General features: G+C 68.0%; 59 protein-coding genes, 2 tRNA genes and 1 pseudogene (2 of these 62 running past the window's edge). 24 read left to right on the forward strand and 38 right to left on the reverse strand.

All coding sequences use genetic code 11. From position 1 onward, the window contains the following. Positions 1-277, forward strand: the final stretch of a protein-coding gene (locus SK854_RS14780) for a UTP--glucose-1-phosphate uridylyltransferase (RefSeq protein ID WP_319975659.1). The gene continues 1,049 nt to the left of window position 1, outside the view; the window shows 277 of its 1,326 coding nt (coding positions 1,050-1,326); its start codon lies off the left edge, out of view; the stop codon is at positions 275-277. A 1-nt stretch (position 278) separates the two neighbouring features. Here the strand turns inward: SK854_RS14780 and SK854_RS14785 are convergent, their stop codons facing one another. The 8 genes and pseudogenes from SK854_RS14785 to SK854_RS14820 form a co-directional block, all read right to left on the reverse strand. Beyond that, entirely contained in the window at positions 279-1,736 is a 1,458-nt protein-coding gene (locus SK854_RS14785; protein WP_319975660.1) for an alpha/beta fold hydrolase, read from the reverse strand. A 52-nt stretch (positions 1,737-1,788) separates the two neighbouring features. Continuing rightward, positions 1,789-1,992, reverse strand: a complete 204-nt coding sequence (locus SK854_RS14790; RefSeq protein WP_319975661.1) for a hypothetical protein — start codon at positions 1,990-1,992, stop codon at positions 1,789-1,791. Further along, a complete protein-coding gene (locus SK854_RS14795; protein WP_319975662.1) occupies positions 1,989-2,369 on the reverse strand; it encodes a class I SAM-dependent methyltransferase in 381 nt (126 codons plus the stop codon). Before SK854_RS14795 ends, SK854_RS14790 begins: the two co-directional genes overlap by 4 nt. Positions 2,370-2,684: 315 nt before the next feature. Continuing rightward, positions 2,685-2,757 (reverse strand) — tRNA-Ala (locus SK854_RS14800). Between the two features lie 57 nt (positions 2,758-2,814). Beyond that, complete coding sequence (gene sepX / locus SK854_RS14805; protein WP_319975663.1) at positions 2,815-3,525, reverse strand: divisome protein SepX/GlpR; 711 nt, start codon at positions 3,523-3,525, stop codon at positions 2,815-2,817. Positions 3,526-3,681: 156 nt separating this feature from the next. Then, positions 3,682-4,335, reverse strand: coding sequence for a GNAT family N-acetyltransferase (locus tag SK854_RS14810; RefSeq protein ID WP_319975664.1), 654 nt, complete (start codon positions 4,333-4,335; stop codon positions 3,682-3,684). Beyond that, on the reverse strand, positions 4,332-5,555 hold the full coding sequence (gene glp, locus SK854_RS14815) for a molybdotransferase-like divisome protein Glp (protein WP_319975665.1): 1,224 nt from the start codon (positions 5,553-5,555) through the stop codon (positions 4,332-4,334). The genes SK854_RS14810 and glp overlap by 4 nt, the downstream gene beginning before the upstream one ends. Positions 5,556-5,572: 17 nt before the next feature. Then, positions 5,573-5,743: pseudogene (locus SK854_RS14820) on the reverse strand (UTP--glucose-1-phosphate uridylyltransferase); the annotation flags it as partial. Positions 5,744-5,868: 125 nt separating this feature from the next. On the opposite strand from SK854_RS14820, the gene SK854_RS14825 reads away from it, so the two are divergent. The 4 genes from SK854_RS14825 to mscL all read left to right on the forward strand — a co-directional run bounded on the left by SK854_RS14825 (position 5,869) and on the right by mscL (position 7,901). Then, on the forward strand, positions 5,869-6,435 hold the full coding sequence (locus SK854_RS14825; protein WP_319975666.1) for a 5-formyltetrahydrofolate cyclo-ligase: 567 nt from the start codon (positions 5,869-5,871) through the stop codon (positions 6,433-6,435). 94 nt (positions 6,436-6,529) lie between these two features. Beyond that, positions 6,530-6,838, forward strand: a complete 309-nt coding sequence (locus tag SK854_RS14830; protein WP_319975667.1) for an FmdB family zinc ribbon protein — start codon at positions 6,530-6,532, stop codon at positions 6,836-6,838. Positions 6,839-6,909: 71 nt separating this feature from the next. Continuing rightward, complete coding sequence (locus SK854_RS14835) at positions 6,910-7,464, forward strand: SAF domain-containing protein (RefSeq protein WP_319975668.1); 555 nt, start codon at positions 6,910-6,912, stop codon at positions 7,462-7,464. Beyond that, positions 7,464-7,901 (forward strand): large-conductance mechanosensitive channel protein MscL, encoded by a 438-nt coding sequence (gene mscL, locus SK854_RS14840; RefSeq protein WP_319975669.1) that lies wholly within the window; start codon positions 7,464-7,466, stop codon positions 7,899-7,901. The genes SK854_RS14835 and mscL overlap by 1 nt, the downstream gene beginning before the upstream one ends. 130 nt (positions 7,902-8,031) lie before the next feature. On the opposite strand, the gene SK854_RS14845 is transcribed toward mscL, so the two are convergent. The 8 genes from SK854_RS14845 to SK854_RS14880 form a co-directional block, all read right to left on the reverse strand. Further along, the gene (locus SK854_RS14845; protein ID WP_319975670.1) at positions 8,032-8,214 is read right to left on the reverse strand and encodes a hypothetical protein; all 183 of its coding nucleotides are present in this window, start codon (positions 8,212-8,214) and stop codon (positions 8,032-8,034) included. Then, positions 8,201-8,701, reverse strand: a complete 501-nt coding sequence (locus SK854_RS14850; RefSeq protein WP_045311897.1) for a MogA/MoaB family molybdenum cofactor biosynthesis protein — start codon at positions 8,699-8,701, stop codon at positions 8,201-8,203. Before SK854_RS14850 ends, SK854_RS14845 begins: the two co-directional genes overlap by 14 nt. A 5-nt stretch (positions 8,702-8,706) precedes the next feature. Then, positions 8,707-9,567, reverse strand: a complete 861-nt coding sequence (locus SK854_RS14855; protein WP_319976108.1) for a sensor histidine kinase — start codon at positions 9,565-9,567, stop codon at positions 8,707-8,709. Between the two features lie 23 nt (positions 9,568-9,590). Beyond that, positions 9,591-10,277: a response regulator transcription factor gene (locus tag SK854_RS14860; protein WP_319975671.1), complete on the reverse strand. Its 687-nt coding sequence runs from the start codon at positions 10,275-10,277 to the stop codon at positions 9,591-9,593. A gap of 178 nt (positions 10,278-10,455) precedes the next feature. After that, on the reverse strand, positions 10,456-11,988 hold the full coding sequence (locus SK854_RS14865; RefSeq protein ID WP_319975672.1) for a S1C family serine protease: 1,533 nt from the start codon (positions 11,986-11,988) through the stop codon (positions 10,456-10,458). 51 nt (positions 11,989-12,039) lie between these two features. Beyond that, positions 12,040-13,128, reverse strand: coding sequence for a galactose-1-phosphate uridylyltransferase (gene galT / locus SK854_RS14870; protein WP_319975673.1), 1,089 nt, complete (start codon positions 13,126-13,128; stop codon positions 12,040-12,042). Beyond that, the gene (locus SK854_RS14875) at positions 13,125-13,922 is read right to left on the reverse strand and encodes a DeoR/GlpR family DNA-binding transcription regulator (RefSeq protein WP_093605353.1); all 798 of its coding nucleotides are present in this window, start codon (positions 13,920-13,922) and stop codon (positions 13,125-13,127) included. The genes galT and SK854_RS14875 overlap by 4 nt, the downstream gene beginning before the upstream one ends. 1 nt (position 13,923) lies before the next feature. Beyond that, complete coding sequence (locus SK854_RS14880; RefSeq protein WP_319975674.1) at positions 13,924-15,906, reverse strand: beta-galactosidase; 1,983 nt, start codon at positions 15,904-15,906, stop codon at positions 13,924-13,926. A 316-nt stretch (positions 15,907-16,222) separates the two neighbouring features. On the opposite strand from SK854_RS14880, the gene SK854_RS14885 reads away from it, so the two are divergent. Genes SK854_RS14885 through SK854_RS14895 form a run of 3 tightly spaced genes read left to right on the forward strand, consistent with a single transcriptional unit; the run spans position 16,223 to position 19,316 of the window. Further along, positions 16,223-17,467: an ABC transporter substrate-binding protein gene (locus SK854_RS14885; RefSeq protein ID WP_319975675.1), complete on the forward strand. Its 1,245-nt coding sequence runs from the start codon at positions 16,223-16,225 to the stop codon at positions 17,465-17,467. After that, positions 17,464-18,420: a carbohydrate ABC transporter permease gene (locus SK854_RS14890; protein ID WP_319975676.1), complete on the forward strand. Its 957-nt coding sequence runs from the start codon at positions 17,464-17,466 to the stop codon at positions 18,418-18,420. Before SK854_RS14885 ends, SK854_RS14890 begins: the two co-directional genes overlap by 4 nt. Continuing rightward, positions 18,417-19,316, forward strand: a complete 900-nt coding sequence (locus tag SK854_RS14895; RefSeq protein ID WP_319975677.1) for a carbohydrate ABC transporter permease — start codon at positions 18,417-18,419, stop codon at positions 19,314-19,316. Before SK854_RS14890 ends, SK854_RS14895 begins: the two co-directional genes overlap by 4 nt. A 62-nt stretch (positions 19,317-19,378) precedes the next feature. Here SK854_RS14895 and lepB read toward each other — a convergent pair whose 3' ends face one another. From lepB to SK854_RS14940, 9 genes are all read right to left on the reverse strand, one after another. Further along, positions 19,379-20,242 carry a signal peptidase I gene (gene lepB / locus SK854_RS14900; protein WP_319975678.1) on the reverse strand — a complete coding sequence of 288 codons (864 nt, stop codon included), beginning with the start codon at positions 20,240-20,242 and terminating at the stop codon, positions 19,379-19,381. Positions 20,243-20,251: 9 nt separating this feature from the next. Beyond that, the gene (locus SK854_RS14905; RefSeq protein ID WP_406601778.1) at positions 20,252-21,637 is read right to left on the reverse strand and encodes a sensor histidine kinase; all 1,386 of its coding nucleotides are present in this window, start codon (positions 21,635-21,637) and stop codon (positions 20,252-20,254) included. Continuing rightward, on the reverse strand, positions 21,634-22,329 hold the full coding sequence (locus tag SK854_RS14910; protein ID WP_090007381.1) for a response regulator transcription factor: 696 nt from the start codon (positions 22,327-22,329) through the stop codon (positions 21,634-21,636). Before SK854_RS14910 ends, SK854_RS14905 begins: the two co-directional genes overlap by 4 nt. 69 nt (positions 22,330-22,398) lie before the next feature. Next, a complete protein-coding gene (locus SK854_RS14915; protein ID WP_319975679.1) occupies positions 22,399-23,010 on the reverse strand; it encodes a trimeric intracellular cation channel family protein in 612 nt (203 codons plus the stop codon). Positions 23,011-23,031: 21 nt separating this feature from the next. Next, positions 23,032-24,015 (reverse strand): nucleotidyltransferase domain-containing protein, encoded by a 984-nt coding sequence (locus tag SK854_RS14920; RefSeq protein ID WP_319975680.1) that lies wholly within the window; start codon positions 24,013-24,015, stop codon positions 23,032-23,034. A gap of 37 nt (positions 24,016-24,052) precedes the next feature. Continuing rightward, positions 24,053-24,838, reverse strand: a complete 786-nt coding sequence (locus tag SK854_RS14925) for a class I SAM-dependent methyltransferase (protein WP_319975681.1) — start codon at positions 24,836-24,838, stop codon at positions 24,053-24,055. Continuing rightward, the gene (locus SK854_RS14930) at positions 24,838-25,995 is read right to left on the reverse strand and encodes a GNAT family N-acetyltransferase (protein ID WP_319975682.1); all 1,158 of its coding nucleotides are present in this window, start codon (positions 25,993-25,995) and stop codon (positions 24,838-24,840) included. The genes SK854_RS14925 and SK854_RS14930 overlap by 1 nt, the downstream gene beginning before the upstream one ends. 10 nt (positions 25,996-26,005) lie before the next feature. Further along, the gene (locus SK854_RS14935) at positions 26,006-26,821 is read right to left on the reverse strand and encodes a 3-hydroxyacyl-CoA dehydrogenase family protein (protein ID WP_319975683.1); all 816 of its coding nucleotides are present in this window, start codon (positions 26,819-26,821) and stop codon (positions 26,006-26,008) included. Continuing rightward, a complete protein-coding gene (locus SK854_RS14940) occupies positions 26,818-27,138 on the reverse strand; it encodes an EthD family reductase (protein ID WP_319975684.1) in 321 nt (106 codons plus the stop codon). The genes SK854_RS14935 and SK854_RS14940 overlap by 4 nt, the downstream gene beginning before the upstream one ends. Positions 27,139-27,212: 74 nt before the next feature. Here SK854_RS14940 and SK854_RS14945 point away from each other — a divergent pair, with 74 nt between their 5' ends. Then, positions 27,213-27,860: a histidine phosphatase family protein gene (locus tag SK854_RS14945; protein WP_319975685.1), complete on the forward strand. Its 648-nt coding sequence runs from the start codon at positions 27,213-27,215 to the stop codon at positions 27,858-27,860. Here the strand turns inward: SK854_RS14945 and rpmF are convergent. From rpmF to SK854_RS14960, 3 genes are read right to left on the reverse strand one after another with little or no spacing between them, the layout of a single operon-like run. Continuing rightward, positions 27,857-28,018, reverse strand: a complete 162-nt coding sequence (gene rpmF / locus SK854_RS14950) for a 50S ribosomal protein L32 (RefSeq protein WP_071812574.1) — start codon at positions 28,016-28,018, stop codon at positions 27,857-27,859. The genes SK854_RS14945 and rpmF overlap by 4 nt on opposite strands. Then, positions 28,018-28,269: a type B 50S ribosomal protein L31 gene (locus tag SK854_RS14955; RefSeq protein WP_319975686.1), complete on the reverse strand. Its 252-nt coding sequence runs from the start codon at positions 28,267-28,269 to the stop codon at positions 28,018-28,020. The genes rpmF and SK854_RS14955 overlap by 1 nt, the downstream gene beginning before the upstream one ends. After that, positions 28,266-29,150, reverse strand: coding sequence for a GTP-binding protein (locus SK854_RS14960; RefSeq protein WP_319975687.1), 885 nt, complete (start codon positions 29,148-29,150; stop codon positions 28,266-28,268). Before SK854_RS14960 ends, SK854_RS14955 begins: the two co-directional genes overlap by 4 nt. A 51-nt stretch (positions 29,151-29,201) precedes the next feature. On the opposite strand from SK854_RS14960, the gene rpmB reads away from it, so the two are divergent. From rpmB to rpsR, 4 genes are read left to right on the forward strand one after another with little or no spacing between them, the layout of a single operon-like run. Continuing rightward, on the forward strand, positions 29,202-29,432 hold the full coding sequence (gene rpmB / locus SK854_RS14965) for a 50S ribosomal protein L28 (protein ID WP_455032262.1): 231 nt from the start codon (positions 29,202-29,204) through the stop codon (positions 29,430-29,432). After that, on the forward strand, positions 29,432-29,599 hold the full coding sequence (gene rpmG, locus SK854_RS14970; RefSeq protein ID WP_319975688.1) for a 50S ribosomal protein L33: 168 nt from the start codon (positions 29,432-29,434) through the stop codon (positions 29,597-29,599). The genes rpmB and rpmG overlap by 1 nt, the downstream gene beginning before the upstream one ends. A 1-nt stretch (position 29,600) precedes the next feature. After that, complete coding sequence (gene rpsN / locus SK854_RS14975) at positions 29,601-29,894, forward strand: 30S ribosomal protein S14 (protein ID WP_319975689.1); 294 nt, start codon at positions 29,601-29,603, stop codon at positions 29,892-29,894. Then, entirely contained in the window at positions 29,894-30,124 is a 231-nt protein-coding gene (gene rpsR, locus SK854_RS14980; protein WP_319975690.1) for a 30S ribosomal protein S18, read from the forward strand. The genes rpsN and rpsR overlap by 1 nt, the downstream gene beginning before the upstream one ends. Here rpsR and SK854_RS14985 read toward each other — a convergent pair. Beyond that, positions 30,072-30,428, reverse strand: a complete 357-nt coding sequence (locus SK854_RS14985) for a hypothetical protein (protein ID WP_319975691.1) — start codon at positions 30,426-30,428, stop codon at positions 30,072-30,074. The genes rpsR and SK854_RS14985 overlap by 53 nt on opposite strands. Positions 30,429-30,512: 84 nt before the next feature. On the opposite strand from SK854_RS14985, the gene bluB reads away from it, so the two are divergent. Both bluB and SK854_RS14995 read left to right on the forward strand, forming a co-directional pair. After that, complete coding sequence (gene bluB / locus SK854_RS14990; RefSeq protein ID WP_093605367.1) at positions 30,513-31,145, forward strand: 5,6-dimethylbenzimidazole synthase; 633 nt, start codon at positions 30,513-30,515, stop codon at positions 31,143-31,145. An 86-nt stretch (positions 31,146-31,231) separates the two neighbouring features. Beyond that, the gene (locus SK854_RS14995) at positions 31,232-32,689 is read left to right on the forward strand and encodes a GGDEF domain-containing protein (protein WP_319975692.1); all 1,458 of its coding nucleotides are present in this window, start codon (positions 31,232-31,234) and stop codon (positions 32,687-32,689) included. 18 nt (positions 32,690-32,707) lie between these two features. On the opposite strand, the gene SK854_RS15000 is transcribed toward SK854_RS14995, so the two are convergent. Beyond that, positions 32,708-33,355, reverse strand: coding sequence for a response regulator (locus SK854_RS15000; RefSeq protein WP_030481367.1), 648 nt, complete (start codon positions 33,353-33,355; stop codon positions 32,708-32,710). Between the two features lie 451 nt (positions 33,356-33,806). Here SK854_RS15000 and SK854_RS15005 point away from each other — a divergent pair, with 451 nt between their 5' ends. After that, a complete protein-coding gene (locus SK854_RS15005; protein WP_319975693.1) occupies positions 33,807-37,007 on the forward strand; it encodes a penicillin acylase family protein in 3,201 nt (1,066 codons plus the stop codon). Between the two features lie 55 nt (positions 37,008-37,062). Here the strand turns inward: SK854_RS15005 and SK854_RS15010 are convergent, their stop codons facing one another. Beyond that, complete coding sequence (locus tag SK854_RS15010; RefSeq protein WP_319975694.1) at positions 37,063-37,800, reverse strand: FkbM family methyltransferase; 738 nt, start codon at positions 37,798-37,800, stop codon at positions 37,063-37,065. A 10-nt stretch (positions 37,801-37,810) separates the two neighbouring features. Next, positions 37,811-38,578, reverse strand: coding sequence for a hypothetical protein (locus SK854_RS15015; protein WP_319975695.1), 768 nt, complete (start codon positions 38,576-38,578; stop codon positions 37,811-37,813). 242 nt (positions 38,579-38,820) lie between these two features. Between SK854_RS15015 and SK854_RS15020 the strand changes: the two genes are divergently transcribed. Next, positions 38,821-38,896: transfer RNA gene (locus tag SK854_RS15020), tRNA-Arg, on the forward strand. A gap of 131 nt (positions 38,897-39,027) precedes the next feature. On the opposite strand, the gene SK854_RS15025 is transcribed toward SK854_RS15020, so the two are convergent. Next, positions 39,028-39,519: an SRPBCC family protein gene (locus SK854_RS15025; protein ID WP_319975696.1), complete on the reverse strand. Its 492-nt coding sequence runs from the start codon at positions 39,517-39,519 to the stop codon at positions 39,028-39,030. A gap of 70 nt (positions 39,520-39,589) precedes the next feature. Further along, a complete protein-coding gene (locus tag SK854_RS15030; protein WP_319975697.1) occupies positions 39,590-40,060 on the reverse strand; it encodes a hypothetical protein in 471 nt (156 codons plus the stop codon). Between the two features lie 262 nt (positions 40,061-40,322). Between SK854_RS15030 and SK854_RS15035 the strand changes: the two genes are divergently transcribed. Then, the gene (locus SK854_RS15035) at positions 40,323-41,903 is read left to right on the forward strand and encodes a purple acid phosphatase family protein (RefSeq protein ID WP_319975698.1); all 1,581 of its coding nucleotides are present in this window, start codon (positions 40,323-40,325) and stop codon (positions 41,901-41,903) included. 11 nt (positions 41,904-41,914) lie between these two features. Continuing rightward, complete coding sequence (locus SK854_RS15040; RefSeq protein WP_319975699.1) at positions 41,915-43,372, forward strand: purple acid phosphatase family protein; 1,458 nt, start codon at positions 41,915-41,917, stop codon at positions 43,370-43,372. Here the strand turns inward: SK854_RS15040 and SK854_RS15045 are convergent. Next, entirely contained in the window at positions 43,353-43,865 is a 513-nt protein-coding gene (locus tag SK854_RS15045) for a GNAT family N-acetyltransferase (protein ID WP_319975700.1), read from the reverse strand. The two genes, SK854_RS15040 and SK854_RS15045, sit on opposite strands and share 20 nt — an antisense overlap. Between SK854_RS15045 and SK854_RS15050 the strand changes: the two genes are divergently transcribed. From SK854_RS15050 to SK854_RS15070, 5 genes are all read left to right on the forward strand, one after another. Continuing rightward, on the forward strand, positions 43,864-44,805 hold the full coding sequence (locus tag SK854_RS15050; protein WP_319975701.1) for a nucleoside hydrolase: 942 nt from the start codon (positions 43,864-43,866) through the stop codon (positions 44,803-44,805). The two genes, SK854_RS15045 and SK854_RS15050, sit on opposite strands and share 2 nt — an antisense overlap. 45 nt (positions 44,806-44,850) lie before the next feature. Then, the gene (locus tag SK854_RS15055; RefSeq protein ID WP_319975702.1) at positions 44,851-45,750 is read left to right on the forward strand and encodes an LCP family protein; all 900 of its coding nucleotides are present in this window, start codon (positions 44,851-44,853) and stop codon (positions 45,748-45,750) included. Between the two features lie 261 nt (positions 45,751-46,011). Further along, positions 46,012-49,452, forward strand: a complete 3,441-nt coding sequence (locus tag SK854_RS15060) for an nSTAND1 domain-containing NTPase (protein ID WP_319975703.1) — start codon at positions 46,012-46,014, stop codon at positions 49,450-49,452. A 3-nt stretch (positions 49,453-49,455) separates the two neighbouring features. Next, positions 49,456-49,842 carry a WD40 repeat domain-containing protein gene (locus SK854_RS15065; RefSeq protein ID WP_319975704.1) on the forward strand — a complete coding sequence of 129 codons (387 nt, stop codon included), beginning with the start codon at positions 49,456-49,458 and terminating at the stop codon, positions 49,840-49,842. Between the two features lie 61 nt (positions 49,843-49,903). Next, complete coding sequence (locus SK854_RS15070) at positions 49,904-50,401, forward strand: DUF2165 domain-containing protein (protein WP_319975705.1); 498 nt, start codon at positions 49,904-49,906, stop codon at positions 50,399-50,401. Here SK854_RS15070 and SK854_RS15075 read toward each other — a convergent pair. From SK854_RS15075 to SK854_RS15085, 3 genes are all read right to left on the reverse strand, one after another. After that, the gene (locus tag SK854_RS15075) at positions 50,376-52,430 is read right to left on the reverse strand and encodes a diguanylate cyclase domain-containing protein (protein WP_319975706.1); all 2,055 of its coding nucleotides are present in this window, start codon (positions 52,428-52,430) and stop codon (positions 50,376-50,378) included. The two genes, SK854_RS15070 and SK854_RS15075, sit on opposite strands and share 26 nt — an antisense overlap. A gap of 268 nt (positions 52,431-52,698) precedes the next feature. Then, the gene (locus tag SK854_RS15080; protein ID WP_319975707.1) at positions 52,699-55,011 is read right to left on the reverse strand and encodes a helix-turn-helix transcriptional regulator; all 2,313 of its coding nucleotides are present in this window, start codon (positions 55,009-55,011) and stop codon (positions 52,699-52,701) included. Between the two features lie 2 nt (positions 55,012-55,013). Then, a protein-coding gene (locus tag SK854_RS15085; RefSeq protein WP_319975708.1) for an Hsp70 family protein crosses the window boundary here: on the reverse strand, positions 55,014-56,049 show its 3' portion. Its footprint extends 182 nt past the window's final position; the window shows 1,036 of its 1,218 coding nt (coding positions 183-1,218); its start codon lies beyond the right edge, outside the window — the gene reads right to left on this strand; the stop codon is at positions 55,014-55,016.

Consider the following 56,049-nt stretch of genomic DNA (forward strand, 5'->3'; position numbering starts at 1 on the left):
CGACGACCTGCTCGTCGTCCGGTCGGACGCGTACGTGCTGGACCCGAGCGGGGAGATGATCCCCGAGTTCACCACGACCCCGCCCGTCGTTTCGCTGAGCAAGGACCATTTCAAGCTGCTGCGGGACTTCGACGCCCGTATCCCGCACGCCCCGTCGCTGAAGGAGTGCACGAGCCTCGACGTGGAAGGGGACGTCACGTTCGGCAAGGACGTGGTGCTCCGGGGCGATGTCAAGATCGTCGGGCCCAAAACCGTTCCGGACGGCGAAATCCTCTGACTCAGGGGAGTCCGCCGGGTTCACTGGCGTGGTACTGGACGGCGGCGAGGATCGTCTCCGTCTCGGTCTTCGTCCAGGTCGAGATGTGCACTTCCCACGCGTCGTCCTCGCGCAGTTCCTGACGCAGAGCGCGCCACATCCATTCGAAGCAGATGGCGGGGTCCAGGCCGCCCAGCCCGGCACCGAACAGCGGGAACAGCACCGAACGCAGTTCGAGGCCGTCCTCCTCGCGTTCGCGCCGGGCGAGGTCGAACACGTTGTGCACGGCCTGCGCGACCGAGACCGGGTTCACCTCGAAGCGGTCGGTGCCGAGGACGGGGATCCCGATCGCGGCGTGATAGATCCGCTGGACGCCGCGTTTGATCAAGGCTCCCGAAGACGTGGCGGCCACCGTCCCCGGTTCGACGGGCAGGCCGAACCGGCCGTTCTTCCGCATCCAGTCGTCGAGTTCGGCCGCGGCGGTGTCTTCGAGGATCTCGCCGGCGGGTCCCCGTTTCGCCGCTGCGCGGCGCAGCCTGCCCGAAACCGACGGTTTGAACGTCATCGCCATCTGCATGTAGATGTTCTCGGACGTGCAGACGATGTCCACATCGGAGATCTGATCCACCGGGCCGGACCGGACGGCGATGGGGACGGGTTTCCCGGAGCCGCCTTCGATGTCAACCATGACCGGCCCGTGCAGGGTCATTTCGGAGTGGTAGTCGTCGCTTTCGGACGACGCCATGCCGGTTTTCCGTTTCGGGGGCGACGGCATCGGCTCCGTGAGCGCGGTGACCAGCGACTCGCGCAGGACCAGGAACGACGAGTGGAGAACGCCGTCCGGCTGGATGATCGTGGAGTGATCTCCTTGCAGCACACCAACATCAGGGAAGACGCTCTTGGCGGACGAGGCCCAGACGATGTTGTCGGTGTCCCCCGCGTAGCAGACGACCGGGATCGGGCAGCGGTGATCGTCGAGGTGCGGCGCGTAGACGACGTCGGCGAGCACGCGGCGCTGGGTCTCGACCACCGATTCCGCGAGCGGCCGCAGTTCCCGTTCCTGCGCGTGCCAGCCGAGCAGCGAACGCCGCAGGGTCAGCATGAACTCGGATCCGTTGTTGGGACAGGCGAACAGCACGATCCGCCGGATCCGGGCGAGCCGGACGCCCTTGCCCTCGGCGAGCTGGCGCATCAGGAAGCGGAGCACGATCAGCCCGCCCTGGCTGTGCGCGACCAGGACGACGCGTTCGTACTTCCCGTGTTTGGCCTCGAGAACACTGGCGAGACGATCCGCGAGAACATTGAAGTCCGGGATCCGCCGAGCCGGGTTCACCCGCAGTTTCGGTGAGGAATAACCGAAGGTGTCGAAGTCGTAGTCCTTCGCCAACTCGTCGTCCGCGGCGAGCAAAACCCGCATCGCGTTCCAAGTCGCTTCGGTGGAAAAGAGTCCATGTACGAACAGCGCAAGGGACTTCGCCACGATCAACTCCTCAGGACGTGCGCCCACACACGTTACCCGGGAGAGAAGCGATTCAGCTCGTTCGCTGGGCGATGAATACGAACTCGCGTCCTGGACGGTCCGGGGCATCCCGTACCTCCAGGACGCGATAGCCGTGTCCGGTCAGCAGCGACTCCAGGTCTTCGCGTTCGCGGAACCACAGGGTCGAGTCCGAGGTGACGACCTCACCGTCCTCGAACCGGTAGCTGTACCGGAACGAGACGAGGGGGAGGTTCACCTCGGTGACCTCACGCCACTGCCGACCTCGCCGACGCCTGGGACGTCGATGACGTCGTGCGCGGTGTCGGCCGCCCATTCCTCCCGGACGCGGCGATCCGGCCGCCGGATCTCGAACACCAGGTGACCGCCAGGCGCCAGCGCGCCGTGGATCCCTTCGAGGGTCCGGTTCCAGTCGTCGTCGGTCAGTAAGACCTGTGCCACGTTCCCGGTCATCACCGCGAGATCGGCGCCGACCGCGCCCACGGCGATGCGTCGTCGTGGATCCAGGTGATCTTCCCAGCCGGATCCTTGGCCCTCGCGATCTCCAGCGAGGCCATCATCGCACTGCAGCGGGAAGTCACCGACGAACTCCGACGGGAGGGCTGTCCCGTTCAACCAGCACCCGACGTTCGTGACAGTCCGGCCAGTTCCGGCTCGCAGCTCCGGACTCACCACTCATCACCACGGGCCGGCGGCTCGCCGAGGCGGTCACTGCCGACCGGAAATGACCATGCCTGGAGCCACAGCGATCCAACGGAGAGCAAGGGCGCCCAGCCCACGACGTGACCGTGCCCGAACCACGAACCGACACCCGACTCCGAAATGCTAAAGGGCCGCCTCTCAAAAAGAGGGCGGCCCTGTAGCTACCAACGGTGTTCAGTCCTACTACGTGGCGTATTTCGGCCCCGTGTTCCAGTAAGACCCCTAGGGTGGAGCTGAGGGGAATCGAACCCCTGACCTTCTCGATGCGAACGAGACGCGCTACCAACTGTGCTACAGCCCCTTGCGGTGTTACGAGAGAACTATAGCAGTCCCAGAAGGGGTGTTTCACCACCCCCTCCTATGCCCCGACAGCACCTCGGTACCGCAGCGACTCCAGTCCGTCTAACTCGACGAAGACCGGGTCCTCGTCGTCGGAGTCGACCGGGATGGTGCCCGGACGCACGTGGTGTTCGAAGCGCGGCAACGGCGGCAGCGCGGGCCTGTCCTCGACGACCTCGACCTTGGCGGTCTCGGGCTCCTCGGTGGCCTGCTGCGGGATTTCTGCGGCAGGGGTCTCCTGCTGCTGCGGGCCCGTCGCACGGCGGCGACGCACCTGCTGCAGGCGGGCGAGCCGGCGCGCACGGATCTCCTCTTCGATCCGCACCTGCCGGCGCAGGTAGGTCAGGTAGCCCACGATCACCAGGTCGAGCGCGGCGTGGCCGTACCAGAGCTTCGCGTAGAACACGCCGGCGACGATGCCCGTCGCCACGGCGGCGACCAGCAGGAACGCCACCACTCTGCGGCGGAACGCGTACTTGGCCTGCGCCACCAGGACGGCGGCTTCCGGGTCGTAGCCACCACGGCCGCGCCGGAAGGGGCGTTCGACGTACTCCTCCTCGTCGAAGTAGTCGTCGTCGATGTCGTGGATGTCGTCGTACTCGGCGTCGGGCATGGCGTCGTACTCCTCCCCCACGCTGCGCGCACTCTCCTGGCGCTTGCGGGCCATCATGGGGACGAGGACCACGAGCCAGGCGACGACCAGCGCAATGATGATCAGCGAACTCGGCATTCCCCGTTCACCTCCCCCGGCCCACGCGTGGTGCTGTCAACCACGCTAGTCACAACAGTCACACCTGTCTCGGAGGCACGCCGAACTCGGTGCGTACCAAAGTGTGGTGTATCACCCACTTTTGGGTGAAGTGATTAGGGCAAACGGAAGCAAACGTCAGGGAAGACGGGCCTCTCCGCGTGCGACCAAACGGCGCACTAGGCCATCAGAGACCTCTTCGGACGTGAGGGCGAAGCAGAGGTGGTCGCGCCACTGTCCGGCAACATCCAGATAACGCTTGAAGAGGCCTTCCTCGCGATATCCGGACTTCGTGAGCACGCGGATCGAGGGGCCGTTCTCGGGACGGACGGTGGCTTCGAGCCGGTGCAGACCAGCGTCGCGGAAAGCGTGGTCCGTGAGCAACGCCACCGCCGCCGTTGCGACGCCGCCGCCCGCCCGATCAGCGGCTACCCAGTAGCCGATCCACGCCGACTGCAGCGAGCCGCGCACGATGTTGCCGATGGTGATCTGACCGGCGACCTCGCCGTCCACGAGGATCATGAACGGCAGCGTGGAGCCGCGCCGGGCCATGCCGCGCAACGACGACCACTGCGCGGGCCAGGACAGCGTCGCGTTGCGCTCGTCCCAGCCCTCCTGCGCGGTGGGTTCCCACTGTTCGAGGTAGGCGCGATCGCGAATGCGCAGCCTCGACCACGTGCTGCCGTCGAAGAACCTCGGCCCGCGCAGCTCAACGGTTCCGGCGCGCACCTGAAGGGGCCCCAGCCGGACCGGCCAGCCGGGGTGTCTGCCCAGATCGGCGAAAACGCTCATCCACGCTGCGCAAGGAAGCTGACCAGCACCTCTTCACCGACCGAGATCTCGGTGACGTCCTCGTCGACCATGATCAGACAGTTGGCCTCCGCCAGTGACGCGAGCAGGTGCGAGCCCGACGTGCCGAGCGGCTGCACCAGGTACTCGCCGTTGTCCGCGTCGCGCAGCAGCTGGCCGCGCAGGAAGCCCCGGCGGCCCTTCGCCGACTGCAGTGGCGACAGCAGGCGTGCGCTGACGGCGCGGCGGTACGGGTTCTTCTTGCCCAGCGCGGCCCTGATCAGGGGCCTGACCAGCACCTCGAACACCACGAGCGCGCTCATCGGGTTCGCGGGCAGCAGGAACGTGGGCACGGCGTCCGGCCCGAGCCGGCCGAAGCCCTGCGCGGAGCCGGGGTGCATGCCGACGCGGGTGACGTCCATGTCGCCGAGATCGGTGATGGCCGCCCTGACCTCGTCGCCGACCGTGCCGCCCACGCCGCCGGCGATGACGACGATCTCGGAGAGCAGCAGCCGGCCCTCGACCACCTCGCGCAGCCGCCGCGGGTCGGCGGACATGATGCCGACCCGGCTGACCTCGGCGCCCGCGTCGCGTGCGGCGGCGGCCAGCGCGTACGAGTTCACGTCGTAGACCTGGCCCTGACCGGGCGTGCGGTCGACGTCGACGAGCTCCTCGCCGAGCGAGATGACGGACACGCGCGGACGTGGGTGCACGAGCACCTTGTTGCGTCCGACAGCGGCCAGAAGACCCACCTGAGCAGCACCGATGGACGCGCCACGGCGCACGGCGACGTCCCCGGTCTGCACGTCCTCGCCGGTGCGGCGGACGAACCCGGCGGACGGCACGCTGCGGTTGACGGTCACCTTGGCCTGGTGGCCGTCGGTGTAGCCGAGCGGCACGACCGCGTCGGCCAGCGTCGGCAGCGGCGCGCCCGTCGCGATCCGCACCGCCTGGCCGGGCTGCAGTCTGCGAGGCTGCCGGGAGCCGGCCGGGATCTCGCCCACGACCGGCAGCTGCACCGGGCTCGCGTTCGCACCGGACACGTCGACGCTGCGCACCGCGTAGCCGTCCACGGCGGCCTGGTCGAAGCCGGGCAACGCGCGTTCCGCGATGACCTCTTCCGCGCAGAGCAGGCCCTGCGACTCCGAGATCGCCACGCGCACGGGTGCGGGCCGCACCGCGGCCGCGATCACCCGAGCGAGCTGCTCGTCAACTGACCTCATGTGATTGGTCCTCGCGCTCAGGAGTTGTCGAGGCGTTCCCGCAACCACTCACGCAGATCGGGTCCGTTCTCAGGGGTCTTGAGTGCGAAGTCAACCGCAGCCCGCAGGAATCCGGCGGGATTGCCGAGGTCGTGTCGCCCGCCCCGGTGGACCACGACGTGCACGGGGTGACCCTCGTTGATCAGCAGTTCCTTCGGCGCGGCTTTGGTCGTGGGGAGGAAACGGGTGCCCAGACCGGCCGCGGGCACGATAGCGGTGTGGAAGGCGCTGCTCATGGGCAGCGATGCTAACGACATACCGGGGGATACCCACCATGACGTCCGATCTTCGTGACCGGAAGGCCACGCTGCGTTCACGGTTGCTGGCTGCACGGCGTTCGCTGTCCGCTGAAGTTCGCGCTCTTGAAGCCGCCGCGCTGGCCGCGCACGTCGCCGCGCTGGACGTTGCGCCTGATCAGACGGTGTGCGCTTTCCTGCCGGTCGGATCGGAGCCCGGTGACGCCTCGTGGCTGGACGGGCTGCGCTGCCGGGTGCTGCTACCGATCGTGACGGGCGACTCGCCGCTCGACTGGGCCGAGCACACCGGGCCGTCCGGGCTCGCCCCCGCCGGGTTCAAGCTGCTGGAGCCCACCGGTCCCCGGCTCGGCGCCTCGGCGATCGCTGGAGCCTCGCTGGTGCTCGTGCCCGCGCTGGCCGTGTCGGTGGACGGGGTGCGGATCGGAAAGGGACAGGGGCACTACGATCGCTCGTTGCCGCTGGTCAAGGCCCCGCTGGTCGGTGTCGTGCGTGATTGCGAGGTGCTTTCCCACGTGCCTGGCGAGCCTCACGACGTGCGGATGAACGGCGTGCTGACCCCCTCGGTGGGTCTGCGATGGCTGTGACTTTGACCTGGGGTGTTTGCGCTCCGGGAAGGTCCTGAGCGAAAATCGTGTTGGCACTCACAAAGGTCGAGTGCCAGAGCTAGGAGCAGACCCAGTGCCTACGTACCAGTACGCCTGCACCGCGTGTGAGCACCGGTTCGAGGCTGTGCAGTCGTTCAGCGACTCCTCCCTCACCGAGTGCCCCGAGTGCTCGGGCAAGCTGCGCAAGCTCTTCGGCGCCGTCGGCGTCGTCTTCAAGGGCAGCGGCTTCTACCGCACGGACAGCCGTTCGGGCTCGTCGAAGAGCACCACGGCGTCCTCGCCCTCGACGGAGACGAAGTCCACGGAGAAGAAGTCCGCTGACACGAAGTCCTCTTCGGACTCGAAGTCCTCGACGAGCGCTCCGGCGGCCGCCGCGTCCTGAAGATCGCGAGTTGTCCACAACTTGCGACTGAGCCCCGTTCGACTGCCTCCGACCGTCCTACGGTCGGAGGCATGAACCTTTCCACGACCGTTTCGGATCGAGTCCGCTCGCTGGCGCGCCGCCGCCCTCCCGCCGCGTGGCGCCGCTTCCTGGCCCTCGGGCTGGCGCTGCTGGCCCTGTCGACGTTCTTCTGGCCGGACGTGGGCCATCCCGCCGTGGTCGCCTCTCGCGATCTACCGGCCGGAGAGCCGCTCACCGCCGCCGACGTCCGAGTCATGTCGCTCGCCACGCCGCTGCCGGGCTCGTTCCCGGCCTCCGACGCCGTGGTGGGCCGCGCGTTGTCGTCACCGGCGCGGGCAGGCGTCCCGCTGACCGACTTCGATCTCGCCGACGCCGCCGCCGATCAGGCCTCGGTGGCCGTCCGGGTGGCTGACCAGGGCCTCGCCGCCGTGGTGCGACCGGGCGGCCGGGTCGACGTGGTGTCGGCGTCGGGCGAGGTGCTCGCGGAGAACGCGGCGGTGCGGGAGACGCGCGGAGAAGTCGTCGTCCTCACGTTGCCGAGACTTAATGCAACTCGTGTGGCCGCGATGTCACTGGATCATGCATTAGCCGTTACTCTCCGCTGATGCTGAAGGGTTTCAAAGACTTTTTGATGCGCGGAAACGTCGTCGACCTGGCCGTGGCCGTGGTCATCGGCGCCGCGTTCGGTGCGATCGTCACCGCGTTCACGGCCAACATCATCAACCCGTTGGTCGCCGTGCTCGGCGGCAACAACGTGGAGGGCCTCGCGTTCAAGCTCATCGACGCGAACGAGAAGACGAAGATCGATCTCGGCGCGCTGATCACCGCGATCATCAACTTCGCGATCGTCGCGGCCGTCGTCTACTTCATCTTCGTGCTGCCGATGAACAAGATCAAGGAGCGCCGCGAGAGGGGCGTGGAGCCCGGCCCGTCCGAGCCCACCGATGTCGAGTTGCTGAAGGAGATCCGCGACCTCCTGCAGGCGCAGGCGGCAAGCCAGCCGCAGAACCCTCCGACGGACCGTCGCGGTCCGGCGATCTGATCTCCGTCCGTCCCCGCCGAGACGAAGCGCGCACCCGTCGTTCCAACGCGACTCCGCGCGCTTTGTCCTGGCTTCAGGCCGAAACCGGCTACGCGGCGCTCGTCGCACCCGGCCGTCTGCGGCCCAGGCGTCAGCCGCCGTGGTGCGGCGGCCTGTTCTCGCGGTACCAGGCCTCGCGGTCGTCGCCGGAAGCCCCGCCACCGCGCTCGTCCGACGTCGTCTCCGGAAGCACCTCGCCGAACACCTCTGCCAACCGACGACGGCGCTCTACGGCGTCGTCGTCGGCCGGCGTCGGCTTCTCACTCTTCGTCAAGACCGCTCAGCTGCTCGATCACGTAGGGCACCAGGGCCGACAGCGTCGCCATGCCGTCGCGGACCGCGGAGCGCGAGCCCGCGAGGTTCACGACGAGCGTGCTGCCGGAGACGCCGACGAGGCCACGCGAGATGCCCGCGTCGACCGCGCCCGCGGCGAGGCCGGAGGCGCGGAGCGCCTCGGCGATGCCGTGGATCGGGCGGTCGAGCACGCCCTGCGTGGCGTCGGGGGTGACGTCGCGCGGGGACACGCCTGTGCCGCCCACGGTGACCACGAGGTCGACGCCACCGATGACGGCCGTGTTGAGGGCAGCCCGGATGTCGACCACCTCGCCCTCGACCGCGACGGTTCCGTCGACGATGAAGCCCGCTTCTTCAAGCAGTTCGGTGACAAGAGGTCCGGAGTTGTCGTCCTGCTCACCGTGCGCCACCCGGTCGTCCACGATCACGACCAAAGCGCGGCCAAGGCGCTGCGCGCTGCGTTCCATACCGATCACCGTAGCGGGAGTCTGACTTCGAAGCGGCAGCCAGGACCGTGGTTCTGGGCGCCGATTCTCCCGTGGTGCGCGTCGACGAGGCCACGCGCGATGGAAAGCCCCAGTCCGGCGCCGGTCGGGTTGCGCGCTGTGCTTCCCCGGAATCCCACGTCGAACACCTGTGGCAGCACGTCATCGGGTATGCCGCCGCACGCGTCGTCCACCCGCACCACCGCGTCGGGTCCGTCCACATCGACCTGAACTGACACCGCGCCACCCTCGGGCGTGTGCCGAATGGCGTTGGACACAAGGTTGCGCACGACACGCATCAGTTCCGGATCTGAGCCCCGCACGACCGGCCACTCGCGAGCGTCCGCGCGCAACTCCACGCCCTTGCGCGCCGCCACGGGCCGGGACGCGGCCACCACGTCGCTGACCACATCGGCCAGCCGTACGTCGTGCATCGTCAGGTTCAACGCGCCGGCGGTGATCCGCGAGAGCTGGAACAGGTCGTCCACCAGCTTCGTCAGGTGATCGGCCTCCAACGCGATCTGCTTGGCGTAGACCGCGACCTCACCCGGCTCGGAGACGACGCCGTCCTCCAGCGCCTCCGTCATCGCCCGGATCCCGGCCAGCGGCGTCCGCAGGTCGTGACTGATCCACGCCACCAGTTGCCGCCGCGCCGCCTCGGCCTCGCGTTCCCACATGGTCCGCCGCGCGATCGCCCGTCCCAGCATGATCGAGAACGGCACCGTGACCAGGCCGACCAGCGCGCACGCCATGAGCGCGGCGTTGAGCATCGGCGTGAACATGAACCTGCTGACCACGAGCACGCCGCCGATGGTCGCCACCACCGGCACGATGACCATGACGGTCATCGCGGTGGTCAGCGACACACGGCTCAGTCGGTCGAACACTGGTCATACCTGTAGCCGACGCCCCACACGGTGCTCAGCCGCTTCGGCTTCGCCGGATCTTCCTCGATCTTCTCCCGCAACCGTCGCACGTGGACGGTCACGGTCGACTGGTCGCCGAACTGCCAGCCCCACACCCGCTCCAGCAGCTCGGCCCGCCCGAACGCCTTGCCCGCGTTGCCGATGAAGAACGCCAGCAGGTCGAACTCGCGGGTCGTCAACTGCAACGGCCGCCCGTCCAGCGTCGCGGTGTGCGCGGCCACGTCCAGCACGAGGTTCCCGTCCCGCACCACCCGCGGCTCGTAGGCCTTGCCGGCCCGCCGCAACACCGACGAGACCCGCAACGCCAGCTCACGCGGGCTGAAGGGCTTCGTGACGTAGTCGTCCGCCCCGATCTGCAACCCGGCGATGCGATCTTCTTCCTCACCCAGCGCCGTCAGCATGACCACCGGCGTGCTGCCGCGATCCCGAATCCGCCGGCACACCTCAAGCCCGTCGATGCCGGGCAACATCAGGTCCAGGACCACGATGTCCGGCTCGTGCGTGGCCATCAGCCGCAACGCCTGTTCCCCGTCACCGGCGAGCTCGACCTCGTAGCCGGCGTGTTCGAGGTAGCGGCGCACCACATCGCGCACCGTCGTGTCGTCGTCGACGACCAGCACCCGTTCCACCACGTCACCACGCTAAGCCACGAAAGCCCGGCAGGCCCGCAAGCGTCACAACGCCGTAAGAAGACGAAACAAAGAGGCCGCAGCCACGCACGGGGCAGGTGCGCATGGCTACGGCCTCTCCGGGGTCGTCACGGCTGGTTTCTGGCGGGCGGCGGATGCCAGAAACCAGCCGTCCCCCGACCTATCCCACCTCGACACCGTCGAGGGTGGCTTCCACCGTCCTGTTGTCGGACAGCGTGATCGTGACCTTGTCACCGGGAGCCTTCGACCGGACCGCGGCGACGAGGGTGTCCGACTCGTCGATGCGGCGGTCACCGAACTTGGTGATCACGTCACCGGCCTTGAGCCCGGCCTTCTCGGCCGCGCCGCCACCGGTGATCTCGGAGATCTTGGCGCCCTGCTCGGTCGACTCGACCTTCACGCCGAGCACGGTCTGCTTGGGCTTGCCGCTCTTCACGATCTCGTCGATCGTGCGGCGCGCCTGGTCCATCGGGATCGCGAAGCCGATGCCGACGGAACCGGCCTGGCCCTGGCCCTGGCTGGGGCTGTAGATCGCCGAGTTGATGCCGACGACCTGGCCCTGCATGTTCACCAGCGGGCCGCCGGAGTTGCCGGGGTTGATCGCGGCGTCGGTCTGGATGGCGTTGAGGACGGTCGCCTGCGAGTTGCGGTCGCCGCCGGCCGAGACCGGGCGGTTCACCGAGCTGACGATGCCGGAGGTGACGGTGCCGGACAGCTCGAACGGCGAGCCGATCGCGACGACGGCCTGGCCGGTCTTCATGTCGCCGGAGTTGCCGAGTTGCACGACCGGGAGGTTCGAGACGCCGTCGGCCTGGATGACGGCGATGTCGGAGCTCGGGTCGCGGCCGAGGATCTTGGCGGTGGCGGTCTTGCCGTCGTGGAAGACGACCTTGATGTCGCCACCGGAGGCGGCGCCCTCGATGACGTGGTTGTTCGTCACGATCTGGCCGTTGCCGGAGATGATGAAGCCCGAGCCCTCGCCGGCGCCGGAGCGCGTCGTGACCTGGATCTGCACGACGGACGGCAGCAGTTTGTTCGCCACGTCCTCGACCGAGCCGGCGGGCGCGTTCGAGGCCTGCGAGGCCGGGCGGGGTGAGTCGAGGGAGCTCACGGACGACGAGTCGTTCGCGAAGGTGTAGCCCAGGTAGCCGCCGAGGCCGCCGGAGAGGCCGCCGACGATCAGCACGAGGGCGGCGACGCCCGCCACGACCTTTCCGCGGCCCTTGGGGCGCTGGGGGACGGGCGGGGGCTGGTAGCCGGGCGGGAGGTAGTACTGACCCGTCTGCGGCCCGGTGTGCGGTCCCTGAGGCCCCGCGAACGGGCCGGAGGGCGGTCCCGCGGGCTGTTCCGCGCCGAACTGCGCGGTCGTGGCGCCGAGGCCGAGCGGGTGAGGTTGGCCGGACCCTGATGGAGGAAGCTGCTGGCCGGGTCCGGGCCCGCCGAGCTGCGTCTGGCCCGCGTCAGGTGAGGGCACCTGCGGCTGGGCCGAAGTGAAGGAGGCGGGCGCATCGCCCAAACCGGCAGGAGCGTGAGTAGCCCCAGCCTGGCCGGATCCCCCCTGCAAAGGATCCGGCTGGCCGGGTTCCGGCAGCGACGGGCCCTGCTCCCGCGCGCCGGAGTCTGTCTGACCGGCGCTCGTCGGCACGGAGGTGGGCTCTTCCGGCTGCGGCGCTGTCTGGTTGCTCTCGGTCATGGGCATAGTCTCTCGGGCCGTCCTGAGAGAACCCTTAGACCAGCCTGGGAGCTAGTTGTGTGTTCCCCGGAGCCGTTCCGCGATCTGCTCCGGCGTCACGTCGTTGATCCACACGGCTTCTCCCGACTCGGAGCCCGCGAGGTACTTGAGCTTGTCCTTCGTCCTGAGCACCGAGAAGACCTGCAGGTGCAGCCACATCTCGTCGCGGCCGACGTTGACCGGCGCCTGGTGCCAGGCCGCGATGTAGGGCAGCGGGCGGTCGTACAGCGCGTCCAGGCGGTGCAGCACCTTCAGGTAGAGCGACGCGAAGTCGTCACGCTCCACTGAGGACAGTGCGGCGATGTCGGGCACCTGACGGCGTGGCGCCAGCACGACCTCGACGGGCCAGCGGGCGGCGGCGGGCACGAAGGCGGCCCAGTGCGCGGACTCTTCCACCACGCGCGCGCCCGCGCGAAGCTCGGCTTCCAGCACGTCGCCGAACAACGGACGCCCATTCGCCGCGTAGTGCTCCAGCGCCGCCTCCAGCATCCGTTCGGTGCGAGGCGTGATGAACGGGTACGCGTAGATCTGGCCGTGCGGGTGCGAGAGCGTCACGCCGATCTCTTCGCCGCGGTTCTCGAACGGGAAGACCTGTTCGACCCCTGGCAACGTTGACAAGAAGGCGACACGGTCCGCCCAGGCGTCCACGACGGTGCGCACGCGCGACGCGGAGAGCTCGCCGAACGACTTGTTGTGGTCCGAGGTGAAGCACACGACCTCGCACCGCCCACGACCCGGCGCGCGCACGAACAGCGCTTCACCATCCACAGTGGACGGCACGTCCGGCACGTTCTGCGCCAGCGAGGGGAACCTGTTCTCGAACACCACGACGTCGTAGTCGGCCTCGGGGATCTCCGTGGGCCTGCCCGGCGTGGACGGGCACAGCGGACAGAGGTCCGCCGGCGGCTTGTACGTGCGTGTCTGGCGGTGCGCCGCCATCGCGACCCACTCGCGGGTCAACGGGTCCAGCCGGACTTCGGACATCGGCTGGGTCTCCGGGAGATCCCGGGTGTCCACCGCGACTCGCGGTGGCGCCTCAGCGCTGTCGTCGAAGTAGATGATCTCCCGGCCGTCCGCCAGTTTGCCCGCGGTACGCCTCACGCCAACTCCTCGCCACTTCCCGGTACATGAGCCAAGACCAACTCGCCGACCTGCTCGGAGAGGATCGCCCGCGCGTCGTCCGGCAAACCCTCGTCCGTCACCAGAACGTGCGCCTCGTCGAGATCGGCGATCGTGGAAATGCCGACGGTGCCCCACTTCGTGTGGTCCGCGACCACGACCACGCGCCCGGCCGCGTCGACGAGCGCGCGATCCGTTTCACTCTCGTTGAGGTTCGGCGTTGTGAATCCGGAGCGCTCGGCCATGCCGTGCACGCCCAGGAAGACCACGTCGAGATGCAGCGATCGCAACGCCTGCACGGCCACCGGGCCCACGAGCGCGTCGGACGGAGTGCGCACGCCACCGGTCAGCACGACCGTGCGGTCCGTGCGCCCGCTCTGCTGCAGCACGTCCGCGACGCGGATGGAGTTCGTGACGACGGTGAGGTCGGGGATGTCGTCGAGGAAACGGGCTAACGTCCACGTCGTCGTGCCGGCGGACAGGCCGATGGCCGTGCCGGGACGCACGAGGCCCGCTGCCAGTGCCGCGATCGCCTCCTTCTCGGGCAGCTGCCGCACCGACTTGGCCTCGAAACCGGGCTCGTCGGTCGAGCGCCCGACGACGGACGTGGCGCCGCCGTAGACCTTCTCCACCAGTCCGCGTGCGGCGAGCACGTCGAGATCGCGGCGCACGGTCATGTCCGAGACGCCGAGCCGGACGACGAGGTCGCTGACGCGCACCGCACCCGTACGACGGACCTCTTCGATGATTACCGCTTGCCGCTGACGTGCCAGCACCTCACACCTCTTCCCTGAGGACGACTACGTCCCCGGCTCGCACGGTGAGGTGCCCGGAGACCTGCTCGCCGGACAACACGTCGACACCGGACGCCTCGATCTGCGCGTCGGTGTCTGTGTGGTTGACGGCGAAGAGGAACGATACGTCGCCCTTGCGCCGTACAAGCTCGATCGGCGAAGGCGACACCGCCACCCCCGCCCTGGAAAGCGCGTTTTCCACCGTTCGGACGAGACCGTTCTCGTCGAGATCGCAGGCCACGTACCAGGCGACACCGTTGCCGAACGCGTTGCGCGTCACCGCCGCCACGCCGGGCAACGGGCCGTCGGCATAGGAGACAACGGTGTCAGCCGTGCGCGTGTGCAGGTGCTCCGTCCACAACGAGGCGGTCGACCCGTCGGTCAACGAGACTGTTTCGTTCTCCCGCAGCGGGTAGAACTCCTCGGACCACACGCCGAGCACGTCCCGGAACGCTCCGGGGTACCCGCCGAGCCGCACGCGCGTGTGCTGGTCCGCGACACCGGACAGGTACGTGACCACGACATGACCGCCGCCCGCCACGTAGTCCGCGATGACGGCGGCGTGCGCGTCGGACACCGCGTAGAAGGCCGGTACGACCACCAGCGAGTACGCGGAGAGGTTCGTGCCCGGCGCCACGAAGTCGACTGTGACACCGGACTGCCAGAGCGCCTTGTAGTACCCGAGAACGTGCCGGTAGTAGTCGAAGTCGTTGGTCGGGTGGGCATCCTGCCGCAGTGCCCAGCCGGACTGGAAGTCGTACAAGATCGCGACGGAAGCGTCCACAGTGGAACCGATGACCTCGGTCAGCCGGCCGTACTCGGCGCCGACCTCGCAGACCTCCCGGTACACCTTCGTGTCCGTGCCGGCGTGCGGGACCATCGCCGAGTGGTAGCGCTCGCTGCCGCCGCGCGACTGCCGCCACTGGAAGAACAACGTGCCGTCGGCGCCGCGGGCGATGTTCTGGAACGAGTGCCGCCGCATCTCCCCCGCCGTCTTGGCGATGTTGCGCCGCTGCCAGTTCACCGCGGAGGTCGAGGCCTCCATCAACAGCCAGGGCTTGCCGCCCGCAAGGCCGCGCACGAGGTCCGCGGACATCGCGAGCTCGACGTGCCGGTCGGGCGACTGGGCCTCGGTGTAGTGGTCGTTCGAGACGAAGTCGACCTCGCGGGCCCACTTCCAGTAGTCGAGGTCGCCGAACGTCCAGTTGACCATGAAGTTCGTGGTGATCGGCACGTCCGGCGTGATCATGCGCAGCACGTCCCGCTCGGCCTTGTACAGCTCCAGGATCGCGTCGTCGGAGAACCTGTCGAAGTCCAGCACGTGCGCCGGGTTCGCGAACGTCGGCGTGACGCGCGGCGGCAGGACCTGCGCGAAGTCGGTGTAGCCCTGGCTCCAGAACGCCGTGGACCACGCGTCGTTGAGCTGGTCGAGCGTGTATCGGCTCGACAGCCACTCGCGGAACGAGGCGGCGCACGTGTCGCAGTAGCAGCGCTTCACGTGGCACGCGTACTCGTTGCCGACGTGCCACGCGGCGAGGGCGGGGTGGTCGCGGTAGTGCGAGGCCATCTCGGCGGCCAGCGCGGTCGCCCGGTCGCGGTAGATCGGCGACGACGGGCAGTACGCCTGCCGTGAGCCGTGCGAGAGCCTCACGCCGTCCGCGCGGACGGGCAGCATCTCGGGGTACTCGGTGGTGAGCCACGGCGGCGGCGCGGCGGTCGCGGTCGCGAGGTCGACGCGGATGCCGCCGGCGTGCAGCAGGTCCATCACGCGGTCGAGCCATTCGAACCGGTACTCGCCCTTGCTGACCTCGATCTTCGCCCAGCTGAAGATGCCCAGGCTGACCATGGTGACGCCGGCGCGCCGCATGAGCTCGACATCCTCGGTCCAGACGTGTTCCGGCCACTGCTCGGGGTTGTAGTCAGCCCCCCAGCCGAGGCCTTGCAGGTCAGTTGGCCACGTCGTCACGGCGCAAGCGTGGCCGACAACGACCCCCAACGTCAACACAAGCAAACACAACTGCCCGTTGGGGTCTGTTCGGCGGTTGACCGGGACAAGTACCGGGAAACGCCGACCAACCGCCCGGAACGCGGCTGTCCAGGGGTTTAACAGCTCCGTAACGGGACTTGACATGCTGTATGACTGGGACCACATTATGCGCAACTTTGTTGGAGTCCTGTTCGGTTCGCACGTGCGAGTGTCACCTGTAGGAGCGATGATGGTTCTGCACACGCCTGGTTCCACTCCGTTACCGCACTTCGGTCGGCGAACGATGCTGCGAGTCATGCTGGCCGGTGCGGGCGTTGCCGCGACCGGTGGTCTTCTTTCGGCGTGCGGCGGTGGTTCGGGCACGGGCGGTGACTCGAAGGTCGTCACCTTCGGCAACAACCTGTCCGACCAGGTGCCGAAGGACGCGATCACCGCCGCGGTGAAGGCGTTCGAGGCCCAGTCGGGCGGCCTGTCCGTCACGATCAACACCAAGCAGCACGAGCAGTACCAGGAACAGATCAACAACTACCTGCAGGGCAAGCCGGACGACGTGCTCGCGTGGTTCGCCGGCTACCGCATGCGGTTCTTCGCCGACCAGGGCCTCACCGGCGACCTCACCGACCTGTGGGGCAAGATCGGCGGCAACTACTCCGACGCGCTCAAGCAGGCGTCGACGGGCACGGACGGCAAGCAGTACTTCGTGCCGTTCACCCAGTACGCGTGGGGCATGTTCTACCGCAAGAGCGTCTGGCAGGAGAAGGGCTACGCCGTCCCGAAGACGCTCGACGAGCTCGTGGCGCTCTCCACGAAGATGCAGGCCGACGGCCTGATCCCGATCGCCTTCGCCCAGAAGCAGGGCTGGCCGGCCATGGGCACGTTCGACCAGCTGAACTTCCGCATCAACGGCTACCAGTTCCACGTGGACCTGCTGGCGGGCAAGGAAGACTGGCAGGACAAGCGCGTCAAGGACGTGTTCGACACCTGGAAGCGGCTGCTGCCGTTCCACCAGGAGAACGCGCTCGGCCGCGAGTGGCAGGAAGCCGCGCAGACGTTGCAGCAGAAGAAGTCCGGCATGTACCTGCTCGGCGCGTTCGTCGGCCAGCAGTTCCCGGACGCGGACAAGGAAGACCTCGACTTCTTCCCGTTCCCGGAGATCAACCCGACGCACGGCACCGACACGGTCGAGGCGCCGATCGACGGCTACATGCTGGCGAAGAAGCCGTCCAATTCGGACGGTGCGCTGAAGCTGATGGAGTACCTGTCCTCCGCCGAACCACAGCTCGCCTACCTGAAGGCCGACCCGACCGCGGTCGCGACCAACCAGAAGGCGGACCAGGCCGGGTACAGCCCGCTGCAGAAGAAGGTGGCGGACACCATCAAGAACGCCAAGCACATCACGCAGTTCCTCGACCGCGACACCGATCCCGGCTTCGCGAGCGAGGCGGCCACCAACGGCCTCATCGAGTTCATCAAGGACCCGAACAACATCGACTCCGTGCTCAAGGGCATGGCTGATCAGGCGAAGAACATCTTCAAGTGACCGCGTTGCAGGAGAAGCCGAAGGCGGTGGCCCCCTCCGGGCCGCCGCCTCGTCGGCGTGGAAAGCGTGCCACGGCCCTCGCCGGCACGGACAAACTGGTGCTGGCGCTCATGCTCGGCATCCCCACGGTCGTGCACCTGCTGTTCGTGTGGATCCCGACGCTGGGCTCGGTCGCGTTGTCGTTCAGCAGGTGGAACGGCATCGGCGGCTTCGAGGACATCGAGTGGATCGGTGTCGGGAACTACGTCGAGATCTTCACGGAGTACCCGCGGTTCTGGCCGGCGGTGCAACACAACCTGATCTGGTTGCTGTTCCTGCTGATCGTGCCGACGTCAGCGGGTCTGCTGCTCGCCGTTCTGCTCGACCGCGAACTGAAGTTCAGCAGGGTCTACCAGTCCGCGCTGTACATGCCGATGGTGCTGTCGCTGGCCCTGGTTGGCTTCATCTGGCAGCTGATCTACACGCCGGACGGCGGTCTGCTGAACTCGGTGCTGGGGTTGAGCGACAACCCGGTCGACTGGATCGGCGACTCGGACATCAACCTCTACGCGGTGCTGGTGGCCGCGGCGTGGCGGCACACCGGCTACATCATGCTGCTGTACTTGGCGGGCCTGAAGTCCGTCGACCCGGCGCTGAAGGAAGCCGCGTCGCTCGACGGCGCCTCGGCCTCCCAGACGTTCTTCCGGGTCACGTTCCCGGTGATGAAGCCGGTCAACATCGTCGTGCTCGTCGTGACGGTGATCGAAGCGCTCCGCGCGTTCGACATCGTGTACGTCATCAACAAGGGGCGCAACGGTCTGGAGCTGCTGTCGGTGCTCGTGACCGACAACATCATCGGCGAGGCCTCGCGCATCGGCCGCGGTTCCGCGGTCGCCGTGGTCCTGCTGACGATCTCGCTCGGCTTCATCATCACGTACCTGTACCAGGTGTTCAGCAAGGAGAACCGGACGTGACGGCCACCTTGGAACGCCCACCGGTCGTGAAGCAGAAGCGTCCGGTCACGCCGGCACGCATCGCGTTGCACACCTTCCTGATCCTGACGTGCCTGATGACGCTGGCGCCTCTGCTGTGGGCGGTCTACGCGTCGCTGCGGACGTACGACGACACGTCGGTCAACGGCTACTTCTCCATCGCGAAGTCGCTGACGTTCGAGAACTTCGCGAAGGCGTGGGAGATCGGCGACCTGCCGCACTTCTACTGGAACACGTTCCTCATCACCGTGCCGGCCCTGATCATCACGCTGGTGCTGAGCTCGATGGTGGCGTTCGGCGTGTCGCGGTTCAGCTTCAAGTTCAACATCGCGCTGCTGATGCTGTTCACCGCGGGCAACCTGTTGCCGCAGCAGGTGATCGTGACGCCGCTGTGGCGGCTGTACCGGCTGATCGAACTGCCGGCGTGGATGTCGGAGAGCGAGTCGCTGATCGACTCACCGCTCGGCGTCATCCTCATCCACATCGCGTTCCAGATGGGCTTCTGCACGTTCGTGCTGTCGAACTACATGAAGACCATCCCGTACGAGCTGACCGAGGCCGCCCGCGTCGACGGCGCGTCGGTGTTCCGGCAGTACTGGCAGCTCACCCTGCCGCTGTGCCGCCCGGTGCTCGCCGCGCTGGCGACGCTGGAGTTCACCTGGATCTACAACGACTTCCTGTGGGCGTTGGTGCTGATCCAGGACGGCGACAAGATGCCGGTGACCTCGGCCCTGCAGAACCTGAAGGGCACGTTCTTCACCGACAACAACCTCATCGCAGCGGGCTCTCTCCTGGTCGCGCTGCCCACCCTGGTCGTGTTCTTCGTGTTGCAGCGGCAGTTCGTGGGCGGACTGACGCTGGGATCCACGAAGGGCTGAGGACCGACGCGAAAGGGGCGGGGACCACGTGGTCCCCGCCCCTTTCGCGTTGCCTGGAAGAACTACTTGCCGCCGGTCTGCGGGTTGAAGTCCGAGATCGAACCCCACCGCCCCACGGGAATCACGATCACGCGGGCCTTGCCCACCACGTTGTCGATCGGGATCGCGCCGTCGGCCGGCGTCGGGTCGCCGTGCTTGCGCGAGTCCGACGAGTTGTTGCGGTTGTCGCCCATCACCCACAGCTTGCCCGCGGGGACGGTGACCTTCTCGAACGAGTCCTGCTGGCGCGGGCCGCCGCCGAAGTTCAGGTACGGCTCGTCCAGCGGCTTGCCGTCGACCATCACGCGGCCCTGGTCGTCGCAGCACTCGACGGTCTGGCCGCCGACGGCGATGACGCGCTTGATGAAGTCCGTGCCGCTGGGCTCGGACAGGTTCACCATCGAGCCGAGGTCCTGCAGGGTGCCGACCACGAAGTTCGGGGGCTCCTTGCCGCCGGTCCAGTTCGGCGGGCCGCGGAAGACGATGACGTCGCCGGGGCGCGGGTCGTTGAACAGGTACGTGATCTTCTCGACCAGCACCTTGTCGTTCACGCAGCCCGTGCAGCCGTGCAGCGTCGTCTCCATCGAAGCCGACGGGATGACGAACACGCGCGCGACGAACGTCTGGATGACGACGGTCAGCAGCAGCGCCACGCTGAAGATGACCAGCAGCTCTTTCCAGAACGGCTGCTTCTTCTTCGCCTTCTTCTTGTGGAACCGGGGCGCCGGGTCGTCCTCGTACGCGGAGGAACGCGACGAACGATCCTCGTACGACGAAGCGGTCGAACCGGACGTCGAGAAGCGCGACGTGGGTTCAGCGGGGCCGTCTCCGGTGGGAGGGGTCGTCTCCCAGGTCGACGAAGAATCGTCGTTCACGCGATGACTCACAGGCCCACCTTACGGACGTCCGGGTAGGCGCAACGTGAACAGGGCTCCACCCTCGGGGGCTCTGCCCGCCGTGGCCGTGCCGCCGTGCCGTTGGGCCACCTGTTTGACGATGGCGAGTCCCAGGCCGGAACCCGGCAGGGTCCGCGCCTCGGACGAACGGTAGAACCGCTCGAAAACGTGAGGTAGATCGGCGTCCGCGATACCGGGGCCCGCGTCCGCCACCTCCACCACGGCGCTGCCGTCGCCCACCTGGCGGAGGTTCAGCCGCACCGCCGAACCCGAGGGGCTGAACTTCACCGCGTTGTCGAGGAGGTTCAGCACCGCGCGCTCCAGAGCACTGGAATCACCCAGAAGTGTCCACGGCTGCAACTGCACGTCGAACGTGACGTTCGAGGCGCGGCGGCGGGCGCGGTCCATCGACCGTTCCACCACCTCGACCAGGTCGACGGGCTCGTGGATGACCTGCGGGGCGTCCTCGCGGGCCAGTTCGACCAGGTCACCGATCAGCGTGGTCAGCTCGTCGAGCTGGGCGCGCACGTCCGAGTGGATCTCCTGCTTGTCCACTTCAGACAAGTCGGGTGAATTCGGGCGTTCCGATGCGAGCAACAGCTCCAGGTTGGTGCGCATGGACGTCAGCGGCGTGCGCAGTTCGTGGCCCGCATCGGCGACCAGGCGGCGTTGTCGTTCCTGCGACTCGGCGACGGCGCCGAGCATCGCGTTGAAGCTGTGCGTCAACCGCGCCAGCTCGTCGTCGCCCGCCACCGGGATCGGTGTCAGGTCACCTGTGTTCGCGACGCGTTCGGTGGCCTCCGTCAGCCGTTGCACCGGCCGCAGACCTGTTCGCGCGACGGCCGTGCCCGCGATGGCCGCGAGCAGCACACCGGCACCGCCGATCAACAGCAGAACGACGCTGAGCTTGGCCAACGTGGTGCGCTGAGGCGACATCGACTGGGCGATGATGATCGCCTGGCCCGGCTGGTACTTGACGGCGATGACCCGCGACTCGGTCTTGTGGTCGGTCCAGATGAACTCGTTCCGCTCGCCCTGAGCCACGTCCCAGGCCTCCGCGACCGTCGGCGGCCGGTCGGAGTCCTGCGGGAAGAGCAGCTGTCCGCTGTCTGCCAGCAGCACGGCCATCTTCACGTCGCCGGCCGCGAGGAACGCCGCCGGGTACTTGCCGACGAAGTCCGAGCCGTTGATCTTCTCGCCGGCGGCCACGGCCACCGCTCGCGTGCGCAGACTCTCGTCCAGAGCGTCGTAGGTGCTCTTGCGGACGATCATGTACGCGCCGAACGAGACCAGCGCGACGGCCCCGGCGACGCAGAACGCCGCGAGCCAGGTGACCCGGGCCCGCAGCGACGCCTTCTGGAGCCGTCCCTGTGGTTCCAGGATCACGGAGGGGTCTCCCGCAGGACGTAGCCCACCCCACGCACCGTGTGGATCAGCCGCGGCTCGCCCTCCAGCTCCGTCTTGCGGCGCAGGTATCCCACGTAGACCTCGAGAGCGTTGCCCGAGGTCGGGAAGTCGTATCCCCACACGTCCTCCAGGATGCGGCTGCGGGTGAGCACCTGGCGCGGGTGCGCCAGCAGGAGCTCGAGCAGCGCGAACTCGGTGCGGGTGAGGCTGATCGGACGCTCGCCGCGGCGGACGTCGCGGGTCGACGGGTCCAGCTCCAGGTCGGAGAACTTCAGGGCGGCGGCGGACTTCTGGGCCGCGTCGTCGTCGTGAGCGGCGCGGCGCAGCAGCGCGCGCAACCGGGCCAGCAGCTCCTCCAGCGCGAACGGCTTGGGCAGGTAGTCGTCGGCGCCGGCGTCCAGCCCGGACACCCGGTCGCTCACCGCGTCACGCGCGGTCAGCACGAGGATCGGCAGGTCGTCGCCGGTGCTGCGCAGCCTGCGGCACACCTCGAGGCCGTCGAGCCGCGGCATCATCACGTCGAGCACCATCGCGTCCGGCCTGGCGGCGGTCACCGACTCCAGGGCCTGCATGCCGTCTCCGGCAGTCTCGACCTGGTAGCCGTTGAACTGGAGCGAGCGGCGGAGTGACTCCCTGACCGCCCGGTCGTCGTCGACAACGAGGATGCGCATGGGAGCAGTCTTGCCGAGGGATCTGAGAGCCGCCTGAGAAGGGCCCTAACTGCAGGTGTGAGTTCGGCGTTAGCCCTCCAGGCCTCTCGCGACAGGTGCGTTCCACTTCCGCCAGAGCGCGATCAGCCTGATGGTGATGATCATTGACGCGCCGGTCAGCGAGACCAGGCCTTTCGGCAGACCGGCCCATTCCCCCACCGCCACGACGACCGCACCGCAGAGCGCCGCCACGGCGTAGATCTCTCTCCTCAGGACCAAAGGAATCTCACGGAGAAGCAGGTCGCGGAGCGCTCCACCGCCGATGCCCGTCGTCATGCCGATGAGGCAGGCCGCGTAGGGAGTCGCACCGAGTGACAACGCGGTCGACGTGCCGGACGTGACGAACAGGCCGAGACCCACGGCGTCCAGCAGCAGCACGCTGCGGCGGAGCTTCGCGACCTGCGGGTGGAACCAGAAGACGATCAGGCCCGTGCCGCCCGCGACCAGCAGGTACGGCCAGTTCCGCAGACTCGTCGGCGGGTGCACGCCGAGCAGGACGTCGCGGATGATGCCGCCGCCCAGCGCCGTGGTGAGCGCCAGGATGGTCACGCCGAACACGTCGAGGCGCGCGCGGACCGCGGCCACCGCTCCGGAGGCGGCGAAGACCGCGATACCGATCAGCTCCAGGACGATGAGCAGCACGAACGGAGAGAGTAGTGCCGTCTACCGCGGCGGCGCTGCCCGGCGGTAACCGGCGTCCAGCCGTCCCCCCGCGGACACCAGCACTGCCTCCACGACGGCGATGAACCGCTCGGCGCCCTGGCCCCGCACCAACGCCCGGTAGGAGTCCACGAGCTCGTCCTCCTTGGCGTCGCGCAGCCGGCGCATCAGCCACTTCCCGTGCCCGAGCCACCGGTTCTGCACGACCAGCGCCAGCTCGCCCGCACAGGTCAGGAGCCTCGCCGCGACGAACAGCAGTTCGTCCTCGTCTCGTGCGCCGAGGAGGTCTTCGAGCAGGTCAGTGGTGCCGTAGCGGCGGTCTTCCAGCTCGGTGACGGTCGCGAGTGGAGGACCCGCGTCCAGCAGCACGCGCGCCTCGGCCCGCATGCGCTGACCGGTGCCGTCGGCGTCGAGCATCAGGAAACCCTCGGCGCACATGTGCAGCAACGGAGGCCGCCTGCCCTCGGTGTCACGGGCCACGAAGTCCTGGAACGACTCGATCGTGTGACAGAACAGCTCGACCGGCCAGCCGCGGTGCCGCAACGTCTCCCGGAACGCGCACGGCAGGTCGTCGACGATCACGACCATGTCCAGGTCGGAGTTGGCGGTGTAGTTCCCCGCCGCCACGCTGCCGCCGAGGAACGCGGCCGTGGCCAGCGGGAACCGGACGTCGAGGAAGTCCCGCGCGACCTGCACCGGGTCCTTGTCCCAGTCCAGCGGGTGCCCGGTGACGTAGTAGTCCTCGTCGGGGCTCAGCGGGCCGAGCACCTGCTCGACGCGCGACCGGATCTCCGGGACCACCTCGTGCATGTCCACGAGCCACGGATTGTCCTCGGCGTCGAAGAACGGTCTGATCGCCAGGAACTGCGCGCGGGAGAGCTCGCGCACGCTGACCGGTGACCCGCTGCGCTGCTTCGCATAGCCCTTCAGGCGCCAACCCATGTTGTCGCCGTAGGCATGCCTGACCTCGTCCTGGTCCCCCGCCACGCCTTCATTCTTACGCGACAAGACGGCGTGGACGAAGTCAGACGCGCGCGACCGCCAGCAAATAGCCCAGTGACGGCTGGATGGCCAGCGGCGACAGGATCTGGTCGAGGTACTGCTGAGCCTCCTCCCCGTGCGCCGCGATGAGGGCGTCGTAATGCGTGCGCGCACCGATCTGCATCCGCGGCACGGTCTTGCGCGTCTCGGTGCTCAGGTCCAGCAGCTCCACCACCTGCAAACCGGCTGCCGCCAACAACTTCGGGTAGCCGGCGAACGTCGGCACCTCGTCGATGGCGTACGTGCTCAGGATCGGCTGGAGATCGTCCATCACGCCCGGTGCGACCGGCCTGCGCTGCACGAAGTCGGACACCACCACGACACCCGACTGCTTGACCACGCGCGCGAACTCCCGCAGCACGCTGACCCTGTCCCCCAGGTGCGGCAACGTCTCCACGGCCCACGCCGCGTCGAACGTGTCGTCGGGGAACGGCATCGCGTGCGGGTCCGCGTGCACGAACCTGACCTGCTCGTCCACGAACAGGGCCTCTGCCCGCGTGTTGGCGCGCGCCACGTGGTCGGCGCTCGGCGAGACCGAGACGATGTCGGCGTGCGAGGCCTCCGCCAGCCGGAACGCGGACGTGCCGACGCGGCGGCCCAGGTCCAGCACGCGCCAGCCGTGCCGGGCGCCGAGCCGGTCGATGTGCAGCGCCGTCATCCGCTCGGCGGCGATGCGGTTGGAGGATTCGTCTTCTTCGGACGTCCAGAGACCGAAGTGCAGGTTGTGGTCCCAGATCGCGCGCATGACCTCGTGGTAGACGTCGGCCATCAGAAGAAGTCCGCGAGCCGGGGTGTGCCGGACGAAGCGGTGAGCTGGTCCAGCACCACGGCGTCGGCCGGGTCGCCCTCCAGCAAACCCGCGCGCCGCAACGCATGCGTGTTCTGCGCACCGGAGAACCACGGACCGAGAGCCCGCGCGTGCAACCGCACCGCGCCGGTACCACCGGGTTCGACGCGCACCGCGCCGTCCTGCACGACGATGCGCTGAAGGCCCGCGTGCCACGGCGCGTGCTCGTCGATGATCTCCACGTCCACCGCGGCATCAGCGAGGCGCGGCCAGCCTCGGGCGGCCACCGCGGCGGGCAGGTCGACGACGCGTTGCATCCAGGTCGCGGTCAGCACCGGGTGGCGCAACGGGGTGCCACCCAGGAAGTTGACCGTCGCCGGGTCGGTGATCCGCAGTTCGACCGCTTCGAGCGTGCCCGCCCAGGACGCCAGCGAGGCGAGGAGGTTCAGTTGTGCCTCGACGTCGACGCCGATGAGGTCGAGGACCTTGAGCCGGCCCATGTCACCGCCGGGCTTGCGCTCGGCGGTGAGGTATCCCCGCAGGCCGTTCGGGCCTGGCAGCACGCTCACCAGGTCCAGCTCCAGCACCTTGTCGAGGTCGATCCTCGGCGGGCGGCGGTCGGCCATGCCGTCGATCGTCCGCGCCACCTCCAGGTAGCACTCGTGCAGCGCCGTGAGATCGCTCCCATCAGCTGGGCGCGCGGGTATCCGCTCGGCAGGCCGGGGAACCGAGAGCAACCTGTCCATCGGCAGCTCGACCCACTCGAAGACCCCGGCGCGTTCCCAGCCACGTCCCCGGTACAGGGTCGGCACGGTCGGGTAGAGCGCCGAGATCGGCTGGCCGTGCTCGCGCATGGCGACCAGCGCGGCGTCGAGCAACGCGTTCGCGACGCCACGGCCGCGATACGCCCCGTCGACGGCGACGCCGCCGATCCCGCCCATGGGAACCGCGGCGCCGCCGTAGAACTGCGCGTAGGAGCCGATGCCGAGCACACCCGCGACCCGGCCGTCGATCTCGGCGACCAGTCCGTGCGTACCCGGTTTCAGCAGCGGTCCGGACGGATCGGTCCCGTTGAACGCGATCCGGCGGAGCCGGAACACGGCGTCGCGGTCGTCTTCGGTGTACTCACGGATGTGCACGGACAACTATCTACCAGGAAAAGAAGCCCTCACCCGTCTTCTTTCCCAGCTCGCCCCGAGCGACTTTGTCTCGTAACAACTGCGGCGGCTCGAACCGCGGCCCCAGCTCGGCCGCGAGGTGCTCGGCGATCGCCAGCCGCACGTCGAGTCCGACCAGGTCGGTGAGCTCCAGCGGGCCCATCGGCCATCGGTAACCGAGCTTCATGCCGGTGTCGATGTCCGCCGCGGACGCAACACCTTCCTCCAGCATGCGAATCGCTTCCATGCCCACGGCGACGCCCAGTCGAGACGTCGCGAAGCCGGGAGAATCACGCACTTCGATGACGGTTTTTCCCATTTGTTCGGCCCAGGTTCGCGCCTTGGCCACGTTCGCCGGGTCGACGCCCTCGTGGTGCACCAGTTCGACGAGCTGCTGCACCGGGACGGGGTTGAAGAAGTGCATGCCCAGCACGCGTTCGCCGGGCAGCCCGGCGGCGATCTCGGAGATCGACAGCGAGGACGTGTTGGAGGCCAGGACCGCGTGGGGACACTTCTCGGCCGCGAAGCCGAGGACCTTCTGCTTCAGCGGCACGTTCTCCGGCACGGCCTCGACGACCAGCTCGGCGTCCGCGGGCAGCTCACCCGTGCTCAGGTTCGCGAACACCGCCTCCGCGTCGGCGAGCTTGCCCTTCTCCTGCGCCTTGTCCAGCGAGCGCCGGACGGCGAGCCTGCCCTGCTCGGCGCGTTCGGCGTCGGCCTCCGACAGCGTGACCTCGTGCCCGCCCGCGAGCAGCAGGTGCACGATGCCGGCGCCCATCGTGCCGCCGCCGATGACGACGGCCTTCACTTCTCGACCACCTCGGCGCTGAACATCGCGACGAGCTCCATCCCGCCGATCTCGGCGAGGTTGGCACCGGACGTGGCCCACTCCGGCGTCTGGAGGGCGGCCTTGAACGACTCCTCCGACTCGAAGTACATCTCCGCGATCAGGTGCAGCTCGGTCTCACCGAGGAAGCCCTCGAAGACCACCCGCTGCACCTTGGCGACCTCCGCGCGCACGAGGCCCGGAACCGAGTTCACGATCGGCAGGTGCGACTCGAAGTACTTCTGATCGAAGCCCTCCACGTCGGCAGGCTTCTTGTACAGAGCGATGTACTTGATCATGTGACACCATCCTCCTCGACTCGCCGAGCACTGTAACGCCCGGAGCAGTCCCGGGGCTGAGGCACGATGGTGAGGTGCGGATCATCCTGCTGCGCCACGGACAGAGCCTCGGCAACGTCGACGAGCTCGCCTACTGCCGCATCCCCGACCACGCCCTCCCGCTCACCGAGACAGGCGAGGACCAGGCACGCGCCGCCGGCCCGACGATCAAGAACCTGATCGGCGACGGCCAGGTCGCGGCCTACGTCTCGCCCTACCAGCGGACGCGCCGGACGTTCGAGCTGCTCGGCGTCGACGCGGAACGGATCGTCACCGAACCACGGGTGCGCGAGCAGGACTGGGGCAACCTCCAGGACCCGGTCCAGCAGGAAATGCTCAAGCACCAGCGGCACGCGTTCGGGCACTTCTTCTTCCGGCTGCCCAACGGCGAGTCGGGCGCGGACGTCGACGACCGGGTCGCGGCGTTCCTCGACGGCCTGACCGTGCGGATGCACAAGGACGAGAACCACCCGAAGACCGTGCTGGTCGTGTCGCACGGACTGACGATCAGGTTGCTGTGCCGCAGGTTCTTCGACTGGAGCATCGACCTGTTCGAGTCACTGTCCAATCCGGACACCTGCGAGAACCGCGTGCTCGACCACGACGGCACGGGCTGGAGACTGGACCGTCCCTTCGACCAGTGGCGCGACTCGCCGGACGGAACGGTCCAGCACCCCGTTTAAAGCAGCCCGCGCTTGTAGGCCGCGACGAGACGGCGGGGAACGAGGAGTTCCTTGCCGTCCAACGTCCGCACGCGCACCAGGTCCGGCGCGGTGGCCTTCCACTGCGACCGGCGGTGGCGCGTGTTGGAGCGGGAGGTCTTGCGCTTGGGAACGGCCATCAGCGCTCTCGCTTTCCGTAGCGGCGGTTGAACTTCTCGACCCGGCCGGCGGTGTCGACGAGTCGTTGCGTGCCCGTCCAGAACGGGTGCGAGTCGGCGGTGATGTCGACGACGAGCAGCGGGTAGCTGTTGCCGTCCTCCCACTCGATCGTGCGGCTGGACGTCGCGGTCGACCGGGTCAGGAACGTCTTGCCGGTGGACGCGTCCTGGAAGACGACCGGGTGGTAGTCGGGGTGAATGCCTTGCTTCATATCGCCAGCTTTCGGATCGAGTCCACGAAGGACAGTTCGTCGTCGGTGAGCAGCGCGCCTTCGAACGCCGCGGTGATGGAGTCCGGCTCGCCCAGGGTGATCGCCACGATCTGAGTGGTCCTGCCCCCGCGCGGCCCGCCCTCGCCGACGTGCATCCCGCAGCCCGCGGATTCCAGGTGCAGTGCGACATCCGGCTCGTCCGCGACCCACAGCCGGCCGCGCGAGCGCACGACCGTTCCGTCGAGCAACGAGTCGAGCGCCTCGTTCAGCCGGACCGGGTGGAACGGCCGGTCGGCCGTGAAAACCGCTGTCGAGACACCGCATTCGGGCGTCAAAGGCATCAGCCGCGGCCGCGTGCTCTTGCGCACGACCACCGTCTCGGGCGTGCAGCGGTGCGCGCCGGGAGCCAGCCGGTCGAGCACGGCGAGCGTGCGTTCGTCCGCGTCTCCCTGCAGCACCAGCACATCCGCGGCCTCGGCCTGCGCGACGACGACCTGCGCCACCGTGCGCTGGTCGCTGACCATCGAGGCGTCGCCCAAGGCGTCGTCCAGCCAGGTCGCCGCGTCGAGAACGGTGATCACGCACTCGACGGAGATGCCGAGGTTGCGGCGCACCGCGTCCGGTTCGAGCAGCGGGTCCAGGTGCAGCACGACCGTGTGGCCCTCCAGAGCGGAGAGCAGCTCCCGCAGGTCCTCCCGCACGGTGCAGGACACGCAGCCGTGCAGCAGTTCGACGTCGGTCGCGATGCCGTCGACCCACCGCCGCACGCACGTTTCCGCAGCTACGTGCCGCACGAGCACCGAACCGGGCCGGTCGCGCCACACCCGCACGGCGACGTCGTGGTCGACCAGCCCCGCCACCATAACGACAACGGTTTCCATGTGAGGTACCGTAGATGAAAACGAAAGTCGTTTCAATCTGGAGGTATCTCAGTGCGCTGCCAGCTGACCGGCCGCGAGCCGGGCTTCGGCAACCGCGTCTCGCACTCACAACGCAAGACGCGGCGCCGGTGGAACCCGAACATCCAGCAGAAGCGGTACTGGGTGCCGTCGCTGAACAGGTTCGTGACGCTGACGTTGTCGGCGAAGGGCATCAAGACCGTCGACAAGCTCGGCGTCGAGGCCACCGTGGCCCGGCTCCGCGCGCAGGGGGTGAAGGTCTGATGGCCAAGAGCACGGACGTCCGCCCGATCATCAAGATGAGGTCGACCGCCGGTACCGGCTACACCTACGTGACCCGCAAGAACCGGCGCAACGACCCGGACCGGATGGTGCTGCGCAAGTACGACCCGGTGGCGCGCAGGCACGTCGACTTCAAAGAGGAGCGCTGACGTGGCGAAGAAGTCGAAGATCGCCGCGGACCAGCGACGCCGCGAGGTCGTGGCGCGGTACGCGGAACGACGCCACGAGCTCAAGGAAATGCTGCGGCACCCCGAAACGCGCGCGGAAGCGTTGCGGGGACTGCAGAAGCTGCCGCGGGACGCGTCGCCGACCAGGCTGCGCAACCGCGACGTCGTGGACGGACGGCCGCGCGCCTACAACCGGAAGTTCGGCCTGTCCCGCGTCCGGCTCAGGGAGATGGCCCACCGCGGTGAGCTGCCCGGCGTCTCGAAGGCGAGCTGGTGATGCGCGAGAAGAGGCCGCCCAAGCGCAGGGTGAACCTGCTCGCGAAGGAAGGCGTGACCGTCGTCGACTGGAAGGACGTCACGCTGCTGCGCAAGTTCCTCTCGGACCGGGGCAAGATCCGGTCCCGCCGGGTGACGGGCCTGACGCCGCAACAGCAGCGTCAGGTCGCCACGGCCATCAAGAACGCACGGGAGATGGCCTTGTTGCCGTACCCGTCACAAGGGCGATGACACGGACCGCCGCGCTGGCCAGGAAGGCCAGCGCGGCGAGTTGCACCAGCAACGCGAGCACCCAGGTCGTGTGTTCGTCGACCGTGAGATCGCCACGAACACCCACCAAGAAGGTCGCGTAGAGACCCCAGCACTGCAGTGCCGCCAAGCCGGCTCCGACGATCGTCGTCCGCAACGAGACGACCACCACGACAGCCGCGAGCAGGATCAGGGCCACGAACGGCCAGGCACCGGTGAACGTGGCCACGCCGACTCCGCCGCCGAATCCGAGCGCGGAGCCGTAACCACCTTTCATTCTTCGCATCAGATCGGTGTATCGCCTCAGGTGAGATCAGCGCCACCTCTCCAGCGTGAAGTTGGTGCTTTCGAGTGAGGCACGATCGCACGAATGAACCTGTACGAGGCAGTCCACCGACGCAGGGACACGCGTGCCGAGTTCTCCGGCGAGGAAATCCCGTCCGACGTGCTGCGACGGGTGCTGACCGCCGCGCACGCCGCCCCGAGCGTCGGCCTTTCCCAGCCGTGGGACTTCGTGCTGGTGCGGGATGAATCGATTCGGCGGGCGTTCCGGGATCACGTTCAGGCCGAACGCAGCGTCTTCGCGGCTCAGCTGGATCATGAACGAGCGGAGACGTTCGCTCGTATCAAGGTCGAAGGAGTCATGGAGTCGACCCTCGGCATCGTGGTCACCTACGACCCCGACCGGGGATCACCGGCGGTGCTCGGCAGGCACGCGATCGCGGACGCGGGTTTGTACTCCGTGTGCCTGGCGATCCAGAACCTGTGGCTCGCGGCGACGGAAGAGGGACTCGGTGTGGGCTGGGTGAGCTTCTACCGGGAAGATGTGCTGCGCCGTCTCCTGGACATCCCCACAAGGGTCCGTCCGGTGGCATGGTTGTGCGTTGGTCCGGTTCGATCACTGCCCGATACGCCTGATCTGGAACGTCACGGTTGGCGCAACCGACTACCCCTTGATGACGTCCTGCACCACGATCGGTACGGGGCGCGACCGACCCGGTAGCCTGTGCGGGCCGCTCGGCGAGTCGGAACGGAGTCGATGAACGAGTGGAGCAGCGCGATCCGCTGGTAGCGGGCCAGATTCCGCGGTTGGACCTTGAGGTCCGCGCGTTGTACAACGCTGGCCGCGTGCCGGAGGCGAACAGCCTCTTCGACGAGGTCGTCACGAAGGTGTCCCCCGGTGCCGACCGCTGGGTGCGATCAGCGGTGCTGGTGAACCGGGCGGTCATGGCCTGGCGCCTCGGCCGCATACCGCTGGCGCTGGAACTGGCCGCCGAGGGGTGGACCGACCTCGACATCGACCGTTCCGACAGCCCGGCCGTGGCCCACACGATGGGCTCCCTCGGTTATCTGATGGAGGGCATCGGCAACCGGCGCGCGGCGCTGGACATGCTGCGGCTGTCCGTTCAGGTGGCGCGGCGGGCGGGCAACACCGACGTGCTGGCCCAGTGCCTGCAGCGTCTCGGCGGTTCGCTCAACTTCCGCGCCTGCTCCGGTCCCCCCGCGGCGGCGCCGGCGATCTTCGAGGAAGCCCTGGCGTACCTCGACGAGGGCCTCGGCATCGTGAAGGACGAGCTGCACCGGCGCGCGCTGCTCGGTGCGTGCGGGCGGTCCCTCGCCGGTGTCGGTCAGCTGGACAAGGCCGAGGAGATGGGCGAGGAGACCCTGCGGCTGTCGTTGGACGCCGACGACCTCTGGGGCATCTCGGTCGGCAACTGGGTTCTCGCCGTCGTGCGTCGCGAGCAGGACGATCTCGACGAGGCGCGCACACTCGCGTCCCGTGCGGTGACGAACGCCGAACGCATCAACGACACGTCATTGCTGCTGCGGTTCTCCACGGAGCTGGCGGACATCTGCCACGCCCTGGGTGACGCGGAGGGTGAGGCCGCGGCGTTGCGGCGGTCGATGGCGGCTTCTCGCACGGCCACGGAGACGTTGCAGGAAGGTCTGGGCCAGGCGCTGGAACAGCGCCGGGTGGCCGTTCAGGCACAACGGCTGGCGGTGGCGGCGCAGGAGGCCGCGGCGCGCGACCCGTTGACGGGCCTGGCGAACCGGCTCGGGCTCGAACGCGCCGCTGCCGCGTTGCTGGAGTCGACGGCGGCGCGCGGCAAGGTGCCGTGGCTGGTGCTGGTCGACGTGGACTGGTTCAAGAACGTCAACGACGACGCCGGGCACGCGACGGGCGACGCGGCGTTGCGCGAGATCGCGGCGTTGCTGCGGCGGGAATGCCGGTCGGACGACCTGGTGGCGCGCTGGGCCGGCGACGAGTTCGTGGTGCTGCTCGGCGACACGGGTCCGAACATGGACGTGGGTCCGAACGTGGCCGAGCGGATCCGCGCGGCCGTCGACGGGCACGACTGGACGATGGTGCTCGGCGCGGTCCGCCGCCCCACCGTCAGCATCGGTGTCGCGGCGGGACCGGCCAAGCTGGACCAGCTGTTCGCGGCCGCCGACATGGCGCTGTACCGCGCCAAGCGGCACGGCCGCAACAGGGTCGAGGTCGAGCCCTCGGTGGACGAGGTGCCCGAGATCGTGTCCGGGAACTGAAGTCCCGGACTCAGGGGCTCAGGCGATCAGGCCGCCGCGGTAGGCCACCAGTGCGGCCTGCACGCGGTTGACCGCGCCGATCTTGCCGAGCACGGACGAGACGTAGCCCTTGACCGTCGCCTCCGACAGGTGCAGGGTGCCGCCGATCTCCGCGTTGGACATGCCCTGGCCGATCAGCACGAGCACTTCGCGCTCGCGTTCGGACAGGCTTTGCAGCAGCCTGCGCGCAGGCTCCGCCATTCGTTCGCCGTCGGCCACGGCCGCGAGAACTCTGGCGGCGACACCGGGGTCGAGAACCGCTCCTCCGCGCGCGAGATCGCGCACGGCCTTGACGAGCTGTTCCGGTTCGGTGTCCTTGAGCAGGAAGCCGGCCGCGCCGAGGCGCAGTGCTTCCGAAACGTATTCGTCGACGTCGAACGTGGTCAGGATGCAGACCCTCGGTGGGTCCGGCAGGGTCCGCAGCCTCCGCAGGGCCACGAGTCCGTCCGAGGTGCGCATCCGGATGTCGAGCAGTACAACGTGCGGACGATGCTGGCGTGCCAGGTCGGCTACCAGGTGTCCGTCATCGGCCTCAGCAACAACTTCGATGTCCCCGACGCTGCTCAGGATCATGCGAAGGCCGGAGCGGACGAGGTCCTCGTCGTCGGCCAGCAGAACCTTGATCACGACGCCTCCCGCATTGGCGTTCCGTGCTCCCTCATGTTCGTGATCTTCGCGTACGCACGCCGAAGACCACGTTAATTCTCAGTTATCTCATCATGTGGTAACGGATTTTCGAGATCACCGGCAACGTTCACAGTTACCGGAATAGCGCGTCGACTTCGCTGCGTAGGCATGCCACCAGGGTTTAGGGGGAGCCACCAGAACGCTGAGTGACGAAACATCGAAATCCCACTCAGTGGAATGTCGTACCAGAAACACGGATACGGCCTCGGCAATCCGATTCAGACGTCTCAGTTGGCGTCGTTTCTGCCCATATATTTTGTCGATGGGTTTCGGTATCGATACAGGACCCTGCCGGTCAGTTCCGGAAACGCGAAACCCTTTCGCAATAGCCCTACCGGAAAGTAACGTGCGTCACAACAGCCCTGCCCTGCACGGAGAGGAGCTTCGCGCGATGCGGAGAGCCAATCCGGTGACGTCCCTGCTGGCGACTGCCGCCGTCACCGCCTCCCTTTTGATCGTCCCGTCCGCCGCACAGGCAGAGGAGCCACGCGCGGCAGCGTTCGCCGCCGACGACTACTGCCTCGGCCAGTGCAACGACATCGTGCCGCCGGGCAACAACGGCAACGCGACGCTGGCCGAGATCCTCACCCACAAGGCGTTCGGCACCAGGCCCGCGCACTCGGCCGACCAGCTCGGCAAGTACGACGCCCTGGTCAACGGCTACGGCGGCCTGACGAACAGCCAGCTGACCGACTTCTTCAACGACGCGTCGTTCGGTGTGCCGGCCGACCAGGTCGAGAGCACCCTGAAACCGCGGTCGGACGTGACGATCGTGCGGGACAAGAAGATCGGCATGCCGCACATCACCGGGACCACGCGGTCCGGCACGATGTTCGGCGCCGGCTTCGCGGCCGCCCAGGACCGCCTGTGGCTGATGGACATCTTCCGTCACCTCGGCCGCGGCCAGCTGACCGGTTTCGCCGGTGGCGCGCCCGGCAACCGCGTGCTGGAGCAGAGCTTCTTCAACCAGATCGCGTACACCGAGGCGGACCTGCAGAAGCAGATCGAGTCCGCGGCGGCGAACGGCGGTGAGCGCGGGCGGCAGGCATTGGTCGACGTCGACGACTACACGGCCGGCGTCAACGCGTACATCGCGCAGTCCGTGGGCGCTCGCAACTTCCCCGGCGAGTACGTGCTGACCGGGCACGCCGACGCGATCACGAACTGGAACGACATCCAGCCGTTCAAGTCGACCGACATGGTCGCGATCGCCTCGGTGGTCGGCGGCCTGTTCGGTGCCGGCGGTGGCGGCGAGGTGCAGTCGGCGCTGGTGAAGCTGGCCGCGCAGAACAAGTACGGCGCCGCCGTCGGCGAGCAGGTGTGGAAGGCGTTCCGGGCGCAGAACGACCCCGAGGCCGTGCTGACCCTCCACGACGGACAGTCGTTCCCGTACTCGGCCTCTCCCGCTTCGCCGCAGGGCCTGGCGCTTCCGGACAGCGGCAGCATCACGCCGGAGCGGATGGTCTACGACGAGGTGGGTGGCACGGGTGCTTCCGTCGCCGTTCCCGCTTCCGCGGACGTGGCGAAGGCTCGGGGGATCTTCTCCGATGGCGTGCTGCCCGCCGACCTGCTGAACAAGAAGCACGGCATGTCGAACGCTCTCGCGGTCTCCGGTGCGCACACGGACAGCGGGAACCCGATCGCCGTGTGGGGACCGCAGACCGGTTACTTCGCGCCTCAGTTGCTGCTGTTGCAGGAGCTCAACGGGCCCGGCATCCGTTCGCGCGGCGTCTCGTTCGCGGGCGTCTCGATGTACGTGCAGCTCGGCCGTGGCGTGGACTACTCGTGGAGCGCCACCTCGTCCGGGCAGGACATCGTCGACACCTACGCCGTCGAACTGTGCAACCCGGACGGTTCACCTGCCACCAAGGCGTCTTCGTCGTACCTGTTCCACGGCTCGTGCCTGCCGATGGAACGACTGGAGCGCAAGAACGCCTGGAAGCCGACGGTCGCCGACGGCACACCCGCCGGTTCGTACACGTTGGTGATGTACCGGACCAAGTACGGCCTGGTGACGAGCCGTGCGACCGTCGGCGGCAAGGTCGTGGCGTACACGACGTTGCGTTCGACGTACATGCACGAGGTCGACTCGATCATCGGTTTCCAGGAGCTCAACGACCCTGGCGCCATCCGTTCGGCCACGGACTTCCAGCGCGCGGCCAACAAGATCGGCTACGCGTTCAACTGGCTCTACGTCGACTCCCGCGACTCCGCGTACTTCAACTCGGGCCTGAACCCGGTGCGCCGGTCCACTGTGGACCCGAACCTGCCGACCTGGGGCCGCGCCGAGTACGAGTGGGTGAACTGGAACGGCGACGAGAACACCGCGGCGTACATGCCGTTCGCCGGGCACCCGAACTCGATCAACCAGGACTACTACGTGTCCTGGAACAACAAGCAGGCCAAGGACTTCACGTTCGGCGGGTTCGGCCACAGCGCCGTGCACCGCGGTGACCTGCTCGATGTTCGAGTGCGCGCTCTGATCGCCTCCGGCCAGAAGGTCACGCGCGCCGCTCTGACTCGCGCGATGGCCGAGGCGGCCGTGGCCGACCTGCGTGCCGAGCAGGTGCTGCCCGAGTTGCTGCGGGTGGTGGAGTCAGCTCCGGTCGACGCTTCTCTCGCCCCGGTGGTGCAGAAGCTGAAGGACTGGCAGCGCTCCGGCTCGTTGCGCAAGGAGACCGCGAAGGGCAGCAAGACCTACAACCACGCCGAAGCCATCCGGATTCTGGATGCCTGGTGGCCGCTTCTGGTGGAGTCGCAGTTCAAGCCGTCACTGGGCGACGACCTGTTCAACGCACTGGTAGGAGCCCAGCAGGTCGACGAGGCCCCGTCCGACGCGCACGGTGCCGCGCCGCACAAGGGTTCCTCGTTCCAGTACGGCTGGTGGGGCTACGTGGACAAGGACCTGCGCAAGGTCCTGGGCGATCCGGTCCAGGGCGCGTTCCCGCAGACGTACTGCGGCGGCGGCACGTTGTCCGGCTGCCGCACGGCTCTCGTGAACTCCTTGGTCCAGGCCGTGGCCAAGCCCGCCACCGCGGTCTACCCGGGTGACGCGGACTGCGCCGCCGGCGACCAGTGGTGCGCGGACACGATCATCCACCGCGCCATGGGCGGCATCACCCAGGACAAGATCCACTGGCAGAACCGCCCGACCTACCAGCAGGTCGTGCAGTTCCCGTCCCGCAGAGGCCAGAACATCACCAACCTGGCCGCCGGCCGCACCGCCACCGCGTCGTCCCACGAAACAGGCTGGAACAACCTCCCGCCGTCGAACGCGCTGGACGGAAACCCGACCTCCCGCTGGGCCAGCGACTGGAACGACAACCAATGGATCCAGGTCGACCTTGGCTCAGTGCAACGAATCGGTCGCGCCGCGTTGCGGTGGGAATCGGCCTTCGCCAAGGGCTACCGCATCGAGATTTCCAATGACGGCGGCAACTGGCGGAACGTTTTCTCCACAAGTGCTGGCGATGGCGGCGATGATGTCGTAGCGTTCACCCCACAGGACGCGAGATACCTCCGGATGACGGGTACCCAACGGGCCGGTCAGTACGGATACTCCCTGTACGAGCTTGAGGTCTACGTTTCGTAGGCCTTCGAGATGAGGACGCCGATCCACCCCCAGGGGTCGGCGTCCTCTACTTATTTCAGGCCCTGAACAGGTAGTTCCTGATCTCGCCACCGATGTTGTGCGTCGGCACCCACTCACCGCCGTGCCACGTGCTCATCCGGTACCCGCGCTCGACGAGGAAGTCCGCGACGTCCTTCGCGTGGTACCCGAACCGCTCGACGTGCCGTTCCTCGATCTCCAGCAGGAACGCGGGCTTGAGCCGTTCGATGGTCTCCACGGCCCCTTCGAGGACCCTGAGTTCGGCCCCCTCCACGTCGGCCTTGACGAAGTCGAGCTTGCCGATCCCCTGCTCCTCGACGAAGTGGTCGAGCGTGTCCGTCTTGACCAGAACGTCCAGGTGCTGGTCGAACTCCTCGTTGGACCCCAGCCCGTTCGCCCCCACCGTGAGGAACGAGCGCCCGGTGATCGGACTCCCGTGCCGCACGGGAACGCTCATGACCTCGCGCCCCTGCTTCTCCGCACCAAGGGCGACCGAGTGCCGCTTGATGTTGGCCCCTTCGCGCGGCCGGAGCACGTACGAGAGAGCAGGGTGCGCGAACACGAGCGGCTCGACGCTGTGCACAGTCCCTTGTGGACCCACCAGTCTCGACAGAGTGACCGTGTAAAGCCCCAGCGCGGCCCCGACGTCGATGCAGACGTCTCCAGGCTTGACGACCTTGCGGAGCCCGATCAGCTCCGCCTCGGCATAGGGCGTGAGCCGGGCAAGCGCCTGCAACCCGGCAACAACAGCAGCACTGCGAAGTTGGGTCAACACCCCTGCCAGCCTAGACGTGTCCGTTCCGGTGCTGCTCGCCCGCAGGCAATCCGATCTGATCAGCGAACTCCGCGGCCACCCGCTCCCCGCCGTACACGCTCAGCGCCTTGACCAGATGCAACCTCAGGTCCCGCCGGTGCGCGTCCTCCAGCTCGGGCATGGCCCGCTCAACACTGCTCACCAACGACTCGGCCCAATGCCCGGCCGGCTCCCGCTGCGCGATCTTCACCAGCTCCGCGAGGTGGCCGGCCAGCTTGACCGCCTCCTCGACCTGATACCCGTTGCGCTGCAACCACCAGATCGTCGCCGTACCGACGTCCGTCAGCACCTCGTCCCGCAGGTACCGAATCTCAGCCCGCTCGACGTCCCGCTCGGCCAACTTGAACGTCGAGTTCCGGAGCAACTCGATGTGCTTCTTGGCCATCTCCAGGTCGTCGTCCCCGACCGAGACCTTCACCTGCTCCGCCCGAGCCCACACGTGCGTCCCAGGCACCTGCCGCTCAGTGGCGAGCTCATCCCCCAACTGCACCTGCAGGGCGGCGTGATGAACCAGCATCACCTTGCCGCTGATCTCCTTGGCCCGCTGCAGAACGTGATGAATGGCAGCACTCCGCGGCGAGTTGTGCCTGAGGCCTGTCGCAAGATCAAGCCGCCACACCACCGTGAACTTGAGCTGGAAGTCCAGCCCGTACACCGCACTCGCCAACGGCGTCTCGAACTCCTGCTGATGACTGCTCGCCGGCGGCACGAAGGTGATGTCGTCAGCTCTCTTGGGCACCGTCCGGCGCCACCAAGCCTTGAGGGCACCAAGCGGGCCAGGACGGAAGTCGGGCCAGGGTCTGCTCACACGCCCTCCCTACCTGACGTTTGTGCCCGGCAGAAGGTGGCCTGCCTCACTTCCCTCCAACGGCCGCAGCCTCGTTCGTGCGCCCCTCACCGTGCGTGAGCGGGGCACCGGTCCGCGGTAGCCGGGGGCGCTGGTCAACTCGGTAGCGCCACCCCGCTAGACTGCTGTCGCCAGCCCTAGTAGCTCAGGGGATAGAGCATCGGTTTCCTAAACCGTGTGTCGCAGGTTCGAATCCTGCCTGGGGCACCACCTTTCGCCGGGTGAAATCAGGGCCTGACATGCTGAAACGCTGTCGGGCCCTGATCTTTCCCGGCCATCCCTCAGGCGGAATCCTCACCTGTTCGCCGCCGTCTGCGCGAAGCCGATCCAGGCCGAGCAGATCAGTCCTTCGCTTCGCGGACGTCTTTCCCCAGCTCTGCGAAAGCCTTGAAGTCCTGCATGTGCTGTCGCGACTGCTTGCGGAAGGCGCCGGGCATCAGGATCCCGACCAGCCGCATCAGCACGCCGCTGAACCGGTACTCGTTCTCGCTGACCCAGAGCGTCGTCTCCGGGCCGGCTTCGGTCAGCCGTTCGCGTGCGGCGCTCCACATGCCCTCGCCGACGATCTCGCGTTCGAAGTGGACGACGCTCCCCGCCGGGATCTCGTGCAGGTCTGCCGGTTCCCGGCGCGTGATGGTCTCGGTGCCCTCGAACTTCTGCTGGCCCATCTGCATCACTACGCGCGACTTGGTGCCGAGCTGCCCGTGCACCCCGCTCAGCGGCTCGTGCAGCACGAGGCCCCGCAGCCACTTCGGCATGTGTGCCGGGTCGGCCAGCAGTTGGACCACCCTCTCGCGCGGCAGAGCGATCTCGATCGAGACGGTGTACTTCATGGCGTGTGCTCCATGGTTCCTGGGTGAACGGACGTTCAGCAGCAACGAGGATGCTGCCTGATCCATCTCCTCACCTGCCGGCGCGGACGTGGCTTATGTACGGCTCGTAGGCCGACAGGTCGCGGGACGGCTCGTACGTGCTCAGGTAGTAGTAGTCGGCCACGATGTTGGCTTGCTGCTCGGTGTTGAAGTCGGCGAACGACTTCCCGCGCAGGCCTTCCGCGCCGCCGTAGTCGTAGAGGCCCTTCACGAAGAAGCCCGCCATGGCGGTCGGGAGCAGGCTGAGCACGCTGCGGCCGTGTTGGTACTGGTAGGCGTGGGTGAGTTCGTGGACCAGCCAGCGCTCGTACCTTGCCTGGTGTTGCGGGGTGGTCAGGATTCCCTTGGGGAACGTGACGAGCTTCGGGAGGGTGCGGGCCACGCCGAAGCTGCCCAGGAGGCCGCCTTCGGCCAGGCGGAGTTTGCTGATGTCGAGGGCGTCGCCGAACACTTCGCGGGCTATGTCGGCCTCGCGTGATTCCAGATTGCGACGGAACGCCATGGCAGCTCCCCTGCGTCGGAGGATTACCGATGTTAAGCGAGCGGGTGGCGGCTCCAAAGCGGTCCCGAGGGTCCGAGTTCGAGGCCGTTGTTCCCTGCGGAAGGTCGTGGGGTGGGCGCTGCGCCACGACAGCTTGAAGGTGGGCGTCCAAGAGATCGAGGAGCACGGGCCAACGGGCGAACCGGCAGAAGTACCAGCAGAAATGCTGTTGTGCCCCAACGATCATTGACCGCCGTAAAGAAGGTTTCCTAATTTCGGGCTCATGAGTGAGCCTCCGGGACGCAGGTCGCAGAACGGTCCACGCCTTCAGGAGCTCTACGAGGACGCCCAGAGGCGGTACTCGCGGCGCGGGCTCTTCCGGGCCGGGGCGGTGGGCGGGGCCGTGCTCGCCACCTCGAGTTTGGTGGGCAGTGCTTCGGCCAGTGGGTTCGAGGTGCCTGGGGTGTTGCTCAAGGAGACGGCGAACGGGGGCGCGCTGAGGCCGTTCGGGCGGCACATCGCGTTCGGGGCGGATCCGTCGAGGCAAGTGGTGGTGTCGTGGCAGGTGCCTGCCAACGTTCAGGCGCCCTACCTGCGGGTTGGTGTCGCCCCAGGCGAGTACGGGGAGAGGTTGCCCGCGGAGGTGCGGGCGCTCACCAGCGACTTGGCGTGGCAGGAGAGGGAGCCGCTCTTCACCATCTCGCCGCATCTGGGGAAGGCCGTCACGCAGTACTACCTGCACGTCCGGCTCGACGATCTGGTGCCGAACACGACGTACTACTACGTGGTGGGGCATCAGGGGTTTGAGCCGCAGGAGCCTGCGAGCTTCCGGACGGCGCCGGCCGCCACCGCCAAGACGGCGTTCTCGTTCACGGCCTTCGGGGATCAAGGGGTCGGGCACAACGCGTTGGCCACCAACGGTCTCATCGCCGATCTGGGGCCGCAGTTCCACCTCGCGATGGGCGACATGAGTTACGCCAACGACGGCGAGGGTGGGCGGCCGGAGACCGACAAGTACGACGCGCGGAAGTGGGATTCGTTCTTCGCCCAGAACGAGCTCGTGGCGGCTGAGGTGCCGTGGATGGTCTCGCTCGGCAACCACGAGATGGAGAGCTGGTACGACAACCACGGGTACGGCGGGATGCGGGCGCGGTTCACCATGCCCGACAACGCTTGGGACGGGTCCACCTGCATCTACTCCTGGCGGTACCAGAACGTCGGGATGATCAGCCTGGACGGCAACGACATCTGCTACAACAGCGACGCCAACCTCGACTACACCGAGGGCAGGCAGCAGACCTGGCTCAAGGCGCAGCTCGAGAAGTTCCGCAAGGACGCGAGCATCGACTTCATCGTCGTCTACTGCCACCAGTGCACGTACTCGACGTCCGGGAACAACGGGTCCGAGGTCGGCGCGCAGAAGCGGTGGGCGCCGTTGTTCGACCAGTACCAGGTGGATCTGGTTCTCAACGGGCACAACCACGTCTACGAGCGCACGGATCCGATCAAGGCGGGCAAGGGCACCAAGAAGGCGGACATCAAGAGCACCATCAACCCCGTCAAGGACGGCACGACCTACATCACCGCGGGCGGTGGTGGCGAGAGCATCAACAGCTGGGCCGACTCTAAGATCTCCGACTCCTACTTCGGCAACGTCAAGGACGCCACGGCGACCATGCGGGTCGACCAGGAGGACGGCGAGGAGAAGCTGATCAAGGTGTCGTGGTCGCGGGTGCGGTATCGCGGGTACGGGCTGATCGTCGTCGACGTCGAGCCGAGAACGGACAAGCCGGCCCAGATGAAGGTCCGCGCGCTCACCGAGACGGGTGCGCTGGTCGACGAGTTCACGATCCGGCGCGGCTGAGAGGGCCTGACATGACTGAAGAACACTCGCGCCGGTTGTTGTTCAAGGTCGGTGGCGCCGCGCTCGTCACCGCCGCGATCACCGGTGTGAAAACAGCCCAGGCCGCGCCGGACGGGCGGAAGGTCAGGCCGGTCGGACGGCATCTCGCGTACGGCGCGGATCCGTCCGAACAGGTCGTGATCTCCTGGCAGCAGTTGGAGAAGGTCAACGGGCCGTACGTCCGGATCGCCACCAAAGGGAGTGAGTTCGGGCCGAAGATCGCCGCCGAGCTGCGCACGCTCAAGAGCGAGATCGGCTGGCAAGAGGGCGACCACAGCTTCCCGCCGCACGGCCAGGACCCCATGTACCAGTACTACCTGCACGCCAAGCTCAACGACCTCGCGCCGGCGACGACGTACTTCTACGTAGTGGGGCACGACAACTACGATCCCGCCACCAGCAAGCGCCCCAACGAGATCGCGTCCTTCACCACCGCCCCGACATCAACCGCCACGACGCCGTTCACCTTCACGGCGTTCGGCGACCAGGGCTACGGCTACAACGCGCGCAAGCTCACGAGCCTCGCCGCGGACCAAAGTCCGGCCTTCCACCTCGCGCTGGGCAACCTGAGCTACGCCATCCACGGCGGCACGACGAACGTCGAGGGCGGGCACACCGACACCGACAAGTACGACGCGGCACGGTGGAACAGTCTGTTCGCGCAGAACGAGTTCATGGCGCAGACGACACCGTGGATGCTGACGCTCGGCAACCGCGAGATGGAGGAGTGGTACTCCCCCAACGGCTACGGCGGCATCAAGCAGCGCGTCACCATGCCGGACAACGCGTGGAACGGCTCCATCGGCATCTACGCGTGGCGGTACCAGAACGTCGGACTGATCAGCCTGGACGGCAACGACATCTGCAACCGCAACACCGCGAACCTCGATCACACCAAGGGAAAGCAGCTCACCTGGCTGGACGGGCAGCTCGACAGGTTCCGCAAGGACGCGAGCATCGACTTCATCGTCGTCTACCTGCACCACGCCCCGTACTCGACGGCAGACGGCGGTGGCGCGGAGAGCGTCGCGCAGCAGAAGTGGGCGCCGGTGTTCGACAAGCACAAGGTCGACCTGGTCCTCAACGCGCACAACCGCGTCTACGAGCGCACCGACCCGATCAAAGCCGGCAAGGCGAGCAAGGACGGCACCACCTACATCACGGCGGGCGCGGGCGGTCAGGCGCTGGACAAGTTCTACAAGAACGCGCCGGAGTCCTACCTGGGCAACGAGAACAACAGCGGCACCCCGACCATGCGCTGTTACAAGAAGAACAGTTCGAGCTCGACGGACACCAAGGTCACCTGGTCACGCACGAGGTACCGGGGTTACAGCATCGTCGCGGTCGACGTCACCAAGACCACGATGAAGGTTCGTGCGCTGAACGAGGACGGCGTGCTGATCGACGAGCTCACCCTGCGACGCCGGTGAACCGGTAGCGGATCTCCTTCAACTCGGCCCCGCCGATGGTCTCGGTCTTGACCGTGCCATCGGCGCGGAACCCGAGCCGCTCGTAGAACCGCCGCGCCCGCGGGTTCTCGTCGAACACCCACAGCACCACGTCCTGCTCGTCGCCCAGAGCAGCACGAGCCAGCGAGAACCCCAGACCGGTACCCCACGCTGAGGGCAGCACGTAGATCGCGTACACCTCGAACGCCGCATCGGGCTCGCGGGACGGGCCGACCGCGACGAATCCGGCCACCACGTCGTCGACGAGCCCGACCCACACCCCACCGCGCGGGATGCCGCGCTCCCACATGGCTGTGCGCTCTTCCACGGAGAGCCCGTCCAGCACGGAATCAGGAACCAGACCGCGATAGGCGGCCTGCCAGGTCTGGACGTGCACCGAGGCAACGGCAGGAGCGTCGGCGACGACTGCTGGACGGACTGTCACGGCATCCCCCAATGGCATGATCGAGCGCATGCGGATCATCGTCGACGCGGACCCCGGCATCGATGATGCCCTTGCTTTGTACTACCTGCGCGCCCAGCGAGAAATCGAAATAGTCGCCATCGGCACGGTCCACGGCAACGTGCCGGTGCAGCAGGCCACCGCCAACGCCCTGAGGCTCACCGAACGCCTGAACCTCGACGTCCCGGTGGCCATGGGCGCCGCGAAACCGCTCGCCCAGCCCCTCAAGACCGCTGAAGACGTGCACGGCCAGGACGGCCTCGGCGGGCATGCGGGAGACGAACCGAAGACCGTTCCCACGAACGAAAGCGCCGCCGAGCAGCTCGCGAACAAGGCGCGGGAGAACCCGGAGGAACTGAGCCTGCTCGCGATCGGCCCGCTCACCAACGTCGCGCTGGCGCTGCAGATCGAGCCGCGCCTGCCGGAACTGCTCGACAAGGTCGTGGTCATGGGCGGCGCGCTCAACGTGCCGGGCAACATCACCTCCCACGCCGAGGCGAACTTCTGGCACGACCCGGAGGCGGCCGATCTGGTCCTGGCCGCCGGCTTCGAGGACCTCACCATCGTCGGCCTCGACGTCACCATGGAGAGCCACGCGCCGCAGGAGTGGCTCGACACGCTCCCCGACGACTGCTACCCGCGGCGGATCCTCGGCTTCTACGCCGACTTCTACGGCAGCTTCCTGGGCAAGAAGGGCTTCGTCCCGCACGATCCGCTGGCCGCCGCGATCCTGCTCGACCCCGGCCTCGCGAGCTACCACGAGGACCGGTTCGCGATCGAGCTCACCGGCCGCTACACGCGCGGCAAGATCGTCGCCGACCAACGGTTCCTCGCCCCCGAAAGCCCGTTCGGGCGTGACATCGCCACCGAACGCACGAAGGCCAAGTACGCCGTCACGGCCGACCACGCCCGGTTCCTCGACCAGCTGAGGCACGCTGTGACACAACCATGACAAACCACCGACGGGACCTGGACAAACACCAGGGACCGTGAAGGTATGAACGTCCACTTGAAACGATGGCTCGCGGTCTCGGGGGCCGCCGTGGTCATCGCGACGGGCGTCGTGGCCGGGGGCTCCTACTGGCGGCTGGAGAGCAATCTCAAGACCGTCGATCTCTCCACGGAGATCACCCACCCCAGGCCTCCGTCGACGCCTGGCCGGCCCCTCAACATCCTCCTCATCGGCAAGGACGACGGGCGGTCCGACACCGCCATGGTCGTGCAGCTGAACGCGAAGGGCGACCAGGCACGCGTGGTCAGCATCCCGCGCGACACGATGGTGCCGAGGCCGAAGTGCGGGACCAACCCGCCGGCCGCGATCGCCATGTTCAACAGCGCCTTCTCCACGGGCGGCGCCGCGTGCACGGTGGCGACGGTCGAGCAGATGAGCGGCATCCGGATCGACCACTTCGTGCAGATCGACTTCAACGGCTTCCGCGACGTCATCGACAAGCTCGGCGGCATCGACGTCACGATGCCCGAGGCGATCGACGACGAGAAGAGCGGGCTGCACGTGCCGGCCGGGCCGACGAAGCTCGACGGAACCCAGGCGCTCGCATTCGTGCGCACCCGCTACAGCATCGGTGACGGCAGCGACCTGAACCGCATCAAGAACCAGCAACTGTTCATGCGGGCGTTGAGCGAGAAACTGGCGAATGAGAACTGGCTCGCCAGCCCGGCGAAAACACTCCAGCTCGCCGACATCCTCACGAAATCCATCGTCACGGACACCGGAATCGGTTCGATCCCCAAATTGGCCGACCTCGCGGGAAAACTCACCGCGCTGAAACCGGACGCGATCACGTACGTGACGCTGCCGACCGAGAGCTACCTGCCCGATCCGAACCGGGTCCAGCCCAAGCAGCCGGAAGCGGACGAGCTGTGGCAAGCCGCCTGACCTAGCAGGCAGCGCCCTGCCACTCGCCGGGAAGCGGACCCGCGGGCCACGGCTGAGGAGACCCCCAGGACTCCTCAGCCGTGGACGCTCTGCCCCAGTCAGCCACAGCCACTTTGACGGTCTCCCAGTCTCGTGAAGGACGTGGATTCGAGGTTGTCAGACCACCTCGTTATGGTGGGCCTCTGACCCACCTGTCCGGTGCGTGCGCCGCAGCTCAGACGGGCGGTCCACGTTTTCCGGTCCGGACGAGGAGGAGGCCGATTGGGACCCCGTGGCGTCTTCGCGGAGCGCTTCGCGCTGCTCTACGCGGAGGCAGGCGACCCGCCTCTGAAGCGAGTCACGGAGTCGGTCACCCGTGCCCGCCGAACGGACGAACAGGGCCGGCCTCTGCGCGTGCCCGCCCAGCGGGTCAGCGACTGGCGGCGCGGGCGCAACGTCCCCGCCAGGTTCAGCGGCCTGAGCGCGGTCCTGGAGGTCCTGGTCGGCGAGGCCCGCAAGCGCAGGCCCCAGCCCTCGATCGACGGCCTGTACGACCTCGACGCGTGGCGCGCCCTCTGGGAAGAGGCGCTCGCGAGCCCCGTCGCGGAAACGGACACACCCCCTCAGGAAGACAACTCCGTCTGCCCGTACATGGGCCTGAGCGCATTCGGGCCGCAGGACGCGAATTGGTTCTTCGGCCGGGAAAGGGCGACGAACCTACTTCTCGACCGGCTGAACGCCAACGGCATCACCACACTCGTGGGCGCGTCCGGCGCGGGCAAGTCCAGTTTGATGAAAGCGGGCGTCCTCCCCCAGCTGAACAAAGAGGCCGTCATCATTTCGCCCGGCACCGATCCGCTGAAGGAGTTCGCGCTCCAGGTGCCGGAGCTGATCCACGTGCTGGAGTCCGCGGCCGAGTCCGACGGGCTCGTCGACTTCGCCCCCGAGGTGCAGGCCGCGGTCGGCGAGCGGGTGGTGATCGTCGACCAGTTCGAGGAGGCGTTCACCCTCGGCGGCGACGAGAACCGGTTGCGGATCTTCGTGCAGGCCCTGCACGCGGCAGCGGAGAAGACGGCGGTCGTGCTCGGCGTGCGGGCCGACTTCTACGCCCGCTGCCTCGACTTCCCCGAGCTCGCCGAGGCCCTGCAGACCAGGCAGATGGTGCTCGGCGCGATGTCCGCGGCCGAGCTGCGCGACGCCGTGACGAACCCGGCCAAGGCCGCCGGGCTGCAGCTGGAAACCGGTCTGGTCGATCTCGTGCTGCGCGACCTCGGCACGCACAACCGCCGCGGCAAGGACGCCTACGACGCGGGCGCCCTTCCCCTGCTCAGTCACGCGCTGCTGGTCACGTGGCAGCGCAGGCAGGCCGGCCGCCTCACGATCGCCGGATACCGGGCGGCCGGCGGCATCCAGGGCGCCGTCGCCGCCACCGCCGAACGTGCCTGGTCAGACCTCGACGAACCGGCGAGGGCCGCCGCGAGACAGCTGCTGCTGCGCCTCGTCAGGGTCGGCGACGACACCCAGGACACCCGCCGCCGTTCCAGCCGCCGCAGCCTGCTGGAGGCGAGCACGAACCTCCCGGCGACGGAACGCGCGCTCGAAGTCCTCACGCACGCCCGCCTGATCACCATGGACGCCGACTCGGTGGAGATCACGCACGAGGCGTTGCTGCAGGCGTGGCCCCGGCTCCGGAGCTGGATCGACGAGGACCGCGCGGGCAATCTGACCCGGCAGCGGCTCGAAGAGGACGCGGCGACGTGGTCCACGCACGACCGCGACTCGTCACTGCTCTATCGCGGCGCACGGCTGGAGGGAGTGCGGCAGCAGCAGGACGTCACCACGATCGCCAAGGAGTTCGTGCGGACGTCCGAACGCCAGCACCGCAAGAGCGTCTGGCTGCGCCGCAGCGCCATCTCCCTCGTCGTGATCTTCGCGCTGATCGCGGCCGGAGCCGCGGTGATCGCCGTGCGGCAGCGTGACGACGCGGTGTTCCGCCAGATCGTGGCCGAGGCGGACCGGCTGGCCGACACGGACGCGTCGGTGGCGGCCCAGCTGCTGCTCGCCGCCCACCGGTTGCGGCCGGACGACCTGGACGTGGGCTCCAAGCTGCTCGCGAACCAGCAGAAGCCGCTGGCCGTCCCGCTGCCGGGGCACACCGGCGCGGTGTACCTGACGTCGTTCAGCACCGACGGCAGCGTGCTCGCGACCGCCAGCTACGACCGGACCGCCCGCCTGTGGGACGTGCGGGACCGCGCGAACCCCAAGCCGCTCGCGGTGATCACCGGCCACACCGACTGGCTCACCTCCGCGGTGTTCTCCCCGGACGGCAAGGTGCTCGCCACCACCGGCAACGACAAGACGATCCGGCTGTGGGACATCACCGACCGGGCGAGTCCCCGGCACCTCAAGACGATCGAGACCGGCAACGGCACCAGCTACCTGCTGGAGTTCAGTCCCGACGGCGAGATCCTGGCCGCGGCGAACGAGGACAAGACCGCACGGCTGTGGAACGTCGGCGATCCCGCGGACCCGCAACCGCTCGGCGAACCACTGCGCGGCGCCACCGCGGCGGTGCGGACGCTCGCCTTCACCCCGGACGGCAGAACGCTCGCCACGTCCGGCGACGACCAGGTGATCCGGCTCTGGGACGTCGCGACCAGGACGGCGCTGGGCAAGCCGATGACCGGCCACACCGGCGGCGTGCACTCGGTGACGTTCAGCCTGGACGGGAAACTCCTCGCGTCCGCCGCCGACGACACGACGGTGCGGCTGTGGGATCCCGTGACGCAGGCACCGATCGGCGACCCGCTCGTCGGCCACACCGGCGGCGTGTGGTCGGTGAAGTTCAGCCCCGACGGGCGGATGCTCGCCTCCGGGGCGGTCGACGGCACCGCGCGGCTGTGGAACGTCACCGATCCGGTCAACGCGATGCAGCTCGGCAAACCGCTCGCGGCGCCCAGCGGTGGCGTGTTCGCGGTCGGTTTCTCCCCGGACGGCGCGACGCTGGCCACCGGCGCGGGCGAGAACTCGGTGCGGCTGTGGTCGCTGCCGCGGCACGTGGTCCCGGTGCCCGCGGGGAACGCGGGCGTGACGTCGTTCAGCGAGGACGGCAAGCTGCTCGTGACCGCGGACGGCAACGGCGGCAAGGACGGCAAGACCGCGCGGTTCTGGGACACCGCGGACCCGTTCACGCCGAAGTTCCTCGGAGCGGTGAAGGTCAGCCCCGACAAGGGATCCGTCCGGGTGCAGCTCCGGCCGGACGGCAAGGTGCTCGGCGCGTTGGCGGGCGAGAAGTCGCTTCAGTTGTGGGACACGAGCGATCCCGCGCACGTCGTGCCGCTCACGCCGTTGATCACGCTCAGCACGCGGTTCACCAACCAGCTCGTCTTCTCCCCCGACAACAAGATCATGGTGACCGGTGGCGACGACGAGTCGGTGCAACTGTGGAACGTGAGCGATCCCGCGCGACCGGTGAAGCTGGGCGAGCCGCTGACCGGGCACGACGGGTACGTCAACGACACGACGTTCAGCCCTGACGGCAGGACCATGGTGACCGCGAGCAGCGACCGCATGTTCCGGCTGTGGGACATGGCCGATCCCGCGAGACCGCGTCTGCTCGGCACACCGGTGGAGGACCACCACGAACCGGTGCAGCGCGTCATCTTCACGCCGGACGGCACCAAGCTGATCACCGGCGGCGCCGACAAGGCGATCCGGCTGTGAGACGTGCGCGACCGGGAGAAGCCGGTGGCGCTCAGCGTGCTCACCGGGCAGACGCAGCAGGTCTTCTCGCTCGCGGTGACGCCGGACGGGAAGACGCTCGCGAGCGCCAGTGCGGACAAGACGTTCCGGTTGTGGGACATCGGAAATCCCGCCAGGGCAACCCCTCTCGGCCAGCCGATGGCGCTCGCGTCCGGCGCCGAGCCGAACGTCCTCTTCAGACCGAACAGCCGGACGCTGGTGCTGTCGGGCGGGGGCGACGGCCTGCTGCGCCTGTGGGACATCGACGTCTCGCACGAGGCCGAACGCATCTGCGCCACCACACGGGGCGCGCTCACCGAGCAACTGTGGCAGAGCCGCCTGCCCCAGGTGGAGTTCCACGCCCCCTGCTGACGGTGCTCAACCGACGCAAACCCGTCTCACCGACAGCACCTCATCGATTACTGTCCGCTTCATGCGTCTTCTTGCTCGGGTCGGCAGCTTGCGCGCGGTCGTCGCGGTGACCGTCGGGTTCATCGCCCTCAACATGATTCTCGTGGTGCTCGGCAACGTCACGGACTACGGCACGAACGAGGCGTTCGTGAAGCACGTCCTCGCGATGGACACCACGTTCGGCGAGGGGCTGAAGTGGCGGGCGATCACGAGCCCCGCCGTCGTCACGATCGTCTACGTCGTGATCATCCTGTGGGAGGCGATCTCCGCGGTGCTGCTGACCGCGGGCACCGTCGCCTACGTCCGCGACAAGGAGGACAGCGCGCGCAAGTTCGCGTCCGCCGGTCTGCTGATGATCGTGGCGCTGTTCCTGGGCGGCTTCATCACCGTCGGCGGCGAGTGGTTCGCGATGTGGCAGTCGAAGGACTGGAACGGCATCGGCGCGGCCCTGCGGATGGTGACCATCGCGGGCTTCGCGCTGATCCTCGTGCACCTCAGCCCGCGTCGGGCCACTCCGTAGTCGGCTCCACGCAGAACACGGGTCCGACGCCGGCGTCGGCGCCCAGCCCACTCCACCAGTCGCGCTGCTCAGCGTCCTCGATCGAGTCGATCACGACGAGCCCACCGGCCTCGTGCACGAACCCGAAGAGGTCGCTGAGCACGTGCGACACCAACTCGTCCGGCTTCTGGCAACGCCCCTTCACCCGCACGGCCGCCACGCCGAGCGACCGGACGAGCTCGATCTCCGCGGTGGAACCGGAGAAGTCGCGCGCGCCGATGTGGATGCCCATGTCGGAGAGCAGTTCCAGGTTGTCGGCTGCCTCGCTGTCCTCGGACGCGAGCACGTGCACCGGAAAGCCGAGCAACAACCGCCCCGCCGGTAAGCCGGTGTCCGCGAGCACGCGCCGCACGTCGCGCACGAGGTCCGGGCTGTTCGCCATGCTCTCCGTGAGGCAGACCGCGAGCATCTCCTCGTACCGGCACGCGGACTCGGCGGCCGTCCGCAACATCCACTCGCCGAGCGGCAACATCAGCCCGGTGTGCTCGGCCATCCCGACGCACTTCTCGTGCGCGATCAGCCCGACGTCGCGATGCCGCCAGTTCAGCTCGGCCTCGACGCAGACCCGCGCCGACCCGTCGAGCTTCATGACGGGGTTGAACACGACCTCGATGTCGCCGTTCTCCCAGGCGCCGGGCATCACGGCGGCAAGAGCGAACTCCTCCTGCTCCCGCTTGTCCTGGGTGGCGTCCTGCAGCCCCCACTGGCGCCGCCCGCTGCGCTGGGCACGCCGCAACGTCATGTCCGAGGCCCGCAACACCTCGGCGGGATGATCGCCGGGATGCAGCCGGGGCAGCACCCCGATCGACGCCGACACCGCGACCCCGTGCTCTCCGAAGTACACGGGCTCGGCCAGTTCGTGCTCGATCGTCCGAATCGTCGTGTCGACGTCCGGCGTCTCGGGCCCGTTCTCGACGAGCACGGCGAACTCGTCGCTCTCAAGCCGGGCGACCATCGCCTTCTCGGCGGAGAACACCGAACTGAGCCGTTCCGCGACGAGCTTGAGCACCTTGTCTCCGATCTCGCGCCCAAGGCCGTCCGTGATCACCGCGAAGGCGTCGAGATCGAGGTGGTACAACGTCACGCCGTACTCGATGTCGCTGTGCAGCAACGACTCCAGCCGCGTCGTGAGGTACTGCCGGTTCGGCAACCCGGTCAGCGCGTCGTGCAACGACTGGTACTGCAACCGCCCACCGAGCAACGTGAGCTGGCTGTCGTCGTCGATCATCACGACGAAGTGCTGCGGCTTGTCCTCGGGATCCTTCTGCACGGTGGCCGCGAGCAACACCCGGAAGTGCTCACCATCGCGATCGATCAGCCGGGGCCGCTCCTCGACCCGCCGCATCCGCCCGTACCGCAGGCCGGCCAGCGCGTCGTTGATGAGCGGCAGATCAGCGGGCGCGATCAAATCCGCGAGCGTCATCCCGGCAACATCTTCACGCCGAAGAATGGTGCACAACGCCTCGTTGGCCCGAATCAGTTCTCCGTCGAGCCCGACCATCGCAATACCGGTGGAGGAATGCGCGAAAATGTCCTCGAACCGCTCCTCGCTGGCCTGCAAATCCAGCTGCACAGCCCGATTCGCCCGCAACAGAGCCTGACTGACACTCTCCTGCTGCTCCAGGACGAACGCCTGAATCGCCCCGGTGTAAGCAGCCGAAACAGCCCCGATCACCAGCGCGGCCTGCCGAGCGTCGGCCCCCTCCTGCACGACGAACAGCGCGAGAACCTCGATGGACTCCCGCAGGCTCTCAGCGCCGACGCAGTGGATCTCCACCAGCCGAGTGCCGACCAGCGAGGCCACCTGGGGATCCCCGACGAGCGCCTCAGCCACCAGGTTGAGCAGCTCGTGCAGCTCCTCCGTCAGCTTCGCAGCAGACAGCGGTATGTATGCAGTACGACTGACCTTGATCGCCCAGTCGCGCGCCAACGCGTCGCGTCCCACCGGACGTGACGGTCTCGCGTCGTCCTGGCTCGGCAATCGATCCACCTGACCTGCTCGGCGAGCAACGGTGCGGAAGCCTACCGCCAGCAAACCACACCGTCCCAATGCGCGGCGCCGTTCCCCCCAACGGGGGCATAGCCATCTCTGAGCGTTACAGCCTTTACTCGCTCGATCGAACCAATTTTCTCACGGACAAGCCCAACCCTCGACCCTCGATCGGGCTATACGCGGCCAGCGGAGGGTTCACGACGACGAACGGCGGACGAGCACCAAGCCTCACGACCAGCCCATGATCGACGCGAAGCCGAAGGCGTCAGCTCCCGATGATGTGCCGCAACTGAGCCAGCAGATCCGACCGCGACGTGGACCCCAGCCGCTGCCTCATCCGAGCCATGTGGTGCTCAACGGTCTTGGCGGAGATGAACAACCGATCCCCCACCTGCTTGTAGGTCATCCCTTCCACCACCAACTGAGCCACCTCCCGCTCCCGATCACTCAGCTTCCCGGCGTCCTCGACGACCGGAGCGGCGTCCTCGGCCCCACGCCGGACAGAAACGGGCCGCCCCTGCAACAACCGGGCACAGTCCAGCAACCGAACCATCGCCTGCCGATCGGAAGTCCGGATCGCGGCCTGCCCGGCCAACCGGGAGGCATCCCACCACAGCCCGACCGCGTGCAACCCGCGAGCGGCTTCCTCGACCCGATCAGCGTCGACCTCGCCGGCCACCACGTCCAGCCAGCACTCGGCGGCCGCGGACAGAATCGCGCAGTACCGGCTCCGCTCCCGATGAACGGCCAACGCGGCCGCATGCTCCTCAGCAGCAGCGGTGTTCTCATCAATGATCGCCGCGTGCAGCAAACTCCAATGCAGCTGCGTGGCCCACAACGGCGGATTCCCCAACGCCCGCAACAGCGACGATGCCTGTGCAAGATGTGGCGCCAGCCGCTCGTGATCCCTCAATCGAGCAGCAGCCGCGGCGAACTCCCCCAACGGCAGCAGGCTGAACAGATCCACCGGATGCCGAAGAACAGCCTCACAGGCCTGCTCCCAGGTCCGCCGCAACGTGGCCAGGTCGGAGTTCCGCCGGGCAACACCAACCTCGAGGGCCACCGCGAAGATCCAGTCGCGGGGTTCAAAAGCCCCGCGAACGGACATCAACGTCTCGCGAGCCACGGCCAGGTTCCCGCGCAGCATGTGCAGCCAAGCCTGCAACAACCGGTGCCGCACGGACATCAGCACGCCACCGGTACCGGTCTCGACCGCACGATCCAGCACCGACTCGGCCACGTTCGGCTCACCGCAGTGCACCGCGACCAGCGCAGCCAACGCAGCCGGGCTGTCCGGCAACAACACCGCACCACCAGCAGGTTCGAGCATCGACGAAGCACGGACCAAAGTGGACAGTGCAGCGGTCTCGGCACCGACAACCGACTGCCGAACCCCCTGCAACATCAGCGAAGCCGCACCACCGAGCATCGTCGGCGGCTGCGGAGGCGTCTCCTCGAACAGATGCCCGGTGCCGATCAGCCCGATCCCGGCAAAGGCAGCCGCATAGGGAGTGGCGGCCCAGCGGAACAACTCGGTGCTGCGCGCCAACTGACCGCGGTGGGCCAAGGCGACAGCCGCCACCTCGGCCGCGGTCCGGCGATGCGGCGAATCGGCGACGCTGATGACCTGGTCGGCAAGGCGAAGAGCACCGTCCAGATCGCCCGCCATCGCCGACGCCGTCGCCCACGAAGCGGCGGTCTCGGCAGCGGGAACGCCACCCCCGGTCGAGGCCTTGAACAGCCGAGCCGCAAGAGCGGGATCCGAAGCCAAAGCCTCACGAGCAGCGGCGACGAACACGGGCCCGCCGATGCCGGTGTCGAGCAAAGGCCGCACCAACTCCAGAACGGGACCGCCGCGGTCGAGCTGGAGCTGGGCCAGCTTCTGCCGCACCGCGATCCGCCGCTCAGCACGGGTCAACGACCCCACAGCCCGCGAAGCGAGCGGCAGCAGGGTGCCGTCCTCGGCGAGCAGGCCGGTGGCCCTGGCTGCCTCGATGATGTCGCTGACCTCGTCGAAGTCCTTGTCCAGCAACGCGGACAGCAGGTCAAGGCGCTGGGCGGCCCCGGCTTCGGCGGCCAGCAGGAACTTCTGCAGGTCGGGGTCGAGCCAGTCGAGTTCGGCACGGAACGCACTCAGCACGTCGGAAGAGACCTCAGCGGCAGCGCCAAGACGCTCCACGAACAGAGGCACGCCGCCGGTCTGCGCGAACACGAAGTCGGCAACAGCCTTGGGAGCGTTCAGCAGTTCGCGAACTGACTCGCGGGAAAGCGGCTCCAACGGCACGACGACCGCGCCGCGGGTCAGTTCGGCGAGCAACGCACGGCGCGGCCACGGGCGGTAGGCCAGCGCCAAAAGCGGTTCGGAGGCAAGTGCGCGCAACGAAGCATCGTCCAGCAGGTGCGCGTCGTCGACCACGCGCACAGCGGTGTTGGTGATCTCCGAAAGCAGCGCTGTCTTGCCGTAACCACCAGGCGCCGCAACGACAACACGCAGGCGGTCACCCGCGGCTGCGTCGTTGATCCGGTCGAGAACGCCCCGCACTGGGGCGTCCAGCACCAACCTGGCTCGCGTGGTCACGCTCAACGGCCGTCCTCATCATCGTCTCGGGATCGGGAGCCGGAGCGGCGTCCGGCGGGCTTGAGCGCGCTCGCGACGCGCTTCACCCGCCTCGGCGGCAGCTCCAGCGGGGACACGTCCACCGGCGGGCGGGGCGGTGGCGCGGAGAACTCGTCGTCGTCGGGGTTCGGGACCTCGCCGACGGGGAAGCGCAACGACGCTTCGCGGGTGTGCACCAGCACCGACGTGTCGAGCGGGGCCGGTTCGGCCTCGGGACCCATCAGCACCAGGCGCGCGGCGACCGCGAGGCCCTTGGCGACCGAGTGCTCGGGGGCGGCCTCGGCCAGCACGCGGCAGTCGACCGCGGACGACAGCGCGTCGCCGATCACGGGCATCCGGCAGCCTCCGCCGACGAGCAGCACGGCGTCGGGCTGCACGGTGCCCAGGGCACGGACGAAAGTGCCGACCAGGTGGTCGACGGACGGCCGGATCTCGTCCACGAACTCGTCCCGCGCGATCTCCACGCCGCTGACCACCACGGACTGACCGGACGGGCCGAACGCCCGCTTCGCCGCCTCGCACTCGGCGGACGACACGAGGCCGTCCTTGCCGAGCCGGCCTCGCACCAGTCCCCGCAGCAGGTCGTCGAAATCGGCACCGGTGCGGTGGTCGACGCCGTCGATGTGGTTGACCAGCTCGAACGTCCGTTTCTGCGCACACCGGACGACCGACGCGGAGAACGCGTGACTGCCCAGCGAGAACACCGCCAACGACGCGTCAGGCATGACACGGGAACGCACGGCGTGGTTCTCGGCCGCCGCCAACGGCTCTGGCACCAACGTCACGTCGTGCACGCCCACGGCCCGCAACGCCGCGTAGAGCTGGCCGCGGCGATAGGGGCCCCACCCGGCCGGGTGGCTCACGGCCAGGTGACGGGGCTGTTCACCCTCTCGGGCGACAACCTCCCCGACGACCCACATGATCAGCAACGCGGTGAGCTCCTCGGCCGTGCACACCTCCGGACCCAGCGCGAACGGCACCGCGTCACCGATCCGGCGG

The organism is Lentzea sokolovensis (assembly GCF_033949975.1).
Classification (GTDB): Bacteria; Actinomycetota; Actinomycetes; order Mycobacteriales; family Pseudonocardiaceae; genus Lentzea; species Lentzea sokolovensis.

What these genes read in the sequence shown, in the direction of transcription:
- sepX (WP_319975663.1), bottom strand. Translation starts at nt 3,525, where the DNA reads ATGCCGAGTTCGCTGATCATCATTGCGCTGGTCGTCGCCTGGCTCGTG.
- SK854_RS14810 (WP_319975664.1), bottom strand. Translation starts at nt 4,335, where the DNA reads ATGAGCGTTTTCGCCGATCTGGGCAGACACCCCGGCTGGCCGGTCCGG.
- glp (WP_319975665.1), bottom strand. Translation starts at nt 5,555, where the DNA reads ATGAGGTCAGTTGACGAGCAGCTCGCTCGGGTGATCGCGGCCGCGGTG.
- SK854_RS14825 (WP_319975666.1), top strand. Translation starts at nt 5,869, where the DNA reads ATGACGTCCGATCTTCGTGACCGGAAGGCCACGCTGCGTTCACGGTTG.
- SK854_RS14835 (WP_319975668.1), top strand. Translation starts at nt 6,910, where the DNA reads ATGAACCTTTCCACGACCGTTTCGGATCGAGTCCGCTCGCTGGCGCGC.
- mscL (WP_319975669.1), top strand. Translation starts at nt 7,464, where the DNA reads ATGCTGAAGGGTTTCAAAGACTTTTTGATGCGCGGAAACGTCGTCGAC.
- SK854_RS14850 (WP_045311897.1), bottom strand. Translation starts at nt 8,701, where the DNA reads ATGGAACGCAGCGCGCAGCGCCTTGGCCGCGCTTTGGTCGTGATCGTG.
- SK854_RS14855 (WP_319976108.1), bottom strand. Translation starts at nt 9,567, where the DNA reads ATGACCGTCATGGTCATCGTGCCGGTGGTGGCGACCATCGGCGGCGTG.
- SK854_RS14865 (WP_319975672.1), bottom strand. Translation starts at nt 11,988, where the DNA reads ATGACCGAGAGCAACCAGACAGCGCCGCAGCCGGAAGAGCCCACCTCC.
- SK854_RS14885 (WP_319975675.1), top strand. Translation starts at nt 16,223, where the DNA reads ATGCTGGCCGGTGCGGGCGTTGCCGCGACCGGTGGTCTTCTTTCGGCG.
- SK854_RS14910 (WP_090007381.1), bottom strand. Translation starts at nt 22,329, where the DNA reads ATGCGCATCCTCGTTGTCGACGACGACCGGGCGGTCAGGGAGTCACTC.
- SK854_RS14925 (WP_319975681.1), bottom strand. Translation starts at nt 24,838, where the DNA reads ATGGCCGACGTCTACCACGAGGTCATGCGCGCGATCTGGGACCACAAC.
- SK854_RS14940 (WP_319975684.1), bottom strand. Translation starts at nt 27,138, where the DNA reads ATGATCAAGTACATCGCTCTGTACAAGAAGCCTGCCGACGTGGAGGGC.
- rpmF (WP_071812574.1), bottom strand. Translation starts at nt 28,018, where the DNA reads ATGGCCGTTCCCAAGCGCAAGACCTCCCGCTCCAACACGCGCCACCGC.
- SK854_RS14955 (WP_319975686.1), bottom strand. Translation starts at nt 28,269, where the DNA reads ATGAAGCAAGGCATTCACCCCGACTACCACCCGGTCGTCTTCCAGGAC.
- SK854_RS14960 (WP_319975687.1), bottom strand. Translation starts at nt 29,150, where the DNA reads ATGGAAACCGTTGTCGTTATGGTGGCGGGGCTGGTCGACCACGACGTC.
- rpmG (WP_319975688.1), top strand. Translation starts at nt 29,432, where the DNA reads ATGGCCAAGAGCACGGACGTCCGCCCGATCATCAAGATGAGGTCGACC.
- rpsR (WP_319975690.1), top strand. Translation starts at nt 29,894, where the DNA reads ATGCGCGAGAAGAGGCCGCCCAAGCGCAGGGTGAACCTGCTCGCGAAG.
- SK854_RS14985 (WP_319975691.1), bottom strand. Translation starts at nt 30,428, where the DNA reads ATGCGAAGAATGAAAGGTGGTTACGGCTCCGCGCTCGGATTCGGCGGC.
- bluB (WP_093605367.1), top strand. Translation starts at nt 30,513, where the DNA reads ATGAACCTGTACGAGGCAGTCCACCGACGCAGGGACACGCGTGCCGAG.
- SK854_RS15005 (WP_319975693.1), top strand. Translation starts at nt 33,807, where the DNA reads ATGCGGAGAGCCAATCCGGTGACGTCCCTGCTGGCGACTGCCGCCGTC.
- SK854_RS15025 (WP_319975696.1), bottom strand. Translation starts at nt 39,519, where the DNA reads ATGAAGTACACCGTCTCGATCGAGATCGCTCTGCCGCGCGAGAGGGTG.
- SK854_RS15030 (WP_319975697.1), bottom strand. Translation starts at nt 40,060, where the DNA reads ATGGCGTTCCGTCGCAATCTGGAATCACGCGAGGCCGACATAGCCCGC.
- SK854_RS15035 (WP_319975698.1), top strand. Translation starts at nt 40,323, where the DNA reads ATGAGTGAGCCTCCGGGACGCAGGTCGCAGAACGGTCCACGCCTTCAG.
- SK854_RS15040 (WP_319975699.1), top strand. Translation starts at nt 41,915, where the DNA reads ATGACTGAAGAACACTCGCGCCGGTTGTTGTTCAAGGTCGGTGGCGCC.
- SK854_RS15050 (WP_319975701.1), top strand. Translation starts at nt 43,864, where the DNA reads ATGCGGATCATCGTCGACGCGGACCCCGGCATCGATGATGCCCTTGCT.
- SK854_RS15045 (WP_319975700.1), bottom strand. Translation starts at nt 43,865, where the DNA reads ATGCGCTCGATCATGCCATTGGGGGATGCCGTGACAGTCCGTCCAGCA.
- SK854_RS15055 (WP_319975702.1), top strand. Translation starts at nt 44,851, where the DNA reads ATGAACGTCCACTTGAAACGATGGCTCGCGGTCTCGGGGGCCGCCGTG.
- SK854_RS15070 (WP_319975705.1), top strand. Translation starts at nt 49,904, where the DNA reads ATGCGTCTTCTTGCTCGGGTCGGCAGCTTGCGCGCGGTCGTCGCGGTG.